45 protein-coding genes and 1 pseudogene (2 of these 46 cut by a window edge) are annotated in these 57,671 nt (G+C 70.0%); 8 read left to right on the top strand and 38 right to left on the bottom strand.

The genetic code is table 11. The annotated features are described in order from the left end of the window. The 3 genes from FHT26_RS00710 to FHT26_RS00700 form a co-directional block, all read right to left on the bottom strand. On the bottom strand, positions 1-930 hold the 5' portion of the coding sequence (locus FHT26_RS00710; RefSeq protein ID WP_168558290.1) for an ABC transporter substrate-binding protein. 15 nt of this gene lie to the left of the window's left edge; 930 of the gene's 945 nt are visible here — the first part of the coding sequence; the start codon lies at positions 928-930; its stop codon lies beyond the left edge, outside the window. A 66-nt stretch (positions 931-996) separates the two neighbouring features. Next, a complete protein-coding gene (locus FHT26_RS00705; RefSeq protein ID WP_168558289.1) occupies positions 997-1,980 on the bottom strand; it encodes an ABC transporter permease in 984 nt (327 codons plus the stop codon). A 16-nt stretch (positions 1,981-1,996) separates the two neighbouring features. Further along, positions 1,997-3,556, bottom strand: coding sequence for a sugar ABC transporter ATP-binding protein (locus FHT26_RS00700; protein ID WP_168558288.1), 1,560 nt, complete (start codon positions 3,554-3,556; stop codon positions 1,997-1,999). 223 nt (positions 3,557-3,779) lie between these two features. Here FHT26_RS00700 and FHT26_RS00695 point away from each other — a divergent pair, with 223 nt between their 5' ends. Beyond that, positions 3,780-4,460 (top strand): FadR/GntR family transcriptional regulator, encoded by a 681-nt coding sequence (locus tag FHT26_RS00695; RefSeq protein WP_349238056.1) that lies wholly within the window; start codon positions 3,780-3,782, stop codon positions 4,458-4,460. A 37-nt stretch (positions 4,461-4,497) separates the two neighbouring features. Here FHT26_RS00695 and FHT26_RS00690 read toward each other — a convergent pair whose 3' ends face one another. The 5 genes from FHT26_RS00690 to FHT26_RS00670 are packed head-to-tail and all read right to left on the bottom strand — an operon-like array spanning position 4,498 to position 9,664. After that, the gene (locus FHT26_RS00690) at positions 4,498-5,511 is read right to left on the bottom strand and encodes a nicotinate-nucleotide--dimethylbenzimidazole phosphoribosyltransferase (RefSeq protein WP_168558286.1); all 1,014 of its coding nucleotides are present in this window, start codon (positions 5,509-5,511) and stop codon (positions 4,498-4,500) included. 49 nt (positions 5,512-5,560) lie between these two features. After that, positions 5,561-6,472 carry a hypothetical protein gene (locus FHT26_RS00685; RefSeq protein WP_168558285.1) on the bottom strand — a complete coding sequence of 304 codons (912 nt, stop codon included), beginning with the start codon at positions 6,470-6,472 and terminating at the stop codon, positions 5,561-5,563. Between the two features lie 17 nt (positions 6,473-6,489). Then, positions 6,490-7,173, bottom strand: coding sequence for a hypothetical protein (locus tag FHT26_RS00680; protein ID WP_168558284.1), 684 nt, complete (start codon positions 7,171-7,173; stop codon positions 6,490-6,492). A gap of 31 nt (positions 7,174-7,204) precedes the next feature. Continuing rightward, positions 7,205-8,554, bottom strand: a complete 1,350-nt coding sequence (locus tag FHT26_RS00675; protein ID WP_168558283.1) for a hypothetical protein — start codon at positions 8,552-8,554, stop codon at positions 7,205-7,207. Between the two features lie 51 nt (positions 8,555-8,605). Then, positions 8,606-9,664 carry a glycoside hydrolase family 5 protein gene (locus FHT26_RS00670; protein ID WP_168558282.1) on the bottom strand — a complete coding sequence of 353 codons (1,059 nt, stop codon included), beginning with the start codon at positions 9,662-9,664 and terminating at the stop codon, positions 8,606-8,608. Between the two features lie 406 nt (positions 9,665-10,070). Here FHT26_RS00670 and FHT26_RS00665 point away from each other — a divergent pair, with 406 nt between their 5' ends. Together FHT26_RS00665 and FHT26_RS00660 are read left to right on the top strand one after the other, a co-directional pair. Next, a complete protein-coding gene (locus tag FHT26_RS00665; protein ID WP_210427192.1) occupies positions 10,071-11,141 on the top strand; it encodes a substrate-binding domain-containing protein in 1,071 nt (356 codons plus the stop codon). A gap of 50 nt (positions 11,142-11,191) precedes the next feature. Continuing rightward, on the top strand, positions 11,192-11,398 hold the full coding sequence (locus tag FHT26_RS00660; RefSeq protein ID WP_210427191.1) for a hypothetical protein: 207 nt from the start codon (positions 11,192-11,194) through the stop codon (positions 11,396-11,398). Positions 11,399-11,537: 139 nt separating this feature from the next. Here the strand turns inward: FHT26_RS00660 and FHT26_RS00655 are convergent, their stop codons facing one another. Both FHT26_RS00655 and FHT26_RS00650 read right to left on the bottom strand, forming a co-directional pair. Next, positions 11,538-11,918 carry a DUF427 domain-containing protein gene (locus FHT26_RS00655; RefSeq protein WP_168558281.1) on the bottom strand — a complete coding sequence of 127 codons (381 nt, stop codon included), beginning with the start codon at positions 11,916-11,918 and terminating at the stop codon, positions 11,538-11,540. 79 nt (positions 11,919-11,997) lie between these two features. Next, positions 11,998-14,709, bottom strand: a complete 2,712-nt coding sequence (locus FHT26_RS00650) for a TonB-dependent receptor plug domain-containing protein (RefSeq protein WP_246867654.1) — start codon at positions 14,707-14,709, stop codon at positions 11,998-12,000. Positions 14,710-14,921: 212 nt separating this feature from the next. Between FHT26_RS00650 and FHT26_RS00645 the strand changes: the two genes are divergently transcribed. After that, positions 14,922-16,172 (top strand): leucine-rich repeat-containing protein kinase family protein, encoded by a 1,251-nt coding sequence (locus tag FHT26_RS00645; RefSeq protein ID WP_168558280.1) that lies wholly within the window; start codon positions 14,922-14,924, stop codon positions 16,170-16,172. Between the two features lie 20 nt (positions 16,173-16,192). Here FHT26_RS00645 and FHT26_RS00640 read toward each other — a convergent pair whose 3' ends face one another. Then, a complete protein-coding gene (locus FHT26_RS00640; protein WP_168558279.1) occupies positions 16,193-17,110 on the bottom strand; it encodes a LysR family transcriptional regulator in 918 nt (305 codons plus the stop codon). A gap of 90 nt (positions 17,111-17,200) precedes the next feature. On the opposite strand from FHT26_RS00640, the gene FHT26_RS00635 reads away from it, so the two are divergent. Next, positions 17,201-18,214, top strand: coding sequence for an NADP-dependent oxidoreductase (locus FHT26_RS00635; protein ID WP_168558278.1), 1,014 nt, complete (start codon positions 17,201-17,203; stop codon positions 18,212-18,214). Positions 18,215-18,222: 8 nt separating this feature from the next. On the opposite strand, the gene FHT26_RS00630 is transcribed toward FHT26_RS00635, so the two are convergent. The 4 genes from FHT26_RS00630 to FHT26_RS00615 form a co-directional block, all read right to left on the bottom strand. After that, positions 18,223-18,930: a helix-turn-helix domain-containing protein gene (locus FHT26_RS00630; protein ID WP_168558277.1), complete on the bottom strand. Its 708-nt coding sequence runs from the start codon at positions 18,928-18,930 to the stop codon at positions 18,223-18,225. Then, complete coding sequence (locus FHT26_RS00625) at positions 18,911-20,080, bottom strand: epoxide hydrolase family protein (RefSeq protein WP_168558276.1); 1,170 nt, start codon at positions 20,078-20,080, stop codon at positions 18,911-18,913. The genes FHT26_RS00630 and FHT26_RS00625 overlap by 20 nt, the downstream gene beginning before the upstream one ends. A 101-nt stretch (positions 20,081-20,181) precedes the next feature. After that, a complete protein-coding gene (locus tag FHT26_RS00620; protein WP_168558275.1) occupies positions 20,182-20,823 on the bottom strand; it encodes a glutathione S-transferase family protein in 642 nt (213 codons plus the stop codon). Positions 20,824-20,855: 32 nt separating this feature from the next. Then, a complete protein-coding gene (locus FHT26_RS00615; protein ID WP_168558274.1) occupies positions 20,856-21,740 on the bottom strand; it encodes a helix-turn-helix transcriptional regulator in 885 nt (294 codons plus the stop codon). Positions 21,741-21,863: 123 nt separating this feature from the next. Between FHT26_RS00615 and FHT26_RS00610 the strand changes: the two genes are divergently transcribed. Beyond that, complete coding sequence (locus FHT26_RS00610; protein WP_168558273.1) at positions 21,864-22,772, top strand: LysR family transcriptional regulator; 909 nt, start codon at positions 21,864-21,866, stop codon at positions 22,770-22,772. Between the two features lie 58 nt (positions 22,773-22,830). Here FHT26_RS00610 and FHT26_RS00605 read toward each other — a convergent pair whose 3' ends face one another. After that, positions 22,831-23,622, bottom strand: a complete 792-nt coding sequence (locus tag FHT26_RS00605) for an AraC family transcriptional regulator (protein ID WP_168558272.1) — start codon at positions 23,620-23,622, stop codon at positions 22,831-22,833. 134 nt (positions 23,623-23,756) lie between these two features. Between FHT26_RS00605 and FHT26_RS00600 the strand changes: the two genes are divergently transcribed. Beyond that, on the top strand, positions 23,757-24,479 hold the full coding sequence (locus FHT26_RS00600) for an O-methyltransferase (protein WP_168558271.1): 723 nt from the start codon (positions 23,757-23,759) through the stop codon (positions 24,477-24,479). Here FHT26_RS00600 and FHT26_RS00595 read toward each other — a convergent pair. From FHT26_RS00595 to FHT26_RS00545, 11 genes are all read right to left on the bottom strand, one after another. Next, complete coding sequence (locus FHT26_RS00595; protein WP_168558270.1) at positions 24,476-26,083, bottom strand: esterase/lipase family protein; 1,608 nt, start codon at positions 26,081-26,083, stop codon at positions 24,476-24,478. The genes FHT26_RS00600 and FHT26_RS00595 overlap by 4 nt on opposite strands. A gap of 16 nt (positions 26,084-26,099) precedes the next feature. Further along, the gene (locus tag FHT26_RS00590) at positions 26,100-28,496 is read right to left on the bottom strand and encodes a hypothetical protein (RefSeq protein ID WP_168558269.1); all 2,397 of its coding nucleotides are present in this window, start codon (positions 28,494-28,496) and stop codon (positions 26,100-26,102) included. 69 nt (positions 28,497-28,565) lie between these two features. Then, on the bottom strand, positions 28,566-29,261 hold the full coding sequence (locus FHT26_RS00585; RefSeq protein WP_168558268.1) for a peptidoglycan-binding domain-containing protein: 696 nt from the start codon (positions 29,259-29,261) through the stop codon (positions 28,566-28,568). 18 nt (positions 29,262-29,279) lie between these two features. Next, entirely contained in the window at positions 29,280-29,606 is a 327-nt protein-coding gene (locus tag FHT26_RS00580) for a hypothetical protein (RefSeq protein ID WP_168558267.1), read from the bottom strand. An 18-nt stretch (positions 29,607-29,624) separates the two neighbouring features. Further along, positions 29,625-30,134, bottom strand: a complete 510-nt coding sequence (locus tag FHT26_RS00575; RefSeq protein WP_168558266.1) for a hypothetical protein — start codon at positions 30,132-30,134, stop codon at positions 29,625-29,627. Positions 30,135-30,287: 153 nt separating this feature from the next. Beyond that, the gene (locus FHT26_RS00570; protein ID WP_168558265.1) at positions 30,288-31,493 is read right to left on the bottom strand and encodes a M20 aminoacylase family protein; all 1,206 of its coding nucleotides are present in this window, start codon (positions 31,491-31,493) and stop codon (positions 30,288-30,290) included. 13 nt (positions 31,494-31,506) lie between these two features. Next, positions 31,507-32,568 (bottom strand): ABC transporter ATP-binding protein, encoded by a 1,062-nt coding sequence (locus FHT26_RS00565; RefSeq protein WP_168558667.1) that lies wholly within the window; start codon positions 32,566-32,568, stop codon positions 31,507-31,509. Next, positions 32,568-33,521: an ABC transporter ATP-binding protein gene (locus FHT26_RS00560; protein WP_168558264.1), complete on the bottom strand. Its 954-nt coding sequence runs from the start codon at positions 33,519-33,521 to the stop codon at positions 32,568-32,570. Before FHT26_RS00560 ends, FHT26_RS00565 begins: the two co-directional genes overlap by 1 nt. 2 nt (positions 33,522-33,523) lie before the next feature. Beyond that, the gene (locus FHT26_RS00555) at positions 33,524-34,444 is read right to left on the bottom strand and encodes an ABC transporter permease (protein WP_168558263.1); all 921 of its coding nucleotides are present in this window, start codon (positions 34,442-34,444) and stop codon (positions 33,524-33,526) included. Further along, positions 34,441-35,418, bottom strand: a complete 978-nt coding sequence (locus tag FHT26_RS00550; protein ID WP_168558262.1) for an ABC transporter permease — start codon at positions 35,416-35,418, stop codon at positions 34,441-34,443. Before FHT26_RS00550 ends, FHT26_RS00555 begins: the two co-directional genes overlap by 4 nt. Before the next feature lie 33 nt (positions 35,419-35,451). Then, the gene (locus FHT26_RS00545; RefSeq protein WP_349238078.1) at positions 35,452-37,017 is read right to left on the bottom strand and encodes an ABC transporter substrate-binding protein; all 1,566 of its coding nucleotides are present in this window, start codon (positions 37,015-37,017) and stop codon (positions 35,452-35,454) included. Between the two features lie 196 nt (positions 37,018-37,213). On the opposite strand from FHT26_RS00545, the gene FHT26_RS00540 reads away from it, so the two are divergent. Beyond that, positions 37,214-38,251 (top strand): hypothetical protein, encoded by a 1,038-nt coding sequence (locus FHT26_RS00540; RefSeq protein ID WP_168558261.1) that lies wholly within the window; start codon positions 37,214-37,216, stop codon positions 38,249-38,251. A gap of 42 nt (positions 38,252-38,293) precedes the next feature. On the opposite strand, the gene FHT26_RS00535 is transcribed toward FHT26_RS00540, so the two are convergent. From FHT26_RS00535 to FHT26_RS00485, 11 genes and pseudogenes are all read right to left on the bottom strand, one after another. Further along, complete coding sequence (locus tag FHT26_RS00535) at positions 38,294-40,105, bottom strand: RICIN domain-containing protein (RefSeq protein ID WP_168558260.1); 1,812 nt, start codon at positions 40,103-40,105, stop codon at positions 38,294-38,296. Positions 40,106-40,184: 79 nt separating this feature from the next. Beyond that, entirely contained in the window at positions 40,185-41,405 is a 1,221-nt protein-coding gene (locus FHT26_RS00530) for a hypothetical protein (RefSeq protein WP_168558259.1), read from the bottom strand. Between the two features lie 256 nt (positions 41,406-41,661). Continuing rightward, positions 41,662-41,952 carry a glutathione binding-like protein gene (locus tag FHT26_RS29615; RefSeq protein WP_349238055.1) on the bottom strand — a complete coding sequence of 97 codons (291 nt, stop codon included), beginning with the start codon at positions 41,950-41,952 and terminating at the stop codon, positions 41,662-41,664. Positions 41,953-42,127: 175 nt separating this feature from the next. Then, a pseudogene (locus FHT26_RS29610) lies at positions 42,128-42,223 on the bottom strand (glutathione S-transferase family protein); the annotation flags it as partial. A gap of 967 nt (positions 42,224-43,190) precedes the next feature. After that, positions 43,191-44,825: an eCIS core domain-containing protein gene (locus tag FHT26_RS00515; protein ID WP_168558257.1), complete on the bottom strand. Its 1,635-nt coding sequence runs from the start codon at positions 44,823-44,825 to the stop codon at positions 43,191-43,193. A 206-nt stretch (positions 44,826-45,031) separates the two neighbouring features. Beyond that, positions 45,032-46,108 carry an eCIS core domain-containing protein gene (locus FHT26_RS00510; RefSeq protein WP_168558256.1) on the bottom strand — a complete coding sequence of 359 codons (1,077 nt, stop codon included), beginning with the start codon at positions 46,106-46,108 and terminating at the stop codon, positions 45,032-45,034. A 5-nt stretch (positions 46,109-46,113) separates the two neighbouring features. Continuing rightward, positions 46,114-46,863: a hypothetical protein gene (locus FHT26_RS00505; RefSeq protein ID WP_168558255.1), complete on the bottom strand. Its 750-nt coding sequence runs from the start codon at positions 46,861-46,863 to the stop codon at positions 46,114-46,116. A gap of 3 nt (positions 46,864-46,866) precedes the next feature. Continuing rightward, complete coding sequence (locus FHT26_RS00500) at positions 46,867-50,613, bottom strand: DUF6519 domain-containing protein (RefSeq protein ID WP_168558254.1); 3,747 nt, start codon at positions 50,611-50,613, stop codon at positions 46,867-46,869. 21 nt (positions 50,614-50,634) lie between these two features. Then, positions 50,635-53,013 carry a hypothetical protein gene (locus FHT26_RS00495; protein WP_168558253.1) on the bottom strand — a complete coding sequence of 793 codons (2,379 nt, stop codon included), beginning with the start codon at positions 53,011-53,013 and terminating at the stop codon, positions 50,635-50,637. Then, positions 53,010-55,784 carry a baseplate J/gp47 family protein gene (locus FHT26_RS00490; RefSeq protein WP_168558252.1) on the bottom strand — a complete coding sequence of 925 codons (2,775 nt, stop codon included), beginning with the start codon at positions 55,782-55,784 and terminating at the stop codon, positions 53,010-53,012. The genes FHT26_RS00495 and FHT26_RS00490 overlap by 4 nt, the downstream gene beginning before the upstream one ends. Then, on the bottom strand, positions 55,781-57,671 hold the 3' portion of the coding sequence (locus FHT26_RS00485) for a putative baseplate assembly protein (protein WP_168558251.1). Its footprint extends 683 nt past the window's final position; 1,891 of the gene's 2,574 nt are visible here — the last part of the coding sequence; its start codon lies off the right edge, out of view; it ends in the stop codon at positions 55,781-55,783. Before FHT26_RS00485 ends, FHT26_RS00490 begins: the two co-directional genes overlap by 4 nt.

Below are 57,671 nucleotides of genomic sequence, written 5' to 3'. Positions count from 1 at the left end.
CTTCGCCTCGGTGGAGTCGATGTTCTTCTTGGTCACCATCACCACGCCGGTGTCGCGGAACTTCGGCACCGGCTTGCCCTGGATCGCTTCGACCGCGGTCTTCACGCCCAGGTGGCCCATCTGGTAGGCGCTTTGCACGGCGATCGCTTCGAGCGTGCCGTCCTTGATGAACCCCTGCAGGTCGCCATTGCCGTCGAAGCCGATGGCCACCACCTTGCCGGCCTTGCCCGACTGCACGAGCGCGCGGCCCATGCCGATCGCGGTCGGCTCGTTGGCGCCGAAGAGGCCCTTCAGGTCGGCGTTGGCCGCGAGCACGTCGGTCGTCTGGTTCAACGCGGTTCCCATCTGCGAGTTCGAATAGAACGGGCCGACGATCTGCAGCTTGGAGTGCGTTTCGATGTACTTGCGGAAGCCGCCGACACGGCCGATCTCCGAGCCGGAGCCGGCGGTGTACGACATGATCGCGATCTTGCCCGTCGTGCCGATCTTGTCGATCAAGGCCTGCGCGCACAGCTCGCCCGCCTTCTTGTTGTCCGTCGCGAGGAACGACTGGTAGTAGTTCTTGCCGGCGTCGTTGGCCGCGGAATCGATCAGGATCACCGGGATCTTGGCCTCCCAGGCCTTCTTCATCGCGGGGATCAGCGCGTCCGGGTCGGATGGCGCGAGCACGATGGCCGCGACCTTGCGGTTCACCGCGTTCTCGACCAGCGCCACCTGGCCTGCGAGATCGGTGTCGGACGCCGCGCCCTGGAAGCTCGCGGTGTAGCCCTTGAGCTCGCCGGCGGCCGCGGTCGAGCCCTTCTTCACGTTCTGCCAGAAGTCGGAGTTCGCGGTCTTCACGATGACGGCGATCTCCTTGTCGGCGGACGATGCCGCCGACGCGGCGAACAGGAACATGGATGCGAACAGGGTGGTCAGAAGTTTTTTCATGTCAGTCCTCTTGTGGTGAACGAGCTTGTCTCTCTCCAATTCCCGGGCGGACCCGCCGGTGAGGTGTCATCTGCGATGACGCATCTGATCGATCCACACGGTGAGCAGGATGACCAGACCGATGATGATTTGCTGCGTGAAGGCCGACACGCCGCCCATGTTCAGGCCGTTGCGCAGGATGCCGATGACGAAGGCGCCGATGACGGTGCCCGAGATCGTGCCGACGCCGCCCGACAGCGAGGTGCCGCCGATCACCGCGGCGGCGATCGCGTCGAGTTCATACATCAGGCCTTCGCTCGGTTGCGCCGTGACGAGGCGCGACATCAGCACGCAGCCGGTCAACCCGGCGAGCGTTCCCGACAGCACGTAGGCGAAGACGGTGACGCCGCGCACGTCCACGCCCGACAGGCGTGCCGCCTCGGCGTTCGAACCGACCGAATAGATGTAGCGGCCGAGCGTGGTGCGGTTCAGCAGCACCGCCACCGCGACGGCCAGCGCGACCATCAGCAGCACCGGATACGGAATCCCCGGGAACACGACGTCCGGAAAGCCGTCGGCGCCGATGTTGACGACGCGCCCGAGCGAGCCGTTGCCGAGCGCCGCGAAGCCGTCGCCGAGTCCGCCGATGGCCTTGGCATCGGTGATCTGCAGCGCCACGCCGCGTGCGACCAGCATCATGCCCAGGGTCGCGATGAACGGCGGCAGCTTGAGCCAGGTCACGCACAGGCCGTTGACGAGGCCGCACGCGGCCCCCACCGCCAGTCCGCACGACATGCCCAGGGCCACCGGCATCCCCGCCTTCACCGCCAGCGCGGCGACGACGCCCGACAACGCGAGGATGGCGCCCACCGACAGGTCGATCCCGCCGGTGATGATCACGCAGGTCGCGCCGATGCCGAGGTAGGCGATCGACGTCACCTGCAGCGCGACGGTCATGCCGTTGCCGACGGAGAAGAACGAGTCGCTCACGAAGGAGAACACCGCCGTGAGGGCGATCAGGCTCGCGAGCGCCGCGAATTTCTGGAACAGGTCTTTCTGCTTGTCGGTCATGGGGTGCTTGTCTCTGTCAGGCGGCCGCACGCACCGGCCGCCCCGACGCGAAATGCATGATTTCTTCCTGCGAGGTCGTGCGCGTGTCCAGCGTGCCGGTGATGCGCCCGGCATGGAACACCGCGACGCGGTCGGTCATGCCCAGGATCTCGGGCAGCTCCGAGCTGATGAGCACCACGCCGATGCCCTGCGCGGCGAGTTCGTCGAGCAGCTGGTAGATGGCGTACTTCGCGCCGACGTCGATGCCGCGCGTGGGCTCGTCGAAGAACAGCACGCGCGAGTCGCGGAACAGCCATTTGGCGATCACGACCTTCTGCTGGTTGCCGCCCGACAGCAGCCGCACCAGCTGGCGCGCGGACGGCGTGCGGATGGCCAGCGTGTCGACGAAGCGCCGGGCGCACGCTTCTTCGTCCTTGAAGCGGATGAAGCCGGCACGGCCCGACACCGCGGCCATGTTGGCCATGCTGACGTTGTGCGCCAGCGGCATGTCGATCGCGAGGCCGTCGTGCTTGCGATCTTCCGACAGGTAGGCAATGCCGTGGCGGATCGCGTCGCGCGGAGAGCGGATGCGCAGCACCTCGTCGCCCAGCTGCACGACGCCGGCGTCCGGCAGCTCCGCGCCGAAGACGGCGCGCGCGGCCTCGGTGCGGCCGGCCCCCATGAGCCCTGCGAAGCCGAGGATTTCGCCGCGCCGCAATTCGAAGCCGATCCCTTCGAACACCTGCTTGCGCGTCAGGTCGCGCACGCGCATCAGCGGCTCGGTCGTCGGCAAGCGCGTCGGGGGCGGGAACTTGTCTTCCAGCGGGCGGCCGACCATCCGCTCGACGATGCTGTCGACCGTCGTCGCGGCGAAGTCGTCGGTGCTCACGTGGCGGCCATCGCGCAGCACCGTCACGCGGTCGACGATGTGCGCCATCTCGTCGAGCCGATGCGAGATGTAGACCACGCCGACACCGCCGCGCTTGAGCTCGTGGATGACTTTGAAGAGCTGTTCGGTCTCCGCCTCGGTGAGCGACGAGGTCGGCTCGTCCATGATGAGCACTTCGGCCTCCAGCGACAGCGCCTTGGCGATCTCGACCATCTGCCGCTGCGCCACCGACAGCGTGCGCACCGGGTGCGTCGGGTCGATGTCCACGCGCAGCCGCTGCAGGCAGGCCCGGGCGTCGGCATGCAGTTTCGCCCGGTCGACCCACCAGCCGCGGCGCGGCTCGCGGGCCAGGAAGATGTTTTCGGCCACCGACAGGTGGGGCACGAGATTGAGCTCCTGGTGGATCATCGCGATGCCGGCAGCCTCGGCCTCGCGCGTCGACGCGAAGCGCGTCCGCGCGCCCTTGAACGCGATGTGGCCGTCGTCGGGCTGCAGCTGTCCGCTGACGATCTTCATCAGCGTCGATTTGCCGGCGCCGTTCTCTCCGCACACGGCATGCACCTCGCCGCGACGGAGGTCGAAGCTCACGTCGCTCAAGGCGGTCACCGCGAGGAAACGCTTGCCGATGCCGTGCAGGCTCAGCAAGGGTTCGGGCGATGCGGGGCCTGGCCGGTCCACGGCTGCGGCCGGCTCTGCGTGAAGTTGCAAGTCGTGTCTCCTGTCGGGTTGGCGATTCGGGCTGGCATTGCTTGGTCAGTCCACCTTACCAAGCAAAAGCAATTTGGCCTGACCAAAACCTGCAAGGAAACCTGGGACATTCCCTGAACACCCGAGGAAGCTGCTGCCGTTCTGCCTGGGAACGCGGCGGCACGCGACACGATGTGGCTATCATGGTCAGGCCAATTTCGCCGGACCCGCCATGACCCTCCAGTTGAAGCAGGTCGAGCCCCGCCGGCTCTACCAACAGATCGCCGACCAGATCCGCGAACTCATCCAGCAAGGCGGTTTCGACACCGGCATGCGGCTGCCGCCAGAGCGCGATCTGGCGCAGCAGCTGGGTGTCTCGCGGCCCTCGCTGCGCGAAGCCCTGATCGCCCTCGACGTCGAAGGCAGCGTCGAGATTCGAAGCGGATCCGGCGTGTATGTGTGCCCCCGGGCGGAACGGGCGCCCGAGACGACCGCCGCGCTCGGCGAAAGCCCGAGCGAGCTGATGCAGGCCCGGGCTGCGTTCGAGGGGTCCGTGATCATGCTCGCGTGCGCGCACGGCAGCGAGCCTGCTCTGGTGCGGCTGCGCGACATCGTCGAGGGCATGCGCAGCGAGGTCGCACGGCGCCGTATTCCGATCGACCACGACCGGCAGTTCCACCTGACGATCGCCGAGATGAGCGGCAATTCGGTGATGGTGCGCATCGTGGCCGAGCTGTTCGACGAACGCCACAGCCCGATCTCGGCCAAGATCAGTTCGCGCTACGAGAACTCCCGCACCTGGAACCTCGCGCTGAAGGAGCACGAGGCCATCCTTCGCGCCATCGAAGCGCGCGACCCGCTGGCGGCCCAGTCCGCGATGCACACGCACCTCAAGATGTCGGAGGAGCGCTGGGTCGGAGGCTGATGGCAGAGTGCCGCGCGGCCGCGCCGTGCGTTCGTCGTCAGCGCGAGTCCTGGGCCTGCCCGGCGCATGCCACGGTTTCGAGCAGTTGTTCGGCCGATTTCAGCAAGGGCCAGGCGAGCACGGCGTTGCAGCTTTCGCTCGTGCACAGCGCCGCATCGAGCAGCGGCTCGGCACCCAGCCACTGCAGCCACCGCGCGTGTCCGTTGGCCTGCGAGCCATGCGAGAAGACACAACGCTCCAGGAGTGCCGGGGCCAGCCTGGCGGCAACCGCCACGGCGGCCGTCGTGACGAAACCGCCGACGACGATCACGCGGCGTTCGCGCGCAGCCTGAAGCACCGCCCCGACGAGCGCGGCGATCTCCAGGCCGCCCAGTGCCGCAAGGAGGGCCACCGGGTTCGCAAGGTCGACATGCAGATCGAGGGCGGCCTGCAGCGCCGCGCACTCCCTCGCCCGGCCGGAACTGCCGAAGCCCGCGCAGTCGGCGATCCGGATCCCGGTCAGCCGGCTCATCAACAACGCAGCCGCCTCGTTGCCCATGCCGGTCTCGCCCAGCAGCAGCACATTGCCGGGCAGCCGGGTGACCAGGCGTGTGCCGCGCTCGATGGCGGCACGGCATTGCCCGATGGTCATCGCGGGACCCTGGCTGCTGTCCAGGGTGCCCCGCGCCATCTTGATCCGGACCAGTTGCAAGTGCGGCTCGAGGTCGGCGTGCAAGCCGCAGTCGATCACCGTCAACGACAGGCCGTTCCGGCGCGCGAACATCGACGCGGCCGTGCGGCCGGCCAGCAGGTTGCGCACCCGCAGCGCCGCTGCATCGACCCGAGGGGCCGAATCCGTGCGCGCCGCGATGCCGTGGTCGGCAGCGAAGACCACCAGCTGGGGCCTCTCCAGCCGCGGCCGGGCCGAACCTCGGACCTGCGCCAGTCGCTGGGCCAGCAGGCCGACGCTGCCGTGCACGCCGCCCCCGCCGGGCACCTGGCCGATGCCCTGCCGCACCCGTTGCGCCAACGCGGCGTCGTAGAGGCGCGGGATGTCGTCGGCAATGCTCATGCTGGTTCGATTCCTCTGGCGGCAGCGGCTGGTGCGTGCCGCTGGCTTCCTACTTCAGCAACGACAGCGTGCCCACGTTGAAGCTCACTGCACGATCGCGCACCGGTTCCGCCGCGTCGATGATCTCGATGGCGGCGAGCGACTCCAGCGTCGACCTGACGTCGACGCCATCGGCGCCGCAGTACTCTGGCGCTGCGAATTGCGACAGCTCGACGCGGTACTCCGTGACCTGCGGCTTGACCGGCAGCATCACGACCGGATAACAGCCCTTCTGCTGAATGGCCGGGTCCTCCCCCAGGATGCGCAGCCGCAGCTTGCTCACCGTGTGGCCCGCCAGGTGGACCTTCAACGCCTTGTACGAGGTGGCCACCACGGGTCGCTGCGCGATCACCACGATCCCGACACCGGCCCACTGGCTGCCGCCACGCGTGTTGAACTGCCCGGTGACGTTGAGCACACCGTTGTTGCCGACGGAGATGTCGCCCAGGATCGCGTCGCCAGGCTTTTCGGCATAGACCGTCCCCTCGATGGAGCCCCCCTCGACCGCGGCGGTCGCGCCGTTGAATGCGGCCCACAGGCGCTCGATGCCGGACGACGTCGTCGGCGGAAGCGGAACCACCACCGCGGTGCTCGCCGGGGCCAGTGCCAACGACGGGGCCGGCGCGGGGGCCGGTACTTCGTTCGGCGGGCGGGACGTCTGCGCCTTCGGCGCCGGCGCCGCCGCCGCGTGGATGCGGCGCGGCGCGGCGGCCGCGGGGACGGTCGCTTCAGACTCGCGGCGCAGCTTGACCTCGACCCGGCCCGCTTCCAGGATGCGGCGGAACGGGCTGTCGGCCAGCCGCTTGGCCTGTTCGTCGGCCTTGTCCGGACTCGGCATGCTGGCCGGCGCCTGGGCCGCCGCCTCGAAGGCCAGCAGGGCCAGTCCGCTGGCGAGCAACGCGATGGGATTCAGGTGGCGCATGGCTTGCCCCTCTCCACTCAGCGAAGGAGCCCGATGGCACCCACGCCGAAGCTCACGGCCCGGTCGCGCACCGGAGCCGCGACTTCGGTCACCTCGATGCCCGTCAGGTTCTCCAGCGTCGGCTTTGCCGCAACGCCCTTCGTGCCGCAGTAGCCGTCGGGCGCGAAGCGGTCCAGCGCAATCCGGTACTCGGCCACCTCGGGCTTCACGGCTTGCATCACCATCGGGTAGCAGCCGAGCCTCTGCGTGGCCTCGTCCGGACCGACCAGCCGCACGCGCAGGCGAGTGCTGGTGGTCGAGCTGAGCCTGATCGTCAGGACCTTGTAGCTGCCGGCTTTCACCGGCATCGCTCTCGGCGCACCGATGTTGACCCCGACGCCACCCCACTGGCTCGCACCCTTGCCGAAGAATTGCCCGGTCACGACGAGGAGGTCGCCTTGCACGGCCAGCGGCGACATCGACGCATCGCCCTGCTTCTCGGAAAAGGTGAAGGTGGCGATCGGCCCGCCTTCCGGCGTGCGCGACGGGTTCTTGATGGTCGCCCAGGACCGATCCGCCGATTCGGCCTGCACGCCGACCGGCGACGCGGTCGGCACGGCCATGGGCCTGGGTGGAGGCGCGGCAGGCGCGTCGGTCCGGAACGGGGCACAGGCGCCCAGCAGCGCACACGCCGCCGCGGCCAGGAAGGGGCTGAACTTCATGCCATCTCCTTGTGGGTTCGTCGGGCGCCGGTCACTGACCCGACAGCAGGACGGGTTTGCCGATGACCACCGACACCGCATCCAGGCCCGCGGTGCCCTTGAGTTCGCGGATCTGGAACTGCTTGAGCCTGGTCAGCGCCAGCGCGGTGTCGGGACGCGTGGCACTGGACGCGGCGCAGCTGGCATCGGGGTTGTTGGCCAGGCTGAACGACGAGAACGGAATCACGCGGGTCGCGGCGGTGGCGCTCAGGCCGGTAACCACATAGCTCGGAAAGCAGCCGTCGTCGACCGCATCGGCCGACTGCAGCATGACCACGACCTGGCTGTTGCTGGTGGATGCCAGGTTGATGCTCAATGCGGGCCAGCCGGACACGTCGCGCGTGGCGGTCAGCGGCAGCACGGCCACGGTGGCGGCCCAGGATTCGGTGGCCGACGTCCGATTGCCGGTCAGCGTGTACGCCGAGGCGCTTTCGGCGAGCGCACTGCCCGTGGCGCCGGTGCCGTACTCGAACGAGAACGGGCCCGTGATCGACACGGCCGCAGTGGCCGGTGCGGCAGGCTTGGGCGCGAAGGCGATGCTTCCCACATGGATGCCCACGGTGGCGGAACCGCTGGACGGGAAGGCTTCGTCCGACACCTCGAGGGCCCCGATGTTGGCCAGCGTGCCGGCCAGCGCCGGGTTGGTGGCGGTCGGGCCGGTGCAGAAGTCGGGAAGCTTGAAGTTCGCATCGGTCAGCGCCAGCTCGTAGTTCGTCTGGGTGGCCGTGACGGTCACGCTGGCCGCCGGCACGCAACCGTTGGGCGTGGCGCCCAGCGCCTTGATCTTGAACTTGAGCGTCTTGTTGGTACCGGTCGACGCCAGCGAGAACTGCACCTTGGTCGCGCCGGACTGGATCTGGTTGCGATCGGCATCGCGCAGCGGGATGTCGATGCCCACGCCGCCGAAGGTGCTGGCGCCGGCGTTGTTGAAGCTGCTGCTGACGTTGAGGAGGTTGCCGCTGACGCTCAGCGTCGGCGCGCTCGGCAGGTCGCCGACCTTTTCCGAATAGGCGAATGCCGTGGCCGTTCGCCCCTGGTCGGTGCGGCCGTCGGCCGCGGTGAACGATGCAACGACCTGCCCGTCGATGGTGACCGGCACGGCGGGCGCAGGCGCCGGCGCTTGCCCGGCGGGCGGCACCGGGGTGCCTCCGCCGCCGCAGGCGGACAGCAGCAGGAACAGGGTCGAGATGGCGGCCAGGCGATGGGAGTTGTCGATGTTCATGGGGTCATCTTTGCGGTGGGGTGGTAGGCGATTGCCCGCACGTGGCGGGCGGACGGATCGGCGTTGCGCCGCGACGCGGCGAACGCGGGAAATCGATGTCGGGGTGGAGGTGCCGGGCATGTCGGCGCGAACGGCGGGGCGGGATGCTCGCGAACGTCCCGTGGCGACCGCTCATTGGCCGTACAGCGCATCTTTCAGGTCGGCGCGGAAGGCGCCGGCCCCCGACGGGTCGTAGACGCCGAAACCCGAGGCCAGCTCCCAGTAGAGCCAGCTCATGCCGCGCGCTTCGATCAGGTCGCGCATGGCTCGCGAGTAGCGCTGCCGCGCGGCGCTGTCGGCCGCCGAGAAGGCCCCGAACTCGCCGACGAAGACCGGGTAGCCGACCTTCACGCCATAGGCTTTCGCGACGTCCAGGCCCCAGGCCATCTTCGACAACTGGTCCGCCGCGCAACAGTCCTGCCCGACCGGCAGCGGCGGCGTGACCCACGAGGCCCCCTGGTGGGTGAAGCTGAACGGCTCGTAGTTGTGGACGGTGAGGATCAGGTTGGCGTCGTTGGGCAGCACCAGCTTGGACAGGTCGGCCGCGCTGTTCCAGCTGGTCGGCCCGATGACGATCAGGCGCTGCGGGTTGTCGCGCCGGATGACGCCGACCGCCCGCGCCATCAGGTCGTTCCAACGGCCCGTCAGGCTGCCGTGCGGTTCGTTGTAGGGCTCCAGGATCAACCGGTCGCTGCGGTTCTTGTAGCGGGCCGCGATCTGTCGCCACATCGCGAGGAAGCGCACTTCCACGACCGCGGGGTCCACCGACCGCTCGTTGGCGTCCAGCGCATCGCCGTCCAGCTGGCGATAGTGGTGCATGTCGAGCAGCACGTGGACACCCTTGTCCAGCAGGCGGTCGACCACGCTGTCCACGCGCGAGAAGAAGACCGGATCGATCACGGCCGCGGCGTCGGCCGAGGCGTGGTTGCTCCAGCGCACAGGCAGCCGAACGCTGGCGAACGTGCCGCCATCGAGCAGGTCGATGAAGCGTTGCTCCACGGTCAGGCCCCAGTCGCCTTCTCTCGGCGACTCGAGCATGTTGCCGAAGTTCACCCCGCGACCGAGCGCCGCCGCCGCGGCGGTGGCCCGCGCCGAGGCGCCAGGAGGCGTGCCGGTGGCCGCTGCCGGGTAGTCGGCCAGCGATCCCGCGTCGGACGCCGTCGCGCCGCCGGCGCCACCGCACGCCGCCAACCCCGCGGAGAGAAGAACCGTGGTCGCAACGAGTCGTGCAATCGATTGCAAGGCCGGGGAAGAAAAGCCTGGAAAAGTCATGCCAGAGGTGCCGCAAGTCGAGATCACGTCCGTCTTCATCATTCGTACTGCTTCCGGTCAATGGGAGGGGAAAAGATCTGCAATCGATTGCAAGCTGAATGAATGTTGCAGCGAAGTTACTCCTTGTGTCAACTGGTCCGTGCCGTATCATCGGGTTAGCGTGAATTACTCGACGGTCGGCCCTTCTTTTCGCCCGGCCGGCGTCAACCCGCACCACCGAAGCAGCAGCCTGCCGGAAGATGCCCGGCGCAATCGTTTCCACCAGTCGTTTCCACGAGTCGTTTCCACGCATCGCCAAGGAGCGCCCTGTCGGGCCAGCATGTCAATGAGCAGTGCCAGAAAAGCAAGCCCAGGCAGCCCGGCGAACCGAAGCGTGCCGGAGCAAAGCGCGACCCTCCAGGATGTCGCGCGATTGGCGGGGGTGTCGGCCAGCACCGTGTCGCGCATCCTCAACGGGCAGGTCGACTCGTCCCGGCGCGACGCCGTCGAAGCCGCGATCAAGAAGCTGCGCTTCAAGCCCAACCTGGTGGCGAAGAGCTTGCGCAGCGGCGTGAGCATGACCATCGGCGTGCTGATGCAGGACTTCGACAACCCCTATACCTCGCACGCAGCCACCGGCGTGGAAGACGAGCTGAGGAGCAGCGGCTACACCCCGATCCTGGTCTCGGGCCACTGGAGCCGCGAAGGTGACGAAACGGAACGCGTTCGCCTGCTGATGTCGCGCAAGATCGATGGCATCGTGGTGATCGGTGGGCGGCTCAGCGACGCGCAGTTGCTGGACCTCTCCGAGCACCAGCCCATCGTCGTGATCGGACGCGAATGCCATGGCCCTCGCCTGCGCTCGCTCGACATCGACCAGCGCGGGGGCGGCTACATGGCAACCCGTCACCTGATCGAGTTGGGGCATCGGCGAATCGCCCACATCTCGGGGATCGAGTACCAGCCCGACGCGATCGCCCGCATGCAGGGCTACATGGATGCGCATCGCGATGCCGGTCTGTCGGTCGACCAGCGTCTCGTCGTGCGCGGTGACTTCTCCGAGCCGGGGGGCTTGCGAGCGATGCAGGCGCTGCTGGACTCCGGCATCGGATTCACAGCGGTCTTCGCGGCGAATGACCCGACCTTGAACGGCGCCCGACTGGCCTTGTTCAATCGAGGCATCGACGTCCCGGGGCAGGTTTCGCTGGTGGGATTCGACGGCTTGCCTCCTTCCGAGTATTGCGTGCCGCCGACCACCACCGTTCGGCAACCCATCTACGAGATGGGCTGTACCGCCGCCCGCGAACTGCTTCGGTTGCTGGGCGTCAAGCAGCTGAACGACACACCGATCGGGTCGCTGGAATTGCGGCTGGTGGTGCGGGGAACCACGGCGGCGCCGCCGCACTCGGCCGACTGACCTGCCGCGGGAGCGCCTGTTTCGACGGCTGCCTGCGTCGCCTTCCTCACTTGAGCTTGCCGGTTCCGGGCGCGGAACTGAACGTCTCGGTGCGGCCGCATGCCGGCCCGAAGGCCCTGATCTACTTTGGCGGCAACGCGGAGGATGTCTCGGCCAGCCTGGCGTCGTTCTACCGCGCCTTCCCGGACCGCGCCCTCTACCTGCTCGACTACCGCGGCCATGGCAAGTCGTCCCGCGCGCCAGCACCGAACGCCTGAAGGCTCGCTTCGCCCCCGGCGTGGCGTCGCTGGTGGTCGTTCCCGGTACGGGACACAACACGATCTCGACCCCGGCCCCGGCCCAGTACCTGGAGGCGATGCGGGCGCCGTGACGCAGGCCGTCGTCACATCGTCCGCGCTACCCGCCCTGCACCCGGATCTGCGGGTACTTGTCGTCGTAGAAGGCCACCCGCTGGCGCAACGCCAGGTGCTCGTCGTAGGGTGATTCGTAGGTCCACACCGCGCCCTCCAGCGGCTTCGCGCCGGCCTTCAGGTCGAAGTAGGTGGCATGGCCCTTGAACGGACAGTCGCTGGTCACGCTGGAGGGTGCCAGCATTTCCATGCGCACATCGGACCGCGGAAAATAATAGCGTGCCGGCGCCTGGTCTTCGTCGACGCGGATGACGTCGTCGGACTGTGCGACCGTCACGCCGTCGACCTCGACCTTCATCGTGTGCGGCACGCGGGATTCCAACACCTTGTGCTCGGGATGCTGCCGGTGGCCGGGGGACTTGCTCATGATCGCGCTCCTTGTCACCTCGCATGAGGCTCACCCTTGTGCGGGCAAACGCCGTACCCGGCACCGACCTGCGTGGACCTCAGCTCCCGCCGAACCGGTGCTCGAACTCCAGCCAACCTTGCCGGCCATGCGCGCTGTAGAAGCCGACCGGGTAGAACGGCCAGCCGCCGGTGTCGTCGCGCACCGTCTTGTTGGCCACGTTGTTGACGATCACCGTCAGCCGGGTGTGCTTCGCGAACTGGTAGCTGCCGCTCAGGTTGTGCAGCCATTGCGGCGCCACCCAGCCTTCGTCGCCGTCCGGGATGCGGCCGAAGCGGCTGGACGTGAGCGTCGCGCCCCAGTCGCCGAAGCTGCCATCCAGCGTCGCCACCAGCTTGCTCGGCCAGCCGGTGAAATCGCGCGTGCCGACCTGGTTGGACGCGCTGTCGCCGGCGAACTGCTGGTACACGAAGCTTTGCACCCGCGTGTACTTGACCGCCGCCTGATACCGGCCCCAGCCTTCGACAGCCCAGCGGTATCTCACGCCGAGGTCGAAACCGCGCGTGCTCTCCTGCGCGGCGTTGATCGGGTTCACCGCGATCTCGTAGACCTCGCCGGGCCGCACGACTGCATCGGCGGCATTGCGGCGCACGCGCGACAGCGTGTCGATGCAGGTCGGGCTCGTCGCGTCCTTCGCGCCGCTGCGGCAATCGGCCTCGTCGCGCAGCAGCTTGTCGGCATCGAGCGTCGTGACGAGGTTGTCGATCTCGATCTTCCAGAAGTCGATCGAGGCCTCGAACTGCGCGCTCGGCGACCAGAACGCGCCCAGCCCCCAACTGCGGCCGTTCTCCGATTTCAGGTCGGCGCTGCCGTTGCTGACGTAGTTGAAGCCCGGCGACAGGTTGCTGAACTCGCAGCTCGCCACCGGCTGCCCGGCCTGCGCGCAGCGGTAGTAGTCGGTGGACGACGCGTAGTAGCCGCGGCTCTCGGCGGTGTAGATGTAGCTCATGTCCGGCGCCCGGAAGCTGGTCGCGTGGTTGGCGCGCAGCAGCAGTTCCCTGCCCGGCCTGAACTCCAGCCCGGCCTGCCAGGTCAGCTTGTCGTCATGCCGGCCGGCGAAGGCGTAGTCGTCGTAGCGACCGGCCAGCGTCGCCGTCACCTGGCGCGACAGCGGTGCGTTCAGTTCCGCGCCCAGCGCCTGGCGCTGCCGCGTGCCCTTCGCCTCGGCGACTTCCTTGGTGTTGTAGAACACGCCCTGCCCCAGCCGCGGATCCGAGCGGTTGCTGAAGCCCTGCGAGCCGATCTCGGCCACCGCCGCCAGCTGCAGCGGGCCGGCCGCAAGCGCCAGCAACTCGCCACGCACACTGGCGCTCAGGCCGTGGTTCCACGAGCGGTTGTCGCCTTCGCTGGCACCGCTGATCGAGCCGAACTCGGCCGGGGTCAGCGGCGTGTAAAGCCGCGCCGGATCCGGTGCGTAGATCGGGATGCCGTCGGCGTCGGTGCCCTGCTGCGGGCCGAGGAAGAAGCTGTCGACCGAGGCCAGCAGCCGCGGCGTGGCCGTCTTGTTGCGGTAGCCCGAGGCGTTGTAGGCGAGCTCGTAGTTCCAGCCGTCGACCAGTTCGCCGCGCGCGCCCAGTGCGAGGTTGCCGGTGCTGTCGCGCCATTCGCGGTTGAAGCGCGTCACGCCGCCGAGCTCTTCCGGCGCGAGGCGGCGCGTCCAGGTTTCCAGGTCGCCGGTGCTGGCGTTGCGGAAGTAGCTGCTGCTCGCGCCGAGCGAGGTCCAGCTCGGGCCGCGGGTGTTGTTCTCGGTCCTGGCCACGCCCAGCAGCGCTTCGGCGAACAGCGTCGTCTTCGGCGTCAGCGCGATGTCGAACAGGCCCGCGAGGTTCGCGGTCCGGTTGCCGGTCTGCGTGGTCCAGTAGGTCGGCTGGGCTCGTCCGCTCGCGCAGTAGTTGCGGCTGCCGGCCTGGTAGTGGGTGGTGCTGCCGTCGAACAGCCCGCCGAGCGCACCGCAGCCGGCGCCGGGGTCGACGTAGGCGCCGGTGTCGGCATTGCGGCGCGACGCGATCGCGGTCGGCGCTGCGCCGGCCAGCGTGGTGTCGGCCATGAAGTCGCGCTGGCGGCTCCAGATCGGCTGGCGCTTGCCGAGTTCGAGCCCCCACACGCCGGTCACTGCGTCGCTCGCGACGCCGCCGCTCAACTGCACGCGCAGGTTCTCGCCGCCGCCCTGCTGCGTGCTGCCGGCCTTCAGGTTCAGGTGGATGCCGTCGAGCCGCTTCTTCAGGATGATGTTGACGACGCCGGCGATCGCATCGGAGCCGTAGATCGCCGAGGCGCCGCCGTCGAGGATCTCGATGCGCTCGATCAGCGCCGACGGAATGTTGGCGAGGTTCACGAAGTTGACCTCGCCGTCGTAGGCGGTCGGGTAGTCGGCGACACGCCGCCCGTTGACCAGCGTCAGCGTGTGGTTCGGCCCGAGGCCGCGCAGGCTGATCGCATTGGCCGCCGGCGTGAAGGTGTTGCCGAAGTCCTCGCCCTGCGTGAAGCCGGTGTTCTGCGTCAGGCCCGCGAGCGCGTCGAACACGTTCCTGTAGCCCAGGCGCTCGATGTCGCCGCCGTTGATCACGGTGACCGGGCTCGGTCCCTCGGCCTGGGCGCGCAGCAGGCGCGAGCCGGTGACCTGCACCGCAGGGGTGGTCACCGCGTCCTGCGCGGCGGCCGGCCGCGGCGCGAGCCCGGCCAGCAGCAGCGCGGCGGCCAGCGTCGAAAGGCGGGATGTCGAAACGGTTCGTTCTGTCGCGGCGATGGGCATGGTTCGGTCGGGTGGGACGGTGGTGCCGCAGCCTACGCAGCGACATCCGCCGGCACAACGAAGCGAAGCTCAGATGCAAAGGCGAATTGCGATGGCGCGGTGAGGAAATGTGTCGATCGGCGTTCGCATCGATTCGCTTGCCGATGATCCGAACGCGCACGAGCTCCCCTGACCGGTCGACGAGAATGCGGGGCGCCTGCACGACCCGCCCGATGGACATCTCCCTTCAGCCCACCCTCACCCCGATCCAGACCCTGGCCCGCCTGCGCGCCGGCGAACTGCAAGGCTGCACCCGGCTCGACCTGCGCGGCTGCGGCCTGACCGAACTGCCGCCCGAGGTGCTGGCGTTGGCCGACACGCTCGAGGTGCTGGACCTGTCCGGCAACGCGCTGGGCTCGCTGCCCGACGGGCTGGCGCGGCTGGCCAGGCTCCACACGCTGTTTGCGTCCTTCAACCGCTTCGACGCGCTGCCGCCGGTGCTGGGCCGCCTGCCGGCGCTCGACACGATGGGCTTCAAGGCGAACCAGATCGCCGACGTGCCGGCCGCGTCGCTCGCGCCGACGCTGCGCTGGCTGATCCTGACCGACAACCGCATCGCGGACCTGCCGTCGACGCTGGCCGATTGCACGCGCATGCAGAAGCTGATGCTGGCCGGCAACCGGCTCGCGCGGCTGCCGGCCGGCATCGGCCGCCTGCAGCGGCTCGAGCTGCTGCGGCTGTCGGCCAACGCCTTCGAGCGCGCCGACCATGCCCTGCCCGACGAACTGCTGGCGCTGCCGCAACTGGCCTGGCTGGCCCACGCCGGCAACCCGTTCAGCGCCGCGCGCGAACAGGCGGCACAGGCGCTGGCGACCGTCGAGCCGATCGCCTGGCACGACCTGCGGCTGCACGCGCTGCTCGGCGAAGGCGCGTCCGGCCACATCCATGCCGCGCAGTGGCAGCCGGCCCACGGGCCGGCCCGGGACGTGGCGGTGAAGCTGTTCAAGGGGACGGTGACCAGCGACGGGCTGCCCGCCTGCGAGATCGCCGCGACGCTGATGGCCGGCCGCCACCCTCACCTCGTCGGCGTGCTGGGCGCCCTCGCCGGCCATCCGCACGGAACGCCCGGCCTGGTGCTGCCGCGCCTCGGGCCGCAGTGGAGGCCGCTGGCCGGCCCGCCCAGCATGGCCAGCTGCAGCCGCGACGTGTACGGCGCCGACCAGCGCCTGCCTGCCGAGCAGGTCAGGTCGGTGGCCCAGGCGGCGACGGCTGCGCTGGAGCACCTGCATTCATGCGGGCTCAGCCACGGCGATCTCTATGCGCACAACCTGCTGGTCGATGGCGAAGGCCGTGCGGTGCTCAGCGACCTGGGGGCGGCATCGCTGCTGCCGGACGACGGCGCGCAGCGCGCCGCACTGCAGGCGCTCGACCGCCGCGCGCTGGACATCCTGGTCGACGAACTCGCGCTGCTGGTCCGCGCCTGAGCCGTCGCCACGGGGCCCGATCAGGCCGCCGCGCGCGGAAACACCTCCTCCAGGAACGAAATGAACGCCTTGACGTTCGGGCTGCCGCGCCGGCTCTCGGGCCAGACGGCGGTGATCGCCGACCGGTCGACCGAGAACTCGCCGAGCACCGGCACCAGCAGGCCGCGCTCCACGTAGGGCGCCGCGATCCACGACGCCGTCATGCCGATGCCGCCGCCGGCGGCCAGCACCTCGACGACCGCATCGCTGACATCGACCACGATGGCCGCGTCGGGCGTGAACTCGATGGTGCGGCTTCCGACCTGGAACAACCACCGCAGCGGCTGCCCCGACGTCTGGTAGCGGAAGTTCACGCAGTCGTGGTCCCGCAGGTCCTCCGGCTTGCGCGGCGTGCCCCGTGCCGCCAGGTAGCCCGGCGATGCGTACGCGCCGACCCGGTTCGGCGCGAAGCCGCGCGAGATCAGCGTGGAGTCGGCGAGCTGGCCGACGCGGATCGCCACGTCGATGCCCTCCTCGACCAGGTTGACGAACCGGTCGTTGAGCCGCAGGTCGATCTTCAGCTTGGGATGGCGACGCCGGAACTCCGGCAACGCCGGCGCGAGCAGGCGCGTGCCGATCGGCAGCGGCGCCGCGACCTTCAGCGTGCCGGCCGGCTCGGCCCGCGCCGCGGCGGCGGACTGGACGACGTCTTCGGCGGCGCGCAGCAGCTGCAGGGCCCGCTCGTGCAGGTCGCGCCCCTCCGGCGTCAGCACGAGCGAGCGCGTGGTCCGCGTGAACAGGCTCAGGCCCAGCTGCTGCTCCAGGCGCTGGATCGTCTTGCTGACGGCCGACGGCGACACCGACAACGACCGCGCCGCCGCCGTGAAGCTGCCGTACGACGCCGCACGCGCAAACGCGACGATGCCGGTCAGGCGCTCCAGGCTGATTTGTTCCGTCATGGCACTTGATAAGTGAATCCCGGAGGGATTATCAAACGGGCGGCAGAACTCCACAGTCCTTCCATCACAACCATCACGAAGGACATGGCGATGACGGCAACGACGATGAAGGCCGTGCGGATGCACGAATTCGGCGGCCCGCAGGTGCTGCGGTACGAGGATGCCCCGGTGCCCGAACTGAAGCCGGGCGAGGTGCTCGTCCGCGTTCGCGCGGTGGGCATCAATCCGCCCGACTGGTACCTGCGCGACGGCTACCGGAGCCTGCCTGCCGACTGGAGGCCGCCGGTGCCCTTCCCCGCCATTCCGGGCTGGGACGTATCGGGAATCGTCGAGGCCGTCGCGCCCGACGCCACCGGCTTCGCGGTGGGCGACGAGGTGTTCGGCATGGTCCGGTTCCCGAGCTTCGGCGGCGAGAGCGCGGCGTATGCCGAGTACGTCGCCGCGCCGGCGTCGCACCTGGCGCGCAAGCCGGCCGGCATCGACCACCTGCAGGCCGCGGCGGCACCGATGGCCGGCCTCACCGCATGGCAGTACCTGATCGAGCTGGGACACGATCACCCCAACCCGCTTCAAGCGCAGCGTCATCGCCCGGTGCCGCTGGCCGGCCGCAAGGTGCTGGTCAACGGCGCGGCGGGCGGCGTCGGGCACCTCGCGGTGCAGCTGGCCAGGTGGCAAGGCGCGCAGGTCATCGCGGTGGCGTCGGGCGCCCACGAGTCGTTCCTGCGCGACCTCGGGGCCGACGAATTCATCGACTACACCCGGCGCCCGCCGGAGGACGCGGTGCGCGACCTGGACCTCGTCGTCGACACCCTCGGCGGCCCGACCACCGGCCGCTTCCTGCGCACGCTGAAGCGCGGCGGCGCGTTGTTCCCGGTGTTCATCGGCTTCCGCGACGCCGACCAGGCCGAGCAGAGGGGCGTCACCGTGTCGATGACGCAGGTGCGCTCGAACGGAGCGCAGCTCGCAGCCTTCGGGCAGCTGCTCGACGCCGGCACGGTCCGCGTCGCGATCGACAGCACGTTCCCGCTGGCGCAGGCCCGCGAGGCGCACGAGCGGGCCGCCCGCGGGCACATCCAGGGGAAGATCGTGCTGACGGTCGCGTGAGGAACGCTTCAGCTCGACCCGGCATCGGCGTTGGATGGAACAACGCGGGTCGCCACCTGTCGCGGTGTCTGGCCAAGGAACCGCCTGAGCGAATGGGTCAGGTGCGCCTGGTCGGCAAACCCCAGCCCGGCGGCGACCTGCGATGGCGCCTGGCCCTCGCGCAGCAGCCGCGCCGCCTCGTGGGCCCGGGCGATCTGCTGGAAGACCTTCAGGCCGAGGCCGGTGACCTCGGCAAAGTGACGTTGGATGCTGCGCTCGTCGAGCCGCTGCCGCACGCCCTGCAGCGCGCGCGAGACCACCGGATCGCGCTCCAGCAGGCCTTTGCGCGCCAACGCCGCCACGAGGTGTTCGACGTTGTCGAAACTCGGGATCTCGAAGCGTTCCGGGCCGATCCAGAAACGGCGATCGTCCTCGACCGGGCACGCGACACCCTGGTTGAACGTCAGTCGCCCCGGCAGGCGGGGCATGTAGACCTCGGGCTTGAAGGCGATCGTCAGCATCTCGTCGCCGGCCTGCCCGTCCACGGCCAGCGGTGCCGCGATCTGCCCCGTCTGGATGACGATCGGCGGGCCGCCGGCGCGGCGCAGGAACAGCAGGTCCCACGAGCCGTCGGGCACGGCCATGTCGCGTGCATCCGCGTCGTAGCGGGCGTGGCGGACCTTCGCCACCAGGGGCGAGTCCGCCGCGCGCTGTTCCTCAGTGATCGGTCCTTCCATCGGAGCCCTGTTGCGCCTGCAGCCCGCCGAAGAAGCGGCGCAGCTCGTCGGCGACGAGTCGGGGGTCGGTTTCGTTCGCGAAGTGGCCGCCACGCGGCATCTCGGACCACTGTACCAGCCGGGTGTGCGAGCGCGCCGCGAAGGACCGGACCGAGCGGAAGTCGTTCGGGAACACCGCCACCGCGGTCGGCGTGGGGTTCGGCAGCTCGCGATAGCCTGCGCCGCTGGCCGCGTTGGCCAGGTAGAACGCCGCGGCCTGGCCGCCGGTGCCGGTGAACCAGTAGAGCGACAGGTGCGTGAGGAAGCGATCGCGGTCGACCTCCGCGGCGCGCTCGCCTTCGAAGCCGAAGAACAGCTCGGCATTCCACGCCAGCAGCGCGACCGGAGAGTCGACCAGCCCGTAGCCCAGCGTGCCGGGGCGCTTGGACTGGATGTCGACATAGCCGGCGTACTTGCGGAAGTAGTCGAGGTTCTTGAAGCCGTCCATCTCGAACGCAGACAACGCGTCCATCTCGCCGGGGGTGCCCTGCGGGAACGCGAAGATCTGCTGCACGTGGACGCCGGCCAGGCCGTCGGGCGCGAGGATGCCCAGCTCGCGCGCGATCAGCGCGCCCGCATCGCCGCCTTGCGCGCCATAGCGGGTGTAGCCGAGCCGCTTCATCAGCGTGTCCCAGGCCGCCGCGCAGCGGGCTGCATCCCAGCCGGTGGCGGTCAGCGGCGACGACAGCCCCATGCCCGGCACCGAGGGGATCACCAGGTCGAAGGCCGGCGAGGCACCGAGGCCGTGGCCGCGGGGGTCGGTGAGCGGCCCGATCAGGTCCAGGTACTCGGCCGGAGAACTGGGCCAGCCGTGCGTCAGGATCAACGGGAACGCATCGGCCTCCTTCGACTTCACGTGGATGAAATGGATGGTCTGGCCGTCGATCTCGGTCACGAACTGCGGATGGCGGTTCAGCAGCGCCTCCTGGGCACGCCAGTCGAACCCGTCGGCCCAGTAGGCGGCGAGCTCGCGCACCAGCGACAAGGCCTGGCCTTGCCCGAAGCCGGGGTCCACCGGCTGCGGCCAGCGCGTGGCGGCAAGGCGCTGCCGCAGGTCGGCGATCTGTGCTTGCGGGATGTCGATGCGAAACGGGCGGATGGTCGTGTTCATCGTGGCTCCTGGCAGTGATCGGTGGTGAGGGCTTCACTGTCCCGCAAAGGCGCATTCCGATCTTGTAGAAATCCGACACCCGGGCCCGCGGGCGGGACGCTTCAGTCCAGCATCGGCGTCAGGTCCGGATCCCCGTGGGCCATCGCGCGCCGATAGGCCGGCCGCTCGCCGATGCGCTGCAGGTAGCTTCGGATGTTCGGGAACGGCGCGAGATCGACCGGCTGGAAGAGGCGCATCGTGGTCAGCGAGACCACGCTCATGATGTCGGCCGCGCTGAACTCGCTGCCCGCGAACCAGGGCGCCTCCCCGAGCCGGACCTCCACCAGCGCGAAGATCCGCGCCAGCCGCCCCTGCAGCGCCAGCAGCACCGGGTGGTCCGCCGGGAGGTTCACGCGGCGCAGGAAGATCATGCGCACCATCGCCGGCTGCAGGTTGCCGTTGGCGAAATGGAACCAGTAGAGGAAGGACGCGAAGTCGGGATGCGCCGGCCCGGGCTTGAAGCGGCCGCCGCCGTGCTGGACGATCAGGTATTCGACGATGGCCGCCGATTCGGCCAGCCACAGCGCGCCGTCCTGGATCAGCGGCGCCGAGCCGAGCGGATGCAGCGCCTTCAGTTCGGGCGGCGACAGCAGCGACACCGGATCGCGGGCGTAGCGCCGCAGCTCGTACGGCAGGCCCAGTTCTTCGCAGAGCCAGACGATGCGTTCGGATTGGGAATGGCCGAGGTGGTGGATCGTGATCATGGGCGTCGATGGACGTTGGGGGGATGGAGGCTTCAGCCCGCGCGGTCGTGGCCGCGCACGGCCGTCGGCGCGAAGCCGAAGCGGTGCCTGAAACGCACCGCGAAGCGGGAGGGGGATTCGTAGCCGACCGCGAGCGCGATCTGCGCGACGGACTGCGTCGTGGCCTGCAGCATCGTCAGTGCGGTGGCCATGCGGGCGTCGGCCAGCAGGTCGGTCAGCGACGTGCCTTCGGCGGCGAGGCGCCGGCGCAGCGTGGCCTCGGACAGCGCCATTCCGGCGGCCACCCTGCCTGCCGGCCAGGCCTCGTCGAGGCGGCCGGCGATCAACGCACGCAGCTGGATCGAGACGCCGGGATCGGCCGGCGCGCTGCGCAGCACGATGCCGTCTTCCAGCAGCCAGTGCATCACCTCGAGCACGCGCAGGCGCACCACCGCGCCGGGCAACTTGTCGCCCAGCGCCAATGCCTGGCCGGCCCGCTCGAACGCGTCGGCCAGGTTCGCCGGCACCCGCCGCAGCAGCTGCACCGACGCCGTCGGCCTGTCCCGCGATGCAACCTGCGACGCGAGGCCCAGGTAATGGGCATCGGCCAGCAGCGCGTCATCGAACAGCAGCCAGCGCGCTTCATAGTGCGTGCCGTCGGGCACCGAGTTCGTGAAGTCGACGGTCTGGTGGCCGCCGAGAACCACGGCCTGCCCCGGAACGGCCTCGACGCCGGCGCCCCGCTCGGTGCGGATGGCCTTGACGCCGCGGTCGACGAGGATCAGTGCGGGCTGGTCCACGCGCATGCGCAGGATCTTCAGGCCCTGCCCTTGCATCACATGGGCGGCGATCCCCACGCCGGGGCGGACGTGCAGGCTGCGCGCCAGGTCGGCGCCGTCGGGCAACGGGCGCGTGCCGCGGGTCGGGCTTGAAAGCATGTGGTGGACCGGTGGAACGGAAGTTGGAACGCATCCAGTCTAGGGTCCGACGCGGCACGGTTCGGTGCGGCACCCTTCGGCTTCGGTGCCGATCCGATCGAGTTGATGTTTATGCTTGGCGCGATGGACCAGCTGCATTCAATTCGCGTCTTCGTCGCGGTGGCCGAGACCGGCGGTTTCGCAGGCGCCTCGCGCAAGCTCGACCTCTCGCCGGCCAGCGTGACGCGGGCCGTCGCCGACCTGGAGAACCACCTGGGCGTTCCGCTGTTCACGCGAACGACGCGGGTCGTGCGTCTGACCGATGCCGGCGCGACCTACCTGGAGGACGGCCGGCGCCTGCTCTCGGAGCTGGACGACGCCGACAGCGCGGTGACCGGCGTGCACGGCACGCCGCGCGGCCGCGTGACGATCACCGCCCCGGCGATGTTCGGCAACCTGTACGTCACCCCGCTGGTGGCCGACTACCTGGGCCGCTACCCGGACACCCAGGCGGCGTGCCTGTTCGTCGACCGCGTGGTCAACCTGGACGACGAGGCCGTCGACGTGGCGGTGCGCCTGGGCGAGCTGCCCGATTCGTCGCTGCAGGCGGTGCGTGTGGGCACGATCCGCCGCGTGCTGTGCGCGTCGCCGGCGTACCTCGCGCGCCGCGGCATGCCGCAGCACCCGCGCGAGCTGGCGGACCACACCGTCATCTCTTCGACCGGCCTGACCGCGACCACGCGCTGGCGCTTCGCCGACGGCGACGACACGCTGGCCTGCGACCTGCGCCCGACGCTGATGACGACGTCCAACGACGCAGCCATCACGGCCGCGGCCGCCGGCCTCGGCATCGCGCGCCTGATGTCGTACCAGGTGCGCGAGCCGCTGCGCGACGGCCGGCTGCAACTGATCCTCACGGCCTACGAGACCGGGCCGGTCCCGATCCACGTGCTGCATCGGCAGGGCCGGCGCCCGAACGCGAAGGTCCGGGCGCTGCTCGACCTGCTGATCGAGGGACTGCGCGCCGATCCGGCGCTCCATCCATCGGCCTGATCGGCGGACCTCCGTGGGGGGCAGGCACATCGAGTGAAGGCGACCTGGCGACCCCGGCTCACTGCGCGATGTAGCGCCCCGGCGTGGTCCCCATCGCCTTGCGGAACATCGTCACGAAGCTGCCCGGGCTTTCGTAGCCGAGCCCGTCGGCGACCTGCTGGACCGACGCGCCGGTGCCCAGCCATTTCACCGCCAGCATCAGGTGCAGCTGCTGGCGCCAGCGGCCGAAGCTCATGCCGGTTTCGTTGGCGAGCAGGCGCGCCATCGTCCGCTCGCTCAGGCCGGCCCGCCGCGCCCAGCCCTGCATCGTGGTGCGGTCGGCCGGGTCGTCGATGATCATCTCGACGATCCTGCGCAGGCGGGCGTCCGCCGGCATCGGCAGGCGCAGGTGCCCGGTCGGCGTCGCAGCGAGTTCATCCACCAGCAGCGCGGTCACGCGCGCGTCCATGCCCTGCTCCGCATAGAGCGTCGGCAGCGTCGAGGCGCGGATCACCAGCTCGCGCAGCAGCGGCGTCGTCGACAGCGCGCAGCAGTGCGACGGCAGGTTCGACGCGGCCGCCGGGTCGATGAAGACGACGTAGCCCTCCATCCCGCCGGCACCGGTCACCTTGTGCGACATGCCGCCCGGGATCCAGATCGCACCCTGCGGCGGCACGAGCCAGAAACTGCCTTCCACCTCGCAGGTCAGCACGCCGCGCATCAGCAACAGCAGCTCGCCCTTTCGGTGGCTGTGGAAATCGATCTTGCGCCGCTGGCCGGGGTGCTCGGCCACGCCGCCGATGCTCAGCACCGGGCGCGGCACGAGATCGGGATCCGCCCAATCGGCGGCAAGCTCACTCAGCAGGGGCATGGGGTGTCGGACTCGGTGGCGCGGTGTTGCCGTCGCGATTGGCAGGATCTCCGAAGATTCTGGCATTGCCGCCCAATGCGCCCGCCAGCTTCCCTGCCTACGATGCGCCGACACACTCTGGAGCACACGAGACCATGGATTCATTGAGCACCGGCCGCGTTGCGCGGACCTTGGCGCAACTGTTCACCGAAGCGGAGCAGGCCGACCGGCCCTTGATGGCGCAGTTTGCCGACGCCGAGCAACCCGAGCAGCTGATCGCGGACACCATCGCCCACCATGTCGCCGAAGAACGCCGCGACCTGCGCGGCTTCTACCGCGGCTACGCCGACAACTACCTGAACGTGGCGCCGGAGTACGGCCGCTTCCTCTACCAATGCGCCCGGGCGCGCGGCGCGACGAGGATCGTCGAGTTCGGGACGTCGATGGGCATCTCGACGATCCACCTGGCCGCGGCGCTGCGCGACATGGGTGGCGGCCAGCTGATCGGCACCGAGCTGGAGCCCGGCAAGGCCGCACGCGCACGTGCCAACCTCGACGCAGCGGGACTGGCCGACCTGGTCGAGATCCGCGTGGGCGATGCACGCGACACGCTGGCAGGCCTCGGCAGCGAGGACGGCGGCAAGGTCGACCTGGTGCTGCTCGACGGCGCGTTCAGCTTGTACCTGCCGGTGCTGAAGCTGCTCGAACCGCACCTGAAGACCGGCACGCCCATCCTGGCGGAGAACGCCTTCGACCACGACAACGAATACCTGGCCTACGTGCGCGACCCAGCGAACGGCTACCTCTCGCAGCCGATCCCGATCAGCGAGGGGCGGGGCAACGAGTTCAGCGTGTTCACGCGGGTCGCGGCCATCTAAGACCCCGTGTTCCACGGGCGGACGACGAGCCTGATCTTTCCGGTGATGCCCGGCTTCTTCGGGTTGTCGAACGGGATCTCGATCTTCACCGCGTTGCCGACCAGCTCCGAATACCTGAGCTTCTTCGTGGCAACGCCGTCCGACTTGCTGAGCCAGTTGTATTTCACCGCCCATTCGTCACCGGGCGCCTGCGGCGGCGTCATCTCGATGATCGCGGTGTCGCGAAACAGGTTGCCCCCTTCGTAGTGCTGGTCGGGCCAGAAGCGCTTCTCGACCTGGTAGTCGGGCACCCGGGCCGCGAACGTCATCGCATAGGCCAGCGAGGGGCGGTCCGTGTTGACCCGCGCGCGGTTCGACAGGAAGACCGTCGACATGTAGATCGACGCATCCTCCGGCCGTTCGGGGGCCACCAGCTGGCGCTGCGTGCGGCACGCCGGAGAGTCCTCCTCGGCCACCCTGCGGCTCAGGAACCAGCGCTTGCCGCGCGCCGCCGCCAGCAGCTCGAACTGGTACAGCGCATCGACCTTTCCGGCCTGGTCCTCCAGCGCGGCCGGCAGCCTCAACGCCTCGATGTCCACCCAGATGTCGACCCGGAGGTCGCCGAAGAGAAAGCGCACGAGGTTCTGGAAGGCCTCTTCGGAATTGACGATCCCGAAGTGCCCCGAATGCGAGCGGTAGGCGTACGCCGTGGCGACCGGCCGCGTCGGCCGCAGCGTGGTGCGGTCCACCCCCCACAACGACGCGTTGGCAATGCGCACCAGCCCGTCGCTGCCGTGGCCCACGAAGGCCCGCACGACACCCTGGGCCACCTCGTAGTCGCCGCGGTTGGTGCCCACCATGCAGAAGATCCGGTCGGCGCCCAGCACGTCCTCGGGGATGAAGTCGACCCGATCGCCATTGGCCTTCGCGATGTCCGCCATGTCCAGGAAGTCGGCCATGCGCTCGCGGTTGAAGGTGTTCGATTCGGCGGCCGACAGCCACGACGGCACGTTGATGCCGCCGACGTCGATGCCGTTGTGCGGCGTCGCGAAGGTGAACAGCTTGTCGACGCTGCGCCGCGCGTCGGGGTGCCCCAGCTTCGGGTTCTGCAGGAATGCCCGCGCCACCAGGCCCCCCATCGAATGCGCCACCAGGTAGCAGCGGAACCTGTCCGGATCGGGGGTCGTGCCATCGGCGTTGCGCCAGGCGCCCACCAGGGCCTTGATGCGCAGGATCAGGTCGCTCAGGCCTTGCGCGTAGGCCTCGATGCTCTTGGCCTTGCCGTCGCCGAGCACGCCCGATCCGTCGTCGTAGTAGCGGTAGACGACCACCGATTGCGCGGGAATGCCCTCTCGCTTCTCGCCGTTCGGCCCGGGCGCCGGTGCCCAGTCGGGGTCGAGGATGTCCGCGCCGTTCTGGTAGACGTGGCGGTAGCCGTAGTCGGTGACCAGGCGCAGCACCGGCGATTCGAAGACGAACTTGTCGGCGCGGGCGGTCTTGTCCGGCGTGGCCCGGTAGACGGTCGAGCCGACGTTGAACCCGCAGAACGGGTCTGCGGCCGTTTCATTGCGCTCCGCTTCGGTCATCGCATAGCCGCGGATGTAGACGATGGGGTGCAGACTCATGCCCGGCTCCTTGGACTCACGCGGGTGTCCCGGCCGGCGGATCCTGCCGGCCGACGAGGATGCTCTTGATCGTGTCGGACGCAAATCCGATGACGACGAGCTGCCACCAGCTCCCGCCGGTGCTGGCGTCGCTGACGGTCTGCGACGCGAGCGTCGCCAACGGCACCAGCAAGGCCGCACCGATCTGCAGCATCTCGATCCAGAAACGCTGCGAGCCTTCGCGCGACCGGCGACTGCGGTAGACCGGCTCGGACTGGCGGTACCAGACCAGGTCGGCTGCCGTCGCGCCGGGTGGAAGCGCGATGAACCTGCCGCCCGAATCGCTGAACGCGACCGAGATGTCGCTGCGCTTGATGTCGCGTTCGAAGTAGTGGTGGACCGACCAGCCCTGCTCGCCGAGCGGCTTCTCCGGCACCGGCGCCTCGATGCCCACCACCCAGCCGCCGAACCGGTGCAGCTGGCCCCAGACGGCCCGCGCCAGGTTCCACCGCCGCCGGTCGCAGAAGGTCCAGTGGCAGGTCACCCGCTCGCGGGCCGCCGCGGTGTTGAACCGCGCATCGCGGAACCGGACGCTGAAGCGGATGCGCTGGTTCGGGCGCGGAATCGCCGGATCCATCGTGATGTCGGCCATGCCGGCCCGCAGCGCTTCGATGACCTTCGCTTCCGAGACGTTCTCGGCCAGTTCGCGCAGCAAGGACCTGGCCTGGCGAAGGTTGTCCAGCACCGGCGTCGCCAGCAGGTCGGCCAGTTCCTTCTGCTGGTCGATCCAGTGATCGTTCGCCTGGGTCGGCAGCAGGAACTCGAATTCCCACAGCAGGTTCAACGCATAGAGCTGCAGGTCGGCGCGTGTCGGGCCGACGTCCCGGATCCACTGGATGCCGTCGTGGTCGTCCGCGGCGGGCAACAGGCGTGGGTCCGGAACGCAGGCCGACATCGGCCCCTTCAGGTTGTTCGACAGCTGGAATGTCCCCCGGTCGTCGATGCGGAAATGCGCCTTGATCGCCTTCCACCGCCCCGACAGCAGCGCTTCGAAAGCTTCCTTCTCGGCCTGCGTCGGCTCCCTCAGCAGCTTCTGCGCGGCCTCCAGGCGCTGGTTGACGAAGACCCATTCCTCGTCGGACAGGCTGTCCTGCTTCAGCACCTCGGACGCGGAGGCGATGTGCGTCTCGACCTGCTCGATGCGCGTCGGCGCCGGGTTCTGCGTGGTGGCCAGCTTCAGGCGGATCAGCGTCGCGTCGAGCCGCCGCACGGCATCGATGCGGCGTTTGAGCGTGGGCAACGCCTGCTCGACCCGGCGGGCGCACTGGGCATAGCTCGGGCTGATCGGCCATTCGGACTGCCGCAGTTCGTCGAGCGCCAGCCGCTCGACGCGCAGCAGCACCCGCAGCGTGCTGTCGACCTCGCTCGAGATCGTGCCGGTGAGCTTGGCGGCTTCCGACAGCTGGTCCTTCAACAGGTTCTTGCGCTTGATGTTCGGCACCGAGACGTGCAGGAACAACGACAGCAGCGCACCGGCCAGCAACAGGCCTCCGACCCGCGCCAGGGTCTTCGAGAGCGACCAGGTCGACGGCTCGAGCTGCAGCTCGATCGGCAGGTTCTGCTCGTGGATCAGGCCGCCCGCGTCGCCCTCGAAACGCAGCGTCAGCAGGCCGCTGCGCCGGGCGCTGCGCGCGAACCCGGTCGCCGGGTCGACGAACCATTCAGCCGGCGGATCGATCAACCGCAGCGTGATCGCGGCGTAGCGCGGCACCGAGAAGCTGTTCCACGCGAGGTGGGAATTGCAGTCCTCGTTGCGGGCGGGCGACGATGCAGGCGCGGACACGGCGTCCGGCACCGGTGCCGCGCCCGCATGCCCGGCGCCGGGAAAGACGTCGGTTCGGAGATGGCAGGCATCCTTGTCGGCCACCCGCAGGCGCACCCGGACCGTCCGGTACTCGAAGCCCGACGGGTTATCGAGCGACAGCGTCAGGCCCTGGTCCTGCCGCGCGACGTGCGGCGACGGATTCGCGGCCCGGAGCACCAGCCCCGCCTTCGAGAAGCGGAGCACCTCGACCTGGCGTCCCTTGTAGAACAACGGGGCGCTGCTCTCGCCGAACGCGAAGAGGCCCGTCACGCGCAGCGTCACGGCGTAGTCGCTGCGGGTGTCCTTGACCCGCTCCTTGTCGAGCAGCGCGACCTCGGGCCGGACGACCAGGCCCGGCTGGCCGGCTGCGACCAGGAGCCCGGTCGACAGGTCCGCGCTCGACGGCTCCGCGTCGGTGTCGCGCAGCACGACGCGCACGACGGCGTCATTGCCGTTCGCGGCGACGACGGCGACCGGCTGCCCGATCCCCATGCGTGCCTGCGCCGGCGCGCTGGCCGGCTGCGGAACTTCCTGCGCATCGGCTTGCAGGCCCGCCGTCGCCAGCCACATGACGGCGACCCCGATTGCGATTCGCACGTGTGACAAGGCGTCCTCCGTTGCGAGCGGCTCGCGCCCGCGTCACGCCAGTCCGAGCGCCTGCAGTGTCTGCCGCCCGGCCTCGCCGTCGGCCACCATCCCTTGCGTCAACTGGAAGGCATGCACCGCCGCCGCCGTGTGCGGGCCGAAGCTGCCGTCGATGTCGCCCGGCGAGAAGCCGCGTTCGGCCAGCCGTCGCTGCAGCCGCTCGACCAGCGCGCCCTTCATCGGCGGCTGCTTCAGCCGCAGCACCAGGCCAGGCGGCTGCGCGGGGCGCATCAGGTCCGGCTCGTCGTACTGCAGCATCGGCGGCAGCACGCCGATGTCCCAACGCCGGCCATCGACCTGGCCGCGGATCACGCCGGTCTTGCTGGAATGGGCCTCCACCGTGCCGCCGGTGCCGTCGGAGATCGCGATGTGGCCGATCAGGTTGCTGGCCGGAAAGCGCAGCAGGAACGCGCCGGGGATCGACTTCGCCACCACCAGCGCCGTGCCGCGCCCGGTGGCCTCGGCGTCGCGGCGCCAGTAGCCGGTGTAGGCGTCGGCCGTCGCCGGATCGCGGTCCTGGTCGCAGCCGAACAGGCGGCCGCTCGCCTGGAACAGGCACCACGACGCGAACTCGGCGCAGTCCCACGGGCCGGCCCAGCCCGGGTTGTCCTTCGGCACCTTCGCGCCCAGCACATACGCTTCGCCGACATGGCGCGCCGCCAGTGCCAGCAGTTCGTTGCCCGTTGCCATCGTCGCGTCTCCTGTCGTTCAAACCACGGTGGCGATCGCGGCCTTGACGCCGTCGACCAGGGCGCGCTGGAACGCATTGATCGCACGCTGGGCGATTGCCTTGGTGAGCACGGCCACCGCCTGCAATTCCGCTTCGAGCGTCTTCGCTTCGTCGTCCATCTCGGACTCGAAGGTGTCCTCGTCGATGTCGCCGACGGCAAATGCCTCGGCGACGGCCAGGATGGCGGCTTCATGGCCGTGGCCGATCTCGCGCAGGAAGTCTTCCACCTGGGGCGCCGTCTCGCGGACCGCACCGGCGGCCGCCCCCACCGCGCCTTCCAGGATGGCCCCGATGTCGATGCTCATGGACGGGTCTCCTCGGCCTCAATTGCCGTCGAGTTTCGGATTGCTGTCCGGGTCGGCCAGGCGCTTGGCCTTCTCGGCCAGCAGCGCGGCGGTGAACAGACGCTGAAAGCGGTCCCGGTGGATCGGCAGCAGAGCCGCGGCGTAGTCGTCGTTCTTGCGATGCGCCTCGCGGTACTTCTGCCAGAACTCGAGGATCGTGCCGGCAATCCGCTGGGATTCGCTGTTCAGCGGGCGGGATTCCTCGCGGACCATCAACACCCGCAGCCGGGTCTCGATCTTCCCCCAGTCCTCGTTGAAGCCGCTGTAGGCGAGCTTCTGGCTCCTGGCCCGGGCCTTGGCTTCGATCAGGCGATCGTAGAAGGCGAAGACCTCGGCCGAGGTGTCGGTGATCGACCTGGCGGCCTCGGCATCATGGTCGGCGACGAGCTTGACGCCCGAGCACGCGGCCAGCATGCCGGCCAACACACAGGCCAGCACCGCGGCCGCGAACAGTCTCGGCCAGCGAGCGCCCAGGCGCGTGGTTTGCATCGTCTGCCCTCCCTGGAAGATCTCGTTGTCGGGATCCTAGGCAAGGCCGTGCGGGTGCGCATCCCCAGGGTTGGGGAGCGGCGGGGCATACCTTCGCGCTGCGCACTCCGGTATCCGCCCTCGGGGCGTGCCCTTGAGGTCGCAGGACCGGACTCACCCCCGCGCGAAAAACGCCTCCACCAGCCGCACCCAATACGTCGCCCCCACCGGCAGCAACGCATCGTTGAAGTCGTAATTCGGGTTGTGCAGCTCGCACGGCCCCATGCCGTGGTACGTGGCTTCGCGATGCCCGCCCCCGCCGTTGCCGACGAAGAGGTACGTGCCCGGCACCTTCTGCAGGTAGAACGAGAAGTCTTCGGCACCGCCGTGCTGCGGCGTGTTGCCGTCGACCTTGTCGGCGCCGAAGGTGTCCTGCGCCACCTTCATCGCGAAATCGGTCTGCGCATCCCAGTTCACCAGCGGCGGGTAGGCACGGTGGAACTTCAGCTCGCCGCTGCCGCCGTGCACCTGCGGCAGCAGCTCGGCGATGCGGCGCATGTTGGCCTCGATCTCGTCCAGCACCTCGGTGCTGAAGGTGCGCACGGTGCCGCGGATCACCGCCTCGCCCGGCAGCACGTTGTAGGCATCGCCGGCATGGATCTGCGTCACGCTCACCACCGCGACGTCGATCGGGTTCTTGTGGCGCGAGATCAGCGTCTGCAATGCGCCCACCATCTCGGCCGCGATGACGATCGTGTCGACGGCCTTGTGCGGTTGCGCCGCATGCCCGCCGGTGCCTCGCACGACGATGTCGAAGCGGTTGCTCGACGCCATCGTCGGCCCCTTGCGGAACGCAAAGTGCCCGGCCTCGAAGCCCGGCATGTTGTGGATGCCGTAGATCTCCTCGCACGGGAAGCGGTCGAACAGCCCGTCGTCCATCATCGCCTTCGCGCCGGCGTTGCCGCCCTCCTCCGCCGGCTGGAAGATGAAGTTCACCGTGCCTTCGAAATCGCGGTGCGTCGACAGGTAGTGCGCCGCACCCAGCAGCATCGCGGTGTGCCCGTCGTGCCCGCAGCCGTGCATGCGGCCCGGCGCGGTCGACGCATGCAGGAAGCGGTTGTGCTCCGGCATCGGCAGCGCATCCATGTCGGCGCGCAGCCCGATCGCGCGCTCGCCGGGGCCGCGCGCGCCGTGCAGCACGCCCACCACGCCGGTCTTGCCGAGGCCGCGGTGCACTTCGACGCCCCAGGCGGCCAGCCGCTCGGCCACTAGGTTCGAGGTGCGGGTCTCGTGGAACGCGAGCTCCGGGTGCGCGTGGATGTCGCGGCGCAGCGCGGTGAACTCGGCGTGCTGGTCTTCGATCTCGGCGATGAGCGTCATGGGGTCCGATCCTTCAGGTCGTGGGCAAGGTCACGGGGTCGTCCAGGTGGCACGCGCTGGCGTGGCCGGGCCGCAGGCTGCGCAACACCGGCGCTTCCACCTTGCAGCGCGGCATCGCCTGCGGGCAGCGTGGATGGAAGGCACAGCCCGGCGGCGGCGCGAGCGGCGACGGCAGTTCGCCCTGGATCGGCAGGTACGTGCGGCGCGTGCGTTCCAGCGTCGGCAGCTCCGACAGCAGCGCCCGCGTGTAGGGATGGCGGGGCGCGCTGAAGAGGGTCGCGGTCGGCGCCACCTCGACGATGCGGCCCAGGTACATGACCACCACCCGGTCCGACACATGCCCGACCACGCCGAGGTTGTGGCTGATGAACAGGTAGGTCAGCGCCAGTTCGCGCCGCAACGACAGGAACAGGTTCAGCACCTGGGCCTGGATCGACACGTCGAGCGCCGCCACCGCCTCGTCGCAGACGATCAGCCGCGGCTTCAGTGCCAGCGCGCGGGCGATGCCGATGCGCTGCCGCTGCCCGCCCGAGAACTGGTGCGGGTAGCGCTGCGCGTATGCGGGGTCCAGTCCCACCTGGTGCAGCAACGCCTCGACGTAGACTGCCTTCTGCGCCGCCTTCACCAGCCCGTGCACCACCGGCGCTTCGCCGACGATGTCCAGCACCCGCAGGCGCGGGTTCAGCGAGGCCATCGGGTTCTGGAAGATCATCTGCACGCCCAGCCCCCAGGCGCGGCGCTCGGCCGCGTCCATCGCGGCCACCGGCTTGCCGAGGAAGCTGACGCTGCCGTCGGTCGGCGGCGTGATGCCGGCGATCACGCGGCCGAGCGTCGACTTGCCGCAGCCCGATTCGCCGACCACGCCGATCACTTCGCCGGGCAGGATCTCGAGGTCGACGTCGGCCACCGCGTGCACCACCGACGCGCGGTGGCCCGCACCCAGCAGGTTCGCGATGCGCGCGGCCAGGTCGATGTCCTGCACGAAGCGCTTCGAGACGCCGCGCAGCTGCAGCAGCGGCGTGGCGGCAGGCGGGGCGGTCGATGGGGTGGCATTCACCGGCGCGGTCTCGGTCATCAGCTGTTCCAGCATCGCACCACCTTGCCCGCCGGGCCAGGCGCGGCCTGCGGCACCATCAGGCATTCGTCGCTCGCCCGGCCGCAGCGGGGCCGGAACGCGCAGCCGGGCGGCAGGTTCAGCAGCGACGGCGTCATGCCGGGAATCTGCCGCAGCAGCGTGCCGTGCGTCGCCCGCGTCGGGATCGAATCGATCAGCCCCAGCGTGTACGGGTGCGACGGGCTGCCGATCACGGCGGCCGTCGCACCGCTTTCGACGATGCGCCCGGCATACATCACCGCGATGCGGTCGGCCAGGCCCGACACCACCGCCAGGTCGTGCGTGATCCAGATCATCGCGGTGCCGGTCTCGCGGCACAGCTTCTGCACCTCGTGCAGGATCTGCGCCTGGATCGTGACGTCGAGCGCGGTGGTCGGCTCGTCGGCGATCAGCAGCCGCGGGTGGTTCAGCAGCCCGATCGCGATCGCCACCCGCTGGCGCATGCCGCCCGACAGCTGGTGCGGGTAGGCGCGCAGCCGTTCGTCGGGCGACGGGATGCCGACCATCGCGAGCGCATCGCGGGCCCGCGCGAGCGCGGCCTTCGCGGTCGCCTTCTCGTGCGCGTGGATCGCCTCGACCATCTGCGTGTCGACGCGCAGCACCGGGTTCAGCGTCATCATCGGATCCTGGAAGATCATCGCGATCTCCTTGCCGCGCAGCGCCCGCAGCCGGCGCTCCGGCGCCCCCACCAGGTCTTCGCCGAGGTAGCGGATGTGGCCGCCGACGATGCGCCCGGGCGGATCGATCAGCCCGATCACCGAGAAGCCGGTGATGCTCTTGCCCGACCCCGATTCGCCGACCAGCCCGAGGATCTCGCCGGCCTCGACGCGCAGGTCGACGCCGTCGACCGCCTTCACGACGCCGCCGTGCGTGAAGAAATGGGTCTGCAGGCCCTGGACGTCGAGGACAGCCATCGTCAATGCGCGTTGCGGGGGTTCAGGATGTCGCGCAGGTGGTCGCCCACCAGGTTGATGCCGACGATCGCCAGCGCCAGCGCGATGCCGGGGAAGAACGAGATCCAGTAGTTGCCCGACAGCAGGAATTCGTAGCCGTTGGCGATCAGCATGCCGAGCGACGGCTCGGTCACCGGCACGCCGACGCCGAGGAAGGACAGCGTCGATTCCAGCGCAATGGCATGCGCCAGGTCGATGGTGGCGATCACGATCAGCGGCGGCAGGCAGTTGGGGAGCATGTGGCGGAACAGCAGGCGCGGCCAGCCGAGCGACAGGCATTGCGCGGCCTCGATGTATTCCTTCGCGCGCTCGACCAGCGCGGCGCCGCGCGCGGCCCGCGCGAAGTAGGCCCACTGCACGATGACGAGCGCGAGGATCACCTTGTCGACGCCCTTGCCGAGGATGGCCAGCAGGATCAGCGCGACCAGGATCGCCGGGAACGACAGCTGGATGTCGACGATGCGCATCAGCAGCGCGTCGATCCAGCCGCCGAACCAGGCCGCGGCCAGCCCGACCGCGCTGCCGATCGCGAGCGCCGCCGCCACCGAGACGCCGCCGACCAGCAGGCTGGTGCGCATCCCGTGGAGGATGGCCGACAGCAGGTCGCGCGCCTGGCCGTCGGTGCCGAGCCAGTAGGTCATTGTGCCGGCGGCGTCGCGGCTGCCGGGCGGCAGCTTCGAGTCGAAGATGTCGAGCTTGCCGATGTCGTACGGGTTCTGCGGCGAGATCCACGGCGCGAACACCGCGGCCAGCAGCGCGAGCACCAGCAACGCAAGGCCGAACACCGCCAGCCGGTCGGCCAGGAACTCGCGGCGCAGGCGCTGCCAAGGCGTCTCGGGCGGCGGCAACGGCGGCGCGACTTCCAGCAGCGCGTCGTCCGTCATGCGGTCGCCCCTTGCAGCCGCACGCGCGGGTCGAGCACCGAATAGAGCACGTCCACCACCAGGTTCAGCATCACCAGGAAGAACACGATCAGGATCAGGTAGGCGACGACCACCGGCCGGTCGAGCGTGATGATCGAATCGAGCAGCAGCTTGCCCATGCCGGGCCACGCGAAGATCGTTTCGGTGACGACCGCGAAGGCCACCACCTGGCCGAATTCGAGCCCGCCGACCGTGACGATCGGCACCATGATGTTCTTCAGCAGGTGCACGCGCAGGATGCGGCTCCAGCGCAGCCCCTTGGCGCGCGCGAACTTGATGTAGTCCATCGGCAGCGCCTCGCGCGTGGCGGCGCGCGTGACGCGGATGATCAGCGCGGCCTTCGCGAGCGCGATCGTCACGGCCGGCAGCAGCAGGTGCGACCAGCCGTCGAGCGTCAGCACGCTCAGGTCGAGCGCACCGATGTGCCCCGTGGCGCCGCGCCCGCTGGCCGGCAGCCAGCCGAACTGCACCGCGAACACCATGATCAGCATCAGCCCGACCCAGAAGTTCGGCAGCGAGAAGCCCAGCACCGAGCCGGCCATGATGCCGCGCGTGCTGTAGGCCTGAGGCCGCAGGCCGGCCCAGATGCCGAGCGGGATGCCCACGAGCACCGCCAGCCCCATCGACACCAGCGCGAGTTCCAGCGTGGCCGGCATGCGCTCCAGGATCAGCCCCATTGCCGACTGCCCGGTCAGGAAGCTCTTGCCGAAATCGAGCCGCAGCGCATGCGACATGAAGATGCCGTACTGCTGCCACAGCGGCTTGTCGAGGCCGAAGCTGGCGCGGATCTCGGCGCGGTCCTGCTCGGTGGCCTCGGCGCTGGCCATCATCGACACCGGGTCGCCGACCACGTACAGGCCGATGAAGACCAGGCCCGACATGACGGTCATGACGAGCACCGCCTGGAGCAGGCGCCGGATGATGAAAGCCGACATCGCGGTGGGTTCGGGGACTGCGCCGTCGCCGGCCTACTTCACCGGCACGGCGTACTGGACCATCGTCTGCTGGTCGGCGCGGCCCTTGAAGCTGACGTTCTTCTTCATCGCCCACACCGAATGCTCGAAGTGGATCGGCAGCATCGCGAAATCGGCCATCGCCAGTTCGCTGGCCTTCGCGAGCGTCGCGGCGCGCGCGGCGTCGTCCATCTGCGACGACGCCTCGGCCACCAGCTTGTCCATCGCCGGGTTCGAATAGCGGGCCCGGTTGGTGGTGCCCAGCCCCTTGTCCTTGTCCGGCGTGACCAGCAGTGCGATCAGCGTGTTGGACATCTCCCCCGTCGCGGTGCCCCAGCCCGCCAGGTAGGCGCTGTAGGCGTAGCTGTCGCGGTTCTTGAAGAACACCGCCGGCGCGTTGGCGTCGATCGAGGTCTTCACGCCGATGCGCGTCCACATCGCGGCCAGCGTCTGCGCCACCTTGCTGTCGTTGATGTAGCGGCCGTTCGGCGTGCCCAGCACCAGCGTGAAGCCGTCGGGGTAGCCGGCTTCTTTCAACAGCGCCTTGGCCTTCTCGGGATCGGGCTTCGCAGCGTTCACGAGGTTCTTGCTCGCGCCGAACATCGGGTACGGCAGCAGCTGCGCGGCCGGCGTCGCGACGCCGCCCATCGTGCGCGAGACCAGCGCCGTGCGGTCGATCGCAAGCGACATCGCCTCGCGCACGCGTTTGTCGAGCAGCGGGTTCTTGCCGGGCGCCGCACCGGTGATGCCGGGCGTGGCCTCGCCGTTCTGGTCGAGCGCCACGTAGATGACGCGGTTCGACGCCTTGGTCTCCACCGTCAGCTTCGGTTCCTTGCGCAGGCGTTCCAGGTCGTCGGTCGGCGGGTCTTCGGCCAGGTCGACATCGCCCGCCAGCAGCGCCGCGACGCGCGCGGCCGGGTTGCTGATCGGCCGGTAGATGACCTTGTCCCACGCGGGTGCCTTGCCCCAGTAGTGCGGGTTGCGTTCGAAGACGACCTCCGAGCCGCGCTTCCACGAGACGAACTTGTACGGGCCGGTGCCGACCAGGCCGCTGCCGGCGTTCAGCTCGGTGGTGGTCTTGCCTTCAGGGGCAGCGCCGGCGGCGGCCTTGGCCGACATGATCGGCAGCCCCACCATGTTGATCGCCAGCAGCGGGTACGGCTCGGTGGTGGTGATGCGCACCGTCAGCGGATCGGGGGCCTCGATCTTCTCGACCTTCTGCAGGTAGACCTTGAAGGACGACGGGCTGTTCGGCACCTTCGGCACGCGGTCCATCGTGAACAGCACGTCGGCCGAGGTCATCGGGCTGCCGTCGGAGAACTTGACGTTCGGCCGCAGCTTGAAGGTCCAGACCTTGCCGTCGGCCTTCCAGGATTCGGCCAGGCAGGGCTCGGGCTTCAGGTCGGCATCGACGCAGACCAGCGGCTCGAACAGCGTCTGCGACAGCTGGATGTTCGGCGTCAGCGCGTGGTACTGCGGGTCCATCGACGTGGGCTCGGTCTTCAGCGCCACCACCAGGTCGCGTGCCTGCACGATGCCGGACCACGAGACGCCGGCGACGACCGCCGCGCCGGACAACAGGAAGCGAGCGACGGGTCCCAACGGAATGCATGCTGGCATGTGTTTGCTCTGCGGTTCGGGTGAAAATGAAGCGGGCGCCACGAAGCGCCCGGCAGTTCAAGTTGTTCGACGAAGGTGGCAGCAAAGAAGTTAGCAAGAAGCGAACCAGGTGGCAACCGACACCTTCCCTCCCCCTTGATGAATCGAGGAGCCTTGGATGCTGAAGTTTCGCGGGGCCGATGGCCAGACTCTCCAGTTCACCGATGCCGAAGAAGCCTACGCCGCGATCCGCGACAACGTCTCGGGCGGCTTCAAGGTCTTCTTCATCCATGCGAAGCGCGACATCATCCCGATCCTGAAAACCTGGATCACCGCGCTGCCGGGCGACACGCCGACCGACTGGGATGCGCGCAAGGCGGCGGGCCAGCAGCGCCACCTGCTGGCCTTCGGCGACTACACCAACATCGCGCGCGCGGTGATGGGCGAGTTCCTGGCCAGCGAAGCGCTCGACGGCACCGAGACCCGGCTGGCACGCGACACGGTCAACTCGCGCTACATCGCGGCCCACCTGGCCGCGCTGGTCGACAAGCTGCGGCTGAAGATCCGCGGCCCGGCCGGCTCTGCGGCGCTGAAGACACTGCTGGACGAGAAGACCTGCGGCGCCGGACCCTACCAGCCGCTGTTCAGGAAGCCGGGGGCGAACCTCGCGCGGGTGCTGCAGGCACCCGATGCCTACTATTTCCAGGACCTGGTCGTCACGCTGCACGACGTGTCCGACCTGATGAAGAAGAAGCAGGCCGACATCGTGAAGGTGCCCGGCGACAAGCTGTACGGCACCTGGTTCAGCATCAACGATTTCGGCAAGCCGGAGTACGGCCGCCGCCGCATCGAAGGCACCGAGGCCTTCCGCTACAAGGGCGACGAAAGCGACCCCGACCGCTACACGCTGAAGGAGCACAGCGGCTTCGTGATGGCGGCGCGGGTGCAGGGCATCCCGCTGTGGGCCGGGCCGTCGCTGACGACCGGGCGGCTGATGCGGATGGCCGAATGGGCCGGCGCCTCGGCGCAGGAGTACGAGGCGCTGGCCTGGGGCATCTTCGCGTTCTGGAACCAGTGCTACCCGACCTCGTCGACCTGGGTGCACCGCTTCCACGAGGTGATGGACATGGCCGTCAACTGGGGCGTGCCGTTCACGCCGTTCACCTACCCGAAGGACATCCCGCCGAACGCCGGGGCGCTGCGCTCGCGGGTGTGAGCGGTCCGGGCAGCGGGGTGCCCGCCGACGACCGCCCCCGCGTCACTGCACCACCGAAGCGCGCGGTCCCGCCGTGGCCCGCACACGGGCCGGTACGTCGGCCGCGGGATAGGGATCGACCTGGTTCGCGCCGGGCACCGCCTTGAAGGTGTCCAGCACCGCGGAATCCTGCGTGAACCGGTTGGTCTGCGGGGCCGGCTCCACGACGTTGCCGGCACAGTGGCGCTGCAGCGCGGCCCGGCAGCTGCTGTCGGCAGCCGCCGTCGGCGACCCCAGCACGGCAAAGACGTAGCCGGCGCCCTTGTCGTTGCTGATCGGCGTCGTCACGGTCTTGAAGTAGTTCCCTTCGGCCAGCACCCGGGCCGGTGCCGCGGTGGCGAGCGCGTGCCCGGGGCCGTCTTCGAAATAGTTGTTGACCAGCTGGACGGTCGAGTTGCCGTGCTCGGTGCCGATCTTCGGCGCACGCCCGGAGAAGTGGTGCAGCCAGTTGCCGACGATCGTCATGCTGTCGTTGGCGCCGATCAGCAGCAGGTTCCAGTAGTGCGCGCCATTGCAGGTGACGGAGAAGTCGCTGCGCCCGTCGAACTCGTTGTTCGAGATGGTGACGTTCGACGCCTTGCCCCAGCCCGCGACGATCATCTGCCGGCCGATGCGCGAGAAGTAGTTGTGGTCGATCCAGACGCGATCGGTGTCGTCCAGCGTGATGGCATCGCCGCCCCAGACGATGCCGGCATTGATGTCCGAGATCGCCAGGTTGCGGATCGCGATGTTGCTGACGCCGCCCCGCAGCCGGAGCCCGCGACCCTTGATGCCCGAGCTTGCGCCGATGCCGATCACCGTCTTGTTCGAGCCGACCAGCAAGGGCATCGACCCTGCCTTGTCGTAGCTGATGTCGATCTGCGGCTTGCCGGCGCATTGCGCGCTCATGTTGGGGTCCAGGATGCGCTCGCTGCGCATCGGCGCGGGACACACGCTGGTGTAGCAACCGATGCCGGTGGCGGATCCTTCGGTGCCGGTGAAGTCGATGACGCCCGAGACCTCGATGATGCGCGGCGTGGTGTCGGTGCAGCCGGCGCCGGAACTGCTGCTGCACAGCGCTTTCTCGAGCGCATCGGCCGTGCTGACCCGCACGCGCTGGCCGCCGGCGCCTCCGGTGACCGTGCGACCGAACCCGACGGGGCCGCCATCGGCCACGGGGGTGGCCGACGGCAATGTCCAGCGCTGGTGGGTGGCGCCCGACCAGGTCCACTGGATGATGCGGGTGCCATTGACGGTGCCGGCGCCATACACGTCGACGGCCAGGCCGTTGGCCTTCGAGATCAACGCCACCTGCCCGTTCCCCTGGTCGGAGAGGTTCCACTTCTGGTGGTCGCCGCTGCCGCATCCCCATTGCTGGAGATTGGCGCCCCGCTCCTTCGTGGCACCGGGAACGTCCAGGCACATGCCGCTGCCGGCATTCACGACCTGGGCGTAGCCCGCGCTGTCGCGCACCAGCTTCCAGGTCTGGAACGCGCTCTGGTCGCAGTGTTGCGCCTGGATCAATGCGCCGGATGCCGTGCTGCTTCCCTTGATGCCCATGCAAAGACCGGAATGGACGTCCTTCAGCGGTCCGCCGACGTCGCCCGCCACAGCCGCTGCAGACGCCGGATCGGCGAATGAAACGAACGATGCAATCAACAGACCGAGCGCACCCGATACGCTGGATGTAGTCATGAGGCCATCCCGAAGAAGAAGTGAACGAGGCCGACAGATTTGTCCGCGGGCCGATGCTAGGGCAGCAAAAATCGATGGCTTGACCGACTCATGACGACCACGCGACGGATCGTGACAATTCGTTTTGCCGATCGAGACCACGGGATGGACTGCATGCCGACAAGGCCTTCGTGGCCCACAAGGGCGAGCCGGCGAATTCGTGGATCGGCGTGGTCGAGTTTCACGCGTCCAGCCAGCGGCTGACCTCCGGACTCAGGGTGATGTAGCCGTCGGCAGCCACTTTCCGGACAAAGATCCTGGCGTCTGCTTCGCTCATCTTCATCGAGCCCACCTGGTGCCATTCGGTCTTGGGGTTGCTGTGCTTTTTCTCGTCGAACTTCGGGCCCCTGGGGCGGTCGACAGGCCCGTTGACGCCGTCGACCTTGAACCCGAAATGGTCGTAGATCTGCTTGACCTTGTTGTTCAATGCATAGAGTTCGGGTTCGTCGTACTCGAAGTCGGGATCGTCAAGCGCATCACCTTCGACCTGCTGCACCATGATCGTCGCGATGAGCGACTTCGCAGCCCCCGCCACGCGCAGATAGCCATCGTTCGGCGGCACGATGTTGTACGGATGGGTCGCGATGTTGGAGACGTAAGCCGTTCCTGCAATGGTTTCCGCCACCCCTTCGACCACGCCATTGAAACTGGCATAGAAATAGTTTCCAAGCGTGGCGTCACTGCTTCCCTTGATGCCCCTGGACAGCTTGTCGATCTCGGTTGTCGCCCCACCCAGTTGCTCGGCCGCCAGCTTGCTCGACTTGTACTTCCTCCTGTAGTCGACATTGCTTTCTTCGTAATACCCCGGCTTCTTGTCGTCGTAGTCGACGAGCCCGAGACTTCTTCCTTCGCCCTGCACCGCCTCGAACACCTTTGTCGACACCGTCAACGACTGCCGGGCATAGTCGAGCCAGCCATCAAGTGCTGACGTGACACGTCCCTTGTTGTCCCCGCTGACCCTCAGCACATCGAACTTCGGAGCAACGACCTTCGGCTCCGGATCCGGCGTCGTGGCCTGCGATGGCCCCGAGTCGACAGGCTGCTTTTCGGCGAACGGTCCCTGCGGTTTCTCGACTTGCGGGATCGAGCGCTGCAGCATCAAGGCAATGTGGGCCCGATGCACTGCCTCGTCCAGCGCCAGGCCGCCTTCATCCAAACGAACGCGCATTTGTTCGGGGAAGGCCAGCGCGAGCACGATGTCCTGGAGCCTCTTGAAGTCCGAAGTCTCGTTTCCCTCGTTTTGCTCGAGAAGCTCCCTCGCCCGTTCGAGGGACAACTCATACTCGTTGTCGATGACCGTATCGCCGAGCTTCAGCTGGCGCTGGATCGGCGGCGCGCTCGAAGGCCCCGTCCAGGCAGACGAGCCGAACATCGAGGCGATCTGCGCGCGCTGGGCGGTCATCCTCGGACTGGCATCGACGCCCGACCGGCCCGCCCATGTCGGCCTGGCCGATCCGGTTTGCGTCTGAGCAGGTTCGCGCGGGCAAATTCCGACTCGATTCATGCGAGACCTCCAACGTCGTGGGAGCGGTGCGCAGGCAGGCGCCGCGCCGAACGAGTCTATGCAGGGCCGAAGGTTCGTCCATCAGCAAAAAACGTATTCCTGGCTGCCGAAAATCCTGCAACGCGTGCGTGCTGTCGGGCGCGCGAGGGACCCTTCAGTCCAGCATCGGCGTCAGGTCCGGATCAGCATGGGCCATCGCGCGCCGGTAGGCCGGCCGCTCGCCGACGCGCTGCAGGCACGCCCGGATGTTCGGGAAAGGCGCCAGATCGACCGGCTGAAAGAGGCGCATCGTCGTGAGCGAGACCACGCTCATGATGTCGGCCGCGGTGAATTCGCTGCCCGCGAACCACGGCGCGTCGCCGAGCCGGGCTTCCACCAGCGCGAAGATCCGGGCCAGCCGCCCCTGCAGCGCCACCAGCACGGGATTGTCCGCGGGGAGGTTCACGCGGCGCAGGAAGAATCATGCGCACCATCGCCGGCTGCAGGTTGCCGTTGGCGAAATGGAACCAGTACAGGAAGGACGCGAAGTCGGGATGCGCCGGCCCGGGCTTGAAGCGGCCACCGCCGTGCCTGACGATCAGGTATTCGACGATGGCCGCCGATTCGGCCAGCCACAGCGCGCCGTCCTGGATCAGCGGCGCCGAGCCGAGCGGATGCAACGCCTTCAGCTCCGGTGGCGACAGCAGCGAGACCGGCTCGCGGGCATAGCGCCGCAGCTCGTACGGCAGGCCCAGTTCTTCGCAGAGCCAGACGATGCGTTCGGATTGGGAATGGCCGAGGCAGATCGGTCAGCGACGTGCCCTCGGCGGCGAGGCGCCGGCGCAGCGTGGCCTCGGACAGCGCCATGTCGCCAGCCACCCTGCCCGCCGGCCAGGCCTCGTCGAGGCGGCCGGCGATCAACGCACGCAGCTGGATCGAGACGCCGGGATCGGCCGGCGCGCTGCGCAGCACGATGCCGTCTTCCAGCAGCCAGTGCATCACCTCGAGCACGCGCAGGCGCGCCACCGCGCCGGGCAACTTGTCGCCCAGCGCCAATGCCTGGCCGGTCCGCTCGAACGCGTCGGCCAGGTTCGCCGGCACCCGCCGCAGCAGCTGCACCGACGCCGTCGGCTTGTCCCGCGATGCAACCTGCGACGCGAGGCCCAGGTAATGGGCATCGGCCAGCAGCGCGTCATCGAACAGCAGCCAGCGCGCTTCATAGTGCGTGCCGTCGGGCACCGAGTTCGTGAAGTCGACGGTCTGGTTGCCGCCGAGCACCACGGCCTGCCCCGGCAGGGCCGTGACGGAGGCTCCGCGTTCCGTGCGAATGGCCTTGATGCCTCGGCCGACGAGGATCAGCGCGGGCTGGTCCACGCGCATGCGCAGGATCTTCAGGCCCTGCCCCTGCAGCACGTGGGCCGCGATCCCCACCCCGGGGCGGACGTGCAGGCTTCGCGCCAGGTCGGCACCATCGGGCAACGGGCGTGTGCGTCGGGTGCGGCTTGACAGCATGTCGTGGATCGGAAGTTGGAACGCGCCCAGTCCAAGTTTCGAGGCACCGCCGTTCGATGCGGCAACCCTCGGGTTTGGTGCCGATCCGATCGAGTTGACGTTTACCCTTGGCAGCTTGCGACACGTTCCGGCGTCCGCCGAGAAGGCGGCACCATCGAGGAAGCGCCATCGGGCCCTTCCTGGGGCCTGCCGTCACTTGAACGCCGCGGCAATGTCCGCCGCCGGCGCGACGATGGCGCCGCTCGCGTAGTAGTGGTAGCCGCTGCGCGGACCGACGGCCCAGTTCTCCAGATCCGTCTGCTCGATCAATGCGGCGTCGGTCGCGGCCTTGTCCCAGTGCACCTCGACCACCTTGCCGTAGGTGATGAGGGTCATGTGCTGCCCGCCGTGAGCCGACAGCACGCCGAATGGCAGCTTCTTCAGCTTCGCGAGCTGCGTGGTGTCCACCGTGGCCTTGCTCGCCGGCGCGGCGGGATCGGTCGGCTTCTCCGGCGCGTAATTGATCACCCGCTGATCGACGCTGACGCCCGGATAGGCAGGGTGCTGGTTGTAGCCCTTGTAGTAGGTCTTGTCCGACTGCGCGACGCCCGAGGTGTAGTTCGCTTCGTCAGACCGGGCGTGGTCCAGCTCCGCCTTGGGGATCTGGTACGCCGGGTCGGGCGCCCAGAAAACCCCCTTCCAGCCCGCCTCCGACTGCAACGCCGCCTGCACATCGAGCCCGGACAGCCCGGTGCCGCCACGCGCCGTGGTGTTCAACGCGTACTGCTTCTTCACCTTGTCCCAGTCGGCCGCGCGCCCCTGCTGCGCAAACACGTTTCCCAGCACCTCCAGGACGATGGTGGTGCAGTCCGTAGGCGTCGCGCCGGCGGGCGCCACCGCGCACTGGTTGCCGACGTAGACGCCGGTGCCGGTCTCCAGGATGGCCAGCTCGTGCGTCACGTCCTTCAGCCGCGTCGTCGCGGCACCGACCTCGCCGAAGGACTTTCCCGAGCCCTTCTTGACGATCGCCTCCAGCTTTTTCTTCTCGGCGGTGAGCGCCGCGATGTCGGGCGGCTTGCCGCTCGGCTTGGTCGTCCACAGGTAGAAGGTCCGGTCGGCATAGGCCACGCCTTCGCCCGCCTTGTTGCGCCCGATGCAGCGCACCAGGTGGCGCCCTGCCACCGGCGTCCACGGGCTGGGCGCCTTGTTCTGGATCAGGAACGGGGCCGTGGTGGCGTTGGCATCCTTCTCCGCCGTCGCGAACCCTCCGGGCAGCATGGCATCGAACGGGTCGTAGAACTCCCAGGCCAGGCTCACGATGTCTGGATCGGAGAACCTCACGCTGACGGACTGCGCGATCACCGCCGCGCCACCGGTAGCCGGCGGCGAGGCATCGATGTCCGGGATCGCGCCGACGTCGACCACGCTGCGATCGAAGGGGACTTTGTCGGTGCCCTTGGTCGGAGCCGCCGGCGTGCGTCGCAACACCCCGCCGGCGTCCGGCTGCGTGGCGTGCGCCAGTTCGTGGGCCAGCAATTGCTTGCCGGTGGGCGTTGCGGGGGCATATGCGCCGGCGGCGAAGACGATGTCCGAGCCGACGGTGTAGGCGCGGGCGGCGACGTCCCGAGCCGACCGCTGCGCCTGCGGACCGTGGTGCAGGCGCACCGCGCCCAGATCGCGTCCGAACCGCTGCTCCATGTCGGCGCGCACGCCGCCGTCCAGCGGCGTACCCGCCTGGCGCAGCGTGTCGGCCACGCTGTCGGGGGCGCGCGCCCCGGGTTCGGCAACGATTGCAGAGGTGCTGCCGGCCGGTGGAACCGGCATGCCCGACACCGTGCGCGCGGCCATCGCGTCGGCACTGCGCTCGGCCGGGCTGTCCTGGTCGCCGATGACGAGGTCGCGCAACGAACCGCAGCGCGTGCAGCCCCCGCCGCAGGCGCACGCCGACGGCCCCAGGCCCTGGCGCGGCTGCATCGGCGTTGCGGAGGTTCGATGGGCTGCCGCCCGTGCGCCACCCGTCGACGGGGCCTGTCGTGCAGACGGACGCTCGCGCATCAGCGGATCCTCACGTTGATGTCCAGCTCCATCGAGATGCCATCGCAGTTGCTTCGATCGACGTCGATGCGCAGCACCTGGCGGCCGCCTCGCATCGTGACTTGCCGGACACCGCGCGGATGCTGGTCGGTATCGCCGCAGATGTTCGCGCCGACCGGCATGGACCGGGGCGTGCCATTGCGCGTCAGCGTGTAGGTGTCGGCACCGGTACAGCAGTCGACGCCCGGGCCGATCGGCACCCACAGCGCCGAGAAGGTCACCGTGGCAGTGCATCCGGTCGGTACCGTGAACTCGAGGTTGGGGTAGTTGTTGTGGATCAGCAGGTGGAAGTTGCGCTCGGCGTTGCAACCGGCCTTCTGCTCGACGGCCTCCCCGCTGCCGGAATCGACATCGGTCTGTTCGGCTTGTTCGGCCTGCTGAGGCCATTGCGTCGCCTCGCCGCTGCCCTCTTCCACGTCGCGCTGCACTCGTTCACCGCCCTGCCCCTCCTGCTGCACAACGTGCGTCAGCTCGTGGGCCAGCAGGTGGCGACCTTCCGGCGTCTGCGGTTGGTAGCGGCCGCGGTTGAAGTAGACGTCGCGCCCGACGGTGAAAGCCTTGGCCTGCAGCCGATCGCTCAACGCCGCCGCCACACCGTCGTCATGGACGCGAACGGCGCCGAAATCGGTGCCGAACTGGCGTCCCAGCGCCGTGCCGAGCGCGGGGTTCAATGGCTGACCGCCGCCGCGGCTCGCCTGCAGCGCCTGCGCCACCGCGCCGCCCAGGCGCGAGGGCCCGCCGCCGGCGCCGTCGCGTGCGATGCCCGCCGCGCCGCCGCCAGGACGCACTGTGCCCGCCACCGATTCGCCTCGGCCGACACGGTCGGCAATCTGGCGCGCCTGCACCTCGCCCGCATCGCCGGGGCGGCTGATCGACAGCGCGTCGGCCCGCCGCCGGCACTGCGGGCAGGTACCGCCGCAGGCACACGGGGCGGCGGCCGGCGTGTGAACCGGCACCGGTGCGGCCGGCGTGCGCCAGGCTGCCGCCGACCGGCGCGATTCGCCGGAACGCGGTGGGCGTACCGCGCCTTGTCGCATGGCATTCATTGCTCGCTCCCCTTCTTCTCGACTTTCCTGGCCGCCTTCTTCTTTGCTGGCTTGGTGGCCGGCGCGGGCCGTTTGGCGGCGGCTTTGGCGACAGGCGTTGCCGCGACTGTCGTGCGTGCGACGGTCCGCAGCCGCAACTGCAGCTTCTCCAGCTCCGCCGCCTGCAGCCGAGTCTCGGCGACGCTGACCTTGCCGCTCGCCAGCGTGAACGGCTTGGCCGCCGCCGGCACCAGCTGGCCGCCGGTGCTGCCGACCAGCAGCGTGAGCTGCCGCGTCGCGCCGATCGCCTCGACCTGCTGCGGCTGCAGCACGAAGGCGTAGTAGCCCGCGTCGTCGGCTTCCACCGGCGCGACGCCGGCCACCGGCGTGCCCTTCTCGTCGATCAGCGTCAGCGTCACGCGGCCGGCCGCCTTCGCCGACTCGTCGGTGACGCGGCCCTGCAGCAGCGTCTCGGTCTTCGTGACCGGCGGCGTGCGGATGGTGGCGATCTGCTGCTCGACCACCAGCGCCGCGCTGCGCCGTGCCATCGCGTCGCCGGCCGCGCGCAGGCGGCTTGCACGGGGATCGTCCTTGCCGCCCTCGCCGGTTTCGAGCCGGTGCGCCTCGGCCAGCGCCAGAAGGCGCGCCGCCAGCATCGTCTCGCGCGTCAGCACCAACCAGTCGGCGCGCTGCTGCTGCAGCGTCTCGAACAGGTTCTCGACATCGCCCTTGAAGCTCGCGTTCCCGCGGTTGATGATCAGCGGCATGGCTCACCCCTGTGGCTTGAAAAGCAGTGCCGTCACCAGCGCGCGGCTCTGGCACAGCGGTCCCGGGTTCAGCACCTGGTTGCCGACCTGCACCTCGGCCATCGCCGGGTTCATGTCGTCGGCGACGATGCAGTGGTCGCCCTGGTTGAAGCTGGTGTTGTTCAGCCGCACCCCCAGCGTCAGCAGCGACAGCTGCGTCGCCTCGCCGCGCTCGCTCAGCCGGTTGGCCGTCGCGCGCAGCGTGTTGCCGTACAGCAGCGCATTGCTCACCAGGTTGCCGCTGCGCAGGCTGAAGCTCTGGTTCTGCTGCCAGCCCAGGTCGTCCAGCGTCGCCACCGTGTGGCAGGTCGCGCTGGTGTTGCCCGGGCCGGTGCGCGACTGGTTGTCGCCGAACAGCACGTTGCCGGCCGGGAACAGCGTCGCGACCGCCGCGTCGCGCTGCGGCAGCAAGGCGGCCGGTGCCGCATGGAAGCTGCCGAAGGCCGCGGCGCGCGGGGCCGCTGCCGCCGCGGCCTTCGTGTCGTTCGCCTGCGCCAGCACCACGCCCGAGGCATCGACCACGTTGCTCGAACGCAGCAGCGTCATGCCGGCCGGCGCGGTGTTCACGCCGCCCAGGTCGTACAGGTAGACGGTGCCGGCCAGGCCCTCGGCCGCGCTCAGCCCCGACAGCTCGCTGCTGAACGCGTTGTCGGTGCACTGCACCGGCCCGAACGCGATCGCCGACAGCGCCTGCCCGACCGGCTGGTCGACGACGTTCTCGTGGATGCGCGCGGCCGGCCGCTGGCTGAAGGTCTCGCCGGCCGCCTGCCCCCGGGCCTCCAGCAGGTTGAAGTTCGAGACCAGCTTGAACACGATGCCGCCGCGTCGACCATCGACCAGCTGTTTCGGCGTGATGTCCGGCGTCAGCACGCCGTTGTCGACGATGCGGTTGTGCGTGACCTCGGCCTCCTCGGCATAGGCGACGAAGATGCCGCACACCGGGTTGGCGCCGCTGGTGCCGTTGCGCTCGATGGCGTTGTCGGCGATGGCCAGGTTCTGCACCATGCCGAGCGAGATGCCGCCCAGGCCCTGCGTCGCGGCACGCGCGCGCAGCAGGTTGTCGAACAGGTTCAGCAGGCAGCCGCGGATGCGGTTGCCGCGGATCGCGAGGCCGATCACCGGCGTGCCGAGCCGGTCGGCGGCCGCTGCCAGCGCGCTCGCCCGGGTGTTCGGGGCCGGCGCCGCAGCCGTCGCGATGCCGATGCCCGACAGCCCCATCGCCTCGATCGCATTGCGCTCGATCGCGATGTCGTACAGGAAGCCCGCGTCCTCCGGCAGCGGCGCCTCGTCGGCCTTCAGCACCACCGTCAGCTCGAAGAAGCGCTGGTTCGGCAGCTCCTGGACATCGATCTTGTCGATCGCCATCGCCGCCTCGCCTTCGCTGACCCGCAGCGTGCCCGGGTTGCTGCCGAACACGAACTCGCCTTTCGCATCGCTCGGGTCCGGCGTGATCACGACGCCGGTGTCGACATGGGTCAGCGTCACCTGCACGCCGGCCATCGGCTTGCCGTCGGGGCCGATCACGCGGCCTTGCACGCCGGATTCGCGCGGCAGCGTGAAGACCGGGTCGTCCTGCGCCGGCGGCGCGGCCGGCGGCGTGCCGCCCAGCGTGATGCCGTTGCCGGCACCGCCCGTCACCGCGTTCTCCAGCACCGTCACCCGCTCGCTGCCGCCACCCAGCTGGATGCCGCCGAGCGCGCGGTACGGCTGCAGCAGCAGGATCAGCGGCGGCAGCCACAGCGCCCACACCGCGTTCACGTAGGTGACGAACAGCCGCGGGTTGACGTAGACGATCTCCAGCTTCGCGCACGGGTCGTTCGGGTCCAGCGGGTCCGGCTCGGTCGGCACGTCCAGCGGCGGCATCGCCGGGGCCGGCACCAGGCGGATGTCGTTGCGCTCGATCAGCCCGTCGTCGCCGGCCAGGTAGATCGCGACGTCGCTGCCGCACTTGTCGAGCATGCGGATGCGGTTGTCGTGGAGGTGGATGCCGCGCACCTGCCGCGCGCGGATCGCGTTGGTGCAGGCCAGGATGCGGTTGTGCGCGATCTCGATCTCGCTGCACTCGCCGCGCTTCGTCGCGCCGACGACGATCGCGGTGCCGCCGAGCGTCACCAGGTCCATGTGCTCCAGCACCACGTTCTGCGAATCGCGCACCGTGAAGATCGCCAGCGCTGCGCCCTCCTTGCGCGGAATCACCTTGGTCTTGGTGTCGCAGCCCTTGATGCGCACGTTGCGCCGGCCGGCGATCACCGCGTTGGTCGTGTGCAGCCCGGGCAGCAGGCAGATCTCGCCGCCGCTGGCCGGCAGGTGCTGCAGCGCCTCCTCGATCGAATCGAAATCGCCGCGGCTGCTGCGGCCGTCTCCGACGTTGAAGGTGCAGCAGATCTTCTGGTTGGTCAGCGGCCGGAAGATGCGCCGGCAGTCGTCGATCTGGCCGGCCGCAAAGCTGATGTCGACCGGCGGCGGGCCGCTCCAGTCCAGGATGCCGAGCGCGACGCGGTGATGCACGATGCCCTGCGGCGGCGCGTTCACCGGCCACGGCGCGGGTTCGAACGCCGACCCGGCGGCTCGCACCGGGAAGGTCCAGTAATCGCCTGGCAGGTAGTTCGCGTTGCCGGCGCTCGCGGCGTCGAGCTCGACCCGGATGCCGTCCTTCAGCTCGACCGGGTCGGGGCCGCCCGGCGGGAAATCCTGCACCCGCTCGATGCCGTTCCACAGCCGGAAGAAGCCGCTCGCCGGCGCCGCTGCCGGCCACGCGCCCTGCACGTTGCCGAGCGCCAGCACGCCATCCTGCGACAGCGTCGCATCCGCCGTCAATCGCACCGTCCAGCGGCCGAGCGCGCCGTCGAACGCCAGCGCCTCCAGGTAGAAATCCTGCAGCCCGCAGTGGTTGATCATCTGGTCGTTCGCGGTGATCGCGAGCGTTGCGCTGCCGGGCGCGCCGGCGGTGAAGATCCCGCGGCCGACCAGCCCGCCGTTCCACTGCGACCACTTGAAGCGGGCGCGCCCCGCGCCATCGGGGTCGGCGATCTCGATGCGGTACAGGTAATGCTCCAGCCCGGTGTAGCCGCCGCCGGCCTCCAGCGGGCAGTCGCCCGTGATGTTCAGCACCGGCGCCGGCGACACCGTCAGCCGGCCACGCGCGCCGAGGTCGTCCTGCACCCCGGCGGCCGCGCTGCAGTCCTCGTTCGGCCCGAGGCGCAGCAGCTTCAGGCTGACGTACGCCTGCGTGCGCTCGGTGGTGTCCGGCCCGCCGAGCGCGGGTTCGATCAGGTGCAGCGGGTCCTGGAAGCCGCTCAGCGTGTCTTCCCAGGCCTCCAGCACCACCAGGTCGCGCACGCCGTCGGCGATGCTCTTCGCGGTGGCCGCCGGCGCCTGGAACGGCGGCGCGAAGTAGCTCGCGACGAAGCTGGATGGTGTGTCGAGCGTCAGCGACAGGCCGTCGGCCCAGGCGCGGCCGGCGTCCAGCCGGACCTTGACGACCGCACCGTCGGTGCTGGCGTCCAGCACCTTGAACGCCGCGGTGTCCGAGACCGGCACCGCCAGCACGCCGGGGCCGAAGGTGTCGCGCCCGACCGCGCTGCGCCAGGCCGCCGCAATGGCCGCGGCCTCGTTCCAGTCGCGGTCCAGCAGCACGCGGCCCTGCTGGTGCAGCACGCCGCTGTAGTGGGGAGGCGGATCGGCAGAAAGAAAAGAGAAGTCGCCCTTCATGGTGAGGTCCTCAGGTGAACTTCAGGTGATCGGGATCAGGACGGGCCGCACGCCGACCGGCATGAACTCGCGCAGCCGGATGCCGATGTTTTTCCACTTGTGCGTGTCGAGCCGGTAGCCGAACGCGCCCATCTCGTCGCTGGCCGGGCCGTCTTCGAGCACGCGGCGGTCGCAGTCGAGCCGCAGCTGCGCATAGCCCGGCCGGCCATGCCATTCGGCGGTGAAGCGCAGCCGCGCGTCGGCGGCGAACACGCAGCCGACGTGCTGCGGCAGCCGGTCGTGGTCGCCGCGGAACCAGCAGAACTTCAGGCAGCTGCCGGCCCACCCCGGCAAGGCATCGACGGTGTGGCTGTCCTGGTTGTCGTGCACCTCCAGCCGGTGCACGAACAGGCCGCCCTCGCCGCGCGCCGTCTGCACGCGGGTGCGGCCGAAGCAGGTCAGGCCGTGCAGCACCAGGTCGGGCCCCCAGCCGAGTTCGGGATTGCCGCTGGCCGCGCCGATGGCCAGCGCCGGTGCGCTGTCGACGACGCCGCTGCCGGCGTCGACGATGCTGTCGGTGAGCGTCAGCCGGTAGCCGGTGTCGACGGCCAGCGCGCCGCAGATGCTGCGCTCGATGTCGATCTCGGGCACCTGGTCGAAGGCGTCCGCCTCGGCGGCACTCAGCCCGTAGTCGGCCGTCAGGCGCAACGCGGTTCGCAGGTCGGCGCGCGTGCCGTTGACGCTGCCGTCCAGCACCAGGCCACCACCCGGGTCCAGCGTGCAGCCGGCGATGCGCAGCCCACCGAGCGCCGCCTGCATCACCAGCGCGTCGCCGGCCGGGAACGCGGCATCGCGGGTCAGGTACAGGCCTTCGAGCGCCAGCGCGAGCGCGCCGATCTCCGGCGTGCCGGCGCCAGCGACCTGCGTCGGCCGCGCGCGCAGCGGCTGCACCAGCCGGATCACCGGCCGCTCGCCCTGCGCGCTGCGGATCCACAGCCCATGCGCCAGCCGCAGCGACCGCACGCCGGCGTCGTTGCCGATCGCCGCGACCGCGCCGAGGTCGAGCCGGTGCGTCTGGCTGTCGGCGATCTCGATCACCAGCGGGCGCGGCCGCGTCGGCAGGTTGTCGAGTGCGTGCTGCAGCGCGAGCGGGCCGTCGGTGAACCAGTCGATGCGCAGCAGGTCGTAGGCCTGCTCGTCCGGCCACGTTGGCGGCAACGGCGTGCGCAAGGCCGGTGCCGGGTGCGCGCCCGTCGGCCCGGCCAGCCCGTAGGTGGCCGACACCAGCAGCCCGTCGCGCAGCGGCTCGGCCTGCAGCGTCGGGTCGGCGTCGGGCGTGCCGAACACGATGCGGCCGCGCTCCGGATCGATCGCAACTTCCCACTCGCGCAACGGCGGCGCAAGGCCGGTCTCCCAGGCGCACAGGTTCGCGCCGCGCACGCGCCAGGCCCGGCCGACGAACGGCACCTGCGGCAGGTGCAGCACCAAGCCGACCGCGCCGTGGCCGGGGCGCGCGTCCTGCGCGACGGCGTAGGTGCGCAGTTCGACGCAAGCCTCCGGCCGGCCGGCCGGCGTGCCGTCGGTCAGCCGGGCGCGCGGCATCGAGCCGGGCACTTCGTCGTCGCTGCCGAGGCGCGGCGGGTCGCGGTCGGGCTCGAAGCGGTGCGTGTTGAACAGCGGCCACGGCTCGCCCTGCGCCTGCACGTCGAAGCGCACCGCGAGCGCCGCGGTGTCGGGGAACAGCGGCGCGGCCGGCACCGCGGCGATCTGGCGGAAGCGCGGGCGCGACAGCGGCACCTGGAAGTCCTCCAGCCGCCACAGCATCACCGCGAGGTTCGGCAGGTTCCAGCCCGACAGGCCGGCGGTCGGCGGCTTCAGGTCGACGACGCGCGCGAACGGGTCGAACGCGCCGCCGACCAGCGACAACAGCGCCGGGTCGCGCAGCGATGCGGTGCCGCCGCGCACCGCCGACGCGATGTCGCGGCGCAGCGCCAGCGGCGGCGTGCCGCCGGCATCGGGCCGCGGGTGGTTCAGCTGCTGGTTCCAGGCCAGCCGCTCGCGCATCTCGACCGCATGCGCGGCCCAGCCGGACAGCGTGAACACCTGCGATTCGACCGCGCCCAGCGTGCCCTTGCGGCGGCGGTGGAACACGGTGCGGGCCACATCGGCGCGCAGCGTCCACGGGTTGCCGGCGAGCCGCGAGGTGCCGAGCAGGTCGGCCAGGTAGGCCACCACCCAGTCGTCGCAATGCTCGATGAACAGGTCGTGGTACTGCGCATCGGTGCGCGCATGCAGCGCGGCGAAGGTGTCCTCGAGCGCACCGACGAACGCGGCGAGCTGGCCCGGCGGCGACTGTTCGGTGTCGCGCAACCGGTAGATCTCGGGCAGCCGCTCGAACAGCGGCAGGCGCGGCGAGCTCATGAAAGTGCCCCTTCCTTGTCGGCCGTCAACTGCAGTTGAAGCGCTGCACTGTCGAGTGCGAGCACCCGATCGCCGGCGCAGTTCACTGAACGCTGCGTCGCCGGCACATGGGCCACCGCGAACCCCGAGCCGCTCGACAGCCACACCAGCCGCACCCAGACCACCCCGGTCACCTGCTGCACCGCCGCCACCACCTGCGAGCCGTGCACGCCTTCGCCGAAGCGGCGCCGCTGCCAGCTGAACAGGCCGCACGACGCATCGACGCCGTTGCCTTCTTCGCCCGTCGCGCCCAGCGCTTCGAGGATCAGCGGCCGCAGGTCGTCGGCGCGGCGCAGCGGGTCGATGCCGACCACCAGCCGCAGCGCGACCGGCGTGCGCGCGCCCTGCACCACCAGCAGCGGGCAGCGCGCGGCACCGCGCGAGCGCACCGCCGCGCGCAGCGCGTCGGCGGCGGCCGCCGCATCGGCGGTGGCGGCACTCGCGGTCAGCAGCGTCACCCGCACCAGCGGCGAGCCGTCGACCAGCGTCCATGCAGCCCGCGCCTTCAGCACGCCGGGGATCGCCAGCGCCTCGGCCTCGTGGTCGGCCAGGCTGACGACGCGGCCCAGGCTCTGCATCGTGCCGGGCGCGGCGATGCGGGCACCGTCGGCGCTCTCGGGCACGGCGCCGCCGGTCACCGGTTCCAGCAGCAGCGCGGCATCCAGGCCCGGCAGCTTCTTGTCGATCGACGGCTTCGCATCGGCCTTCAGCGGGCCGTGTGCCCCGCTGCCGCTGCGCCACACCGCGACCACGTTGCCGCGTCCCGAGCGCAGCCGCGCGCCGCTCTTGCCGTCGCCGAACTGCACCCAGCTCTTGCCGGCATCGTCCTCGCGCACGATGTACACCCGCTCGCCGGGGCCACGGCCGAACAGGCTGTCGACCGCGGTCCACGCGACGCCGTCGACCCACACCTGCAGCTGCGGCACCTGCGGCGGCGCGCGTGTCGGGTCGAGCAGGTACGTCAGCGGCGGCTTCGGCAGCGCGAAGGTCTGGAACACCGCGCGCGCATCGCCGTCGCCGAGCGTCGCCTGCGCCTCGGTCTTGCCCTGCGTCACCTCGACCAGGTTGCCGTGCACGGTGACCGGCGGGTCGACGTGGCCGAACTCGGCGTAGTCGACCTCCTGGTCGAGGCGCACGCGGTGGAACTGCGGCTGGTCGGCATCGACGCCGCCGCCCTCCACCGACAGCGCGTTGACCGCCCGCACGCGCCCATCCGGCCCGGCGAACAGCAGCGCGCGCTTCGCGAGCGCCGCGGCCTGCTCGGCCGTGCCGTGGAAGTGAAGCTCGGTGCCGCGCGTCGCCAGGGTCGGCACGAACTGGGCGCGCAGCTGGAACGGCTCGCCCTGCACCTCGTGGATGCCGATGCCGCGGATGTCGGCATGGGCCAGCGTGCTCGCGCCTTCGCTGATGGCCAGGTTGTCGTCCAGGCTCAGCACGGTGCTGGCGCCGCTCAGCGGGCCCCAGGCCAGCGACTGGCGGTCGAGCTGCGCGATGCGGCGCGCCAGCAGCCGCTTTCGCCCGGCCCCGCCGCTGCTCGACGGGCTGAGGTTGGCCTCGACCAGCACACGCGTGCCGGCCACCATGCTGCGCACCTCGCCGTCCAGCGGCAGTTGCGCGGCCGACAGCGCCGGCACGGCCGGCGCGTAGGTGCTGCCGTCGAGTCGTCGCACGTAGGTCATGGCTTCGGTGGTCGCGCGGCCCTTCGGATCCACCACCACCACCGTGGCCGGCGCGCTGTGCCCGAAGTGGCGGTGCGTGCCGCCGAGCTTCCAGGCCTGCAGTCGCGGCGTCGACGCGAGCGTCGGCACGCCCAGGCCGGCGCCGAGCAGCGCGAAGCTCAGGTCGAGGCTGGGCGTGAAGACCTGCAGGCTGGTGAACGCGCTGGCGAACAGGCTCGTCGTGGTCGGCGCGAGCGAGAAGGACGGCGAGAACGATGCCGCCACCGACAGCGCCGGCGCACTGAAGAACGCCGACACGGCGAGGCTGAACACCGGCTTCTTCAGGCTCGTCAGCGCGCCCTTCATCGTCAGCACCGTGTCGCCGAAGGCCTGCTCGACCGTGTCGACCACCAGCACCTGCAGGTGATCGAAGGACTGCCCGCCGTCGCGCGCCACGCCCACCATCAGCCGGTCGCCGGCCTTCAGCGCCGGCGGCGGGTTCGCGTCGGGCACCAGCGTGAAGACCGTCGCGCCGTAGCGGATCTCCGGCGCGCGCCGCGGCCGGTAGAGCCGGAAGGCCGACAGCGCCGGGTACGCGGTCAGCGCCTGCGTGGTCTCGAAGACCGCCGGCGGATCGGTGCCGTCGAGCTGCGCCTTCACGCCCAGCCCGGCCGGCAGCAGCACCGGCCGTTCGCCCTTCGCGGTGAATGCGAAGCGCCCTCGCCCGCCCAGCCCCGGCGCGAGCCGGTAGCCCAGCAGCCGCACCAGCGGCGCCACGCTGTCGCGCCATTTCGCGGTGCCGAGGTAGGCCTCGTTGGCGTACAGGTCCTGGTAGAAGCTGAGGATGTCGCCGACCTCGGCGGCCGCCTCGACCAGCGCGATGCCCGGGTCGTCGGTGCCGCGGTGCGTCCAGTCCGCCAGTTCGGGCGCGGCGTCGATCCGGGCCAGCATGTGCGCGCGCAGGTCGGCATAGCTGCCGATGCGGTAGTCGATCGTGCCCAGCCCCGGCCGGTTGCCGATCGGCTTCGGGAACGCCGCCGGCCGCTTGCAGTCGTTGTCGCAGGAGTTGCTCATCGCCGGCCTCCGGTGATCTCGAAGCGGATGCGGCCGGTCTCCAGGTGGTCCGGGTCGTTGGCGACGACCAGGATCTCGAACGGCCCGATCGCCAGCCTGTCGGCATAGGCGGTCGGCAGCGCCGCCGGGTCGATGTCGATCACGGTCAGCCCGCCGCCGCTGCCCGGGTTCCAGCGCCGCATGCCCAGCCGCAGCACGCGGCCGATGCCGGTGACCGCGAGCGCGCGGCCGATCAGCTGGCTGGCGTACAGCGGCTGGCCGAAGGTCCACGCATCGGGATGGAAGAAGCCGCGTTCGCCGCGCGCCGTCCAGCCGTCGCCGAAGGCCTGCTCCAGCTCGGCGCGCAGGTCCTCGGGCCAGTACGCCGGCTGTGCGCACAGCGTCAGCGTGATGTCCAGCGGCACGTAGGTGGCAGGCCGCACCTCCAGGTCTTCGCCGATCAGCCGCACCGCTTCGAGGTGCCCGGCGATGGCCGCGCGCAGCGGCTCGTCGAGCACCGTGCCGCCCATCGGGTCGATGGCCACGCGCACGCAGCGCCAGCTGCCGGTCCAGGCGTAGCGCGCGCGGGCATGCGCCACGCCGGGCAGCTCTTCGGCGCGCTTCGCATAGTCGGCCAGCGTCACCGCGCGCAACTGGCGCTGCCGGTAGGCCTCGGGCACGCGCCGCACGATCTCGGCGGCCGGTTCGGGGTCGCGGCCATTGTCGACGTCGAGCGGGTTCCAGACCCGCAGCACCGCGCCGCCGGGGTCGCGGAAACCGGTCAGGCGGTCGGCGCCGATGTTGCCGGCGCGCCCCTGGCCGACGCGGTAGCGGCAGACCACCACGGCGCCGTCGGCCAGCGCCGCGCCGTTGACGCCGTCGCCGAAGCGCAGCGAGCTGCCGCCCAGCTCGTCGGTCTCGACGATGAAATGCTCGTCGTCGCCTTCGCTTTCGATCAGGTCCGACTGCTCCTGCCAGAACCCCGCCGTGCCCTGCACCCGCACCTGGGCCGTGCTGCGGGTCGGCAGCTCGCCGCCGGGCGGCGTGTCGCGCCAGGCCAGCGGCGCGGCCGGCAGCGGGCACAGCACGCCGCGCCGCACGCGCTCGCTGCCGCGCGGGCGCCACACCACCTCGTACGCCGCCTCGTCGGTCGCGACCAGCGCATGCTCGTCGAGCGGGCCCAGCGGCGCGCCCGGCGCGCGGAAGGTGGTGATGCGCGGCCGGCCCTGCGTCACGAGGACGAGGTTGCCGTGGAACACGCTGACGTCGTGCACCGGCAGCTCGTTGCAGTCGCAGGTGAAGCAGACGGTGCGGCGCAATGCGTCCTCGTCGCGCCAGCGCACGCGCAGCAGCCACTCGCCGGTGTACGGGTCGCGCAGCGCCTCGGCCCGCGGGCGCGGCCCGTCCAGCGGCAGCAGCCGCAGCACCTGGCGCTGCTCCGCGCGAGCGCCGTTCGGCAGGCCGGTCTCCGGGTTCAGCACCTCCTGCACCAGCAGCTGGTCGACCTGCACGTCGACGTCGCCGGCCGCCACCGCCTGGCTGGCATGGGTGCCGAGCAGCAGGTCGCGCAGCGCCTCGGCACCGGCCTGCGTCAGCGGCGCGGGGCCGGTCAGGTCGGCCTCGGTGCTGCCGGCGGCCAGCGCGCGCACGGTGTCGCCCCAGGTGTACAGCCGCAGCCTGTTCAGCAGCGCATGGCAGCGACGGCGCCAGCGCACGCCGTCGCGCGGCATCGCGAACACCACCGCGTCGGCGGCGGCCCAGTCCGTGCCGGTCCAGGCGCCGAACTCGTCGTTGGGGCCGGCCGGCAGGTCGGGCGTGCCGCCGACTTCCAGCGCCAGCCAGGTGCCGGCCTGGTTGCCCTGGTGCACGTGGTAGTCCATCAGCCGCGCATGGCGGGCCAGCGAGACG

Source organism: Rhizobacter sp. SG703, assembly GCF_012275445.1.
Lineage (GTDB): Bacteria > Pseudomonadota > Gammaproteobacteria > Burkholderiales > Burkholderiaceae_C > Rhizobacter.
The sequence above is the reverse complement of the archived record's forward strand: the minus strand, read 5'-3'. Positions and strand labels throughout refer to the sequence as shown.

What these genes read in the sequence shown, in the direction of transcription:
- FHT26_RS00645 (WP_168558280.1), top strand. Translation starts at nt 14,922, where the DNA reads ATGGACATCTCCCTTCAGCCCACCCTCACCCCGATCCAGACCCTGGCC.
- FHT26_RS00620 (WP_168558275.1), bottom strand. Translation starts at nt 20,823, where the DNA reads ATGATCACGATCCACCACCTCGGCCATTCCCAATCCGAACGCATCGTC.
- FHT26_RS00550 (WP_168558262.1), bottom strand. Translation starts at nt 35,418, where the DNA reads ATGTCGGCTTTCATCATCCGGCGCCTGCTCCAGGCGGTGCTCGTCATG.
- FHT26_RS00605 (WP_168558272.1), bottom strand. Translation starts at nt 23,622, where the DNA reads ATGCCCCTGCTGAGTGAGCTTGCCGCCGATTGGGCGGATCCCGATCTC.
- FHT26_RS00650 (WP_246867654.1), bottom strand. Translation starts at nt 14,709, where the DNA reads ATGCCCATCGCCGCGACAGAACGAACCGTTTCGACATCCCGCCTTTCG.
- FHT26_RS00565 (WP_168558667.1), bottom strand. Translation starts at nt 32,568, where the DNA reads ATGACCGAGACCGCGCCGGTGAATGCCACCCCATCGACCGCCCCGCCT.
- FHT26_RS00540 (WP_168558261.1), top strand. Translation starts at nt 37,214, where the DNA reads ATGCTGAAGTTTCGCGGGGCCGATGGCCAGACTCTCCAGTTCACCGAT.
- FHT26_RS00530 (WP_168558259.1), bottom strand. Translation starts at nt 41,405, where the DNA reads ATGACCGCCCAGCGCGCGCAGATCGCCTCGATGTTCGGCTCGTCTGCC.
- FHT26_RS00580 (WP_168558267.1), bottom strand. Translation starts at nt 29,606, where the DNA reads ATGAGCATCGACATCGGGGCCATCCTGGAAGGCGCGGTGGGGGCGGCC.
- FHT26_RS00495 (WP_168558253.1), bottom strand. Translation starts at nt 53,013, where the DNA reads ATGAGCTCGCCGCGCCTGCCGCTGTTCGAGCGGCTGCCCGAGATCTAC.
- FHT26_RS00590 (WP_168558269.1), bottom strand. Translation starts at nt 28,496, where the DNA reads ATGTGGCTGGCGACGGCGGGCCTGCAAGCCGATGCGCAGGAAGTTCCG.
- FHT26_RS00510 (WP_168558256.1), bottom strand. Translation starts at nt 46,108, where the DNA reads ATGCGACAAGGCGCGGTACGCCCACCGCGTTCCGGCGAATCGCGCCGG.
- FHT26_RS00585 (WP_168558268.1), bottom strand. Translation starts at nt 29,261, where the DNA reads ATGGCAACGGGCAACGAACTGCTGGCACTGGCGGCGCGCCATGTCGGC.
- FHT26_RS00630 (WP_168558277.1), bottom strand. Translation starts at nt 18,930, where the DNA reads ATGGAAGGACCGATCACTGAGGAACAGCGCGCGGCGGACTCGCCCCTG.
- FHT26_RS00615 (WP_168558274.1), bottom strand. Translation starts at nt 21,740, where the DNA reads ATGCTTTCAAGCCCGACCCGCGGCACGCGCCCGTTGCCCGACGGCGCC.
- FHT26_RS00600 (WP_168558271.1), top strand. Translation starts at nt 23,757, where the DNA reads ATGGATTCATTGAGCACCGGCCGCGTTGCGCGGACCTTGGCGCAACTG.
- FHT26_RS00575 (WP_168558266.1), bottom strand. Translation starts at nt 30,134, where the DNA reads ATGCAAACCACGCGCCTGGGCGCTCGCTGGCCGAGACTGTTCGCGGCC.
- FHT26_RS00570 (WP_168558265.1), bottom strand. Translation starts at nt 31,493, where the DNA reads ATGACGCTCATCGCCGAGATCGAAGACCAGCACGCCGAGTTCACCGCG.
- FHT26_RS00500 (WP_168558254.1), bottom strand. Translation starts at nt 50,613, where the DNA reads ATGAAGGGCGACTTCTCTTTTCTTTCTGCCGATCCGCCTCCCCACTAC.
- FHT26_RS00560 (WP_168558264.1), bottom strand. Translation starts at nt 33,521, where the DNA reads ATGGCTGTCCTCGACGTCCAGGGCCTGCAGACCCATTTCTTCACGCAC.
- FHT26_RS00610 (WP_168558273.1), top strand. Translation starts at nt 21,864, where the DNA reads ATGGACCAGCTGCATTCAATTCGCGTCTTCGTCGCGGTGGCCGAGACC.
- FHT26_RS00595 (WP_168558270.1), bottom strand. Translation starts at nt 26,083, where the DNA reads ATGAGTCTGCACCCCATCGTCTACATCCGCGGCTATGCGATGACCGAA.
- FHT26_RS00655 (WP_168558281.1), bottom strand. Translation starts at nt 11,918, where the DNA reads ATGAGCAAGTCCCCCGGCCACCGGCAGCATCCCGAGCACAAGGTGTTG.
- FHT26_RS00675 (WP_168558283.1), bottom strand. Translation starts at nt 8,554, where the DNA reads ATGCCCGGCACCTCCACCCCGACATCGATTTCCCGCGTTCGCCGCGTC.
- FHT26_RS00705 (WP_168558289.1), bottom strand. Translation starts at nt 1,980, where the DNA reads ATGACCGACAAGCAGAAAGACCTGTTCCAGAAATTCGCGGCGCTCGCG.
- FHT26_RS00515 (WP_168558257.1), bottom strand. Translation starts at nt 44,825, where the DNA reads ATGGCCGCGCGCACGGTGTCGGGCATGCCGGTTCCACCGGCCGGCAGC.
- FHT26_RS00640 (WP_168558279.1), bottom strand. Translation starts at nt 17,110, where the DNA reads ATGACGGAACAAATCAGCCTGGAGCGCCTGACCGGCATCGTCGCGTTT.
- FHT26_RS00490 (WP_168558252.1), bottom strand. Translation starts at nt 55,784, where the DNA reads ATGAGCAACTCCTGCGACAACGACTGCAAGCGGCCGGCGGCGTTCCCG.
- FHT26_RS00685 (WP_168558285.1), bottom strand. Translation starts at nt 6,472, where the DNA reads ATGCGCCACCTGAATCCCATCGCGTTGCTCGCCAGCGGACTGGCCCTG.
- FHT26_RS00635 (WP_168558278.1), top strand. Translation starts at nt 17,201, where the DNA reads ATGACGGCAACGACGATGAAGGCCGTGCGGATGCACGAATTCGGCGGC.
- FHT26_RS00625 (WP_168558276.1), bottom strand. Translation starts at nt 20,080, where the DNA reads ATGAACACGACCATCCGCCCGTTTCGCATCGACATCCCGCAAGCACAG.
- FHT26_RS00680 (WP_168558284.1), bottom strand. Translation starts at nt 7,173, where the DNA reads ATGAAGTTCAGCCCCTTCCTGGCCGCGGCGGCGTGTGCGCTGCTGGGC.
- FHT26_RS00555 (WP_168558263.1), bottom strand. Translation starts at nt 34,444, where the DNA reads ATGACGGACGACGCGCTGCTGGAAGTCGCGCCGCCGTTGCCGCCGCCC.
- FHT26_RS00665 (WP_210427192.1), top strand. Translation starts at nt 10,071, where the DNA reads ATGAGCAGTGCCAGAAAAGCAAGCCCAGGCAGCCCGGCGAACCGAAGC.
- FHT26_RS00690 (WP_168558286.1), bottom strand. Translation starts at nt 5,511, where the DNA reads ATGAGCATTGCCGACGACATCCCGCGCCTCTACGACGCCGCGTTGGCG.
- FHT26_RS00505 (WP_168558255.1), bottom strand. Translation starts at nt 46,863, where the DNA reads ATGCCGCTGATCATCAACCGCGGGAACGCGAGCTTCAAGGGCGATGTC.